Source organism: Pseudomonas sp. PsB, from assembly GCF_043658375.1.
GTDB lineage: Bacteria > Pseudomonadota > Gammaproteobacteria > Pseudomonadales > Pseudomonadaceae > Aquipseudomonas > Aquipseudomonas putida_Z.
In genome coordinates, this window is the sequence record NZ_JBIGLU010000001.1 from 957,825 (window position 1) to 1,014,695 (window position 56,871).

51 protein-coding genes, 2 tRNA genes and 1 other RNA gene (2 of these 54 running past the window's edge) are annotated in these 56,871 nt (G+C 62.1%); 31 read left to right on the plus strand and 23 right to left on the minus strand.

The annotated features are described in order from the left end of the window. Window positions 1–128, minus strand: the start of a protein-coding gene (locus tag ACGLHT_RS04420; protein ID WP_137162457.1) for a LysR family transcriptional regulator. It extends 742 nt beyond the left edge of the window; only the first 128 of its 870 coding nucleotides appear in the window; the start codon lies at window positions 126–128; its stop codon lies off the left edge, out of view. 283 nt (window positions 129–411) lie between these two features. On the opposite strand from ACGLHT_RS04420, the gene ACGLHT_RS04425 reads away from it, so the two are divergent. Then, window positions 412–1,950 (plus strand): MFS transporter, encoded by a 1,539-nt coding sequence (locus ACGLHT_RS04425; protein ID WP_137162456.1) that lies wholly within the window; start codon window positions 412–414, stop codon window positions 1,948–1,950. 67 nt (window positions 1,951–2,017) lie between these two features. Here the strand turns inward: ACGLHT_RS04425 and ACGLHT_RS04430 are convergent, their stop codons facing one another. Beyond that, on the minus strand, window positions 2,018–2,893 hold the full coding sequence (locus ACGLHT_RS04430) for a WYL domain-containing protein (protein WP_025340723.1): 876 nt from the start codon (window positions 2,891–2,893) through the stop codon (window positions 2,018–2,020). 119 nt (window positions 2,894–3,012) lie between these two features. On the opposite strand from ACGLHT_RS04430, the gene ACGLHT_RS04435 reads away from it, so the two are divergent. Continuing rightward, a complete protein-coding gene (locus tag ACGLHT_RS04435) occupies window positions 3,013–3,270 on the plus strand; it encodes a hypothetical protein (protein WP_025340722.1) in 258 nt (85 codons plus the stop codon). An 11-nt stretch (window positions 3,271–3,281) separates the two neighbouring features. After that, a complete protein-coding gene (locus tag ACGLHT_RS04440) occupies window positions 3,282–4,334 on the plus strand; it encodes an ADP-ribosylglycohydrolase family protein (protein ID WP_137164740.1) in 1,053 nt (350 codons plus the stop codon). A gap of 258 nt (window positions 4,335–4,592) precedes the next feature. Here ACGLHT_RS04440 and ACGLHT_RS04445 read toward each other — a convergent pair whose 3' ends face one another. The 9 genes from ACGLHT_RS04445 to ACGLHT_RS04485 form a co-directional block, all read right to left on the minus strand. Beyond that, window positions 4,593–4,799 carry a co-regulatory protein PtrA N-terminal domain-containing protein gene (locus tag ACGLHT_RS04445; protein ID WP_061303556.1) on the minus strand — a complete coding sequence of 69 codons (207 nt, stop codon included), beginning with the start codon at window positions 4,797–4,799 and terminating at the stop codon, window positions 4,593–4,595. 266 nt (window positions 4,800–5,065) lie between these two features. Then, window positions 5,066–5,344: a DUF2790 domain-containing protein gene (locus ACGLHT_RS04450; protein WP_137162455.1), complete on the minus strand. Its 279-nt coding sequence runs from the start codon at window positions 5,342–5,344 to the stop codon at window positions 5,066–5,068. 233 nt (window positions 5,345–5,577) lie between these two features. Then, the gene (locus tag ACGLHT_RS04455; RefSeq protein ID WP_025340716.1) at window positions 5,578–5,841 is read right to left on the minus strand and encodes a DUF3077 domain-containing protein; all 264 of its coding nucleotides are present in this window, start codon (window positions 5,839–5,841) and stop codon (window positions 5,578–5,580) included. A 23-nt stretch (window positions 5,842–5,864) separates the two neighbouring features. Next, window positions 5,865–6,107: a hypothetical protein gene (locus ACGLHT_RS04460; protein WP_025340715.1), complete on the minus strand. Its 243-nt coding sequence runs from the start codon at window positions 6,105–6,107 to the stop codon at window positions 5,865–5,867. A gap of 362 nt (window positions 6,108–6,469) precedes the next feature. After that, window positions 6,470–6,868: a transfer-messenger RNA gene (gene ssrA / locus ACGLHT_RS04465) on the minus strand. Window positions 6,869–6,967: 99 nt separating this feature from the next. After that, the gene (locus ACGLHT_RS04470) at window positions 6,968–7,264 is read right to left on the minus strand and encodes a hypothetical protein (protein ID WP_013974305.1); all 297 of its coding nucleotides are present in this window, start codon (window positions 7,262–7,264) and stop codon (window positions 6,968–6,970) included. Window positions 7,265–7,901: 637 nt separating this feature from the next. Next, window positions 7,902–10,712 (minus strand): FAD-binding and (Fe-S)-binding domain-containing protein, encoded by a 2,811-nt coding sequence (locus tag ACGLHT_RS04475; RefSeq protein ID WP_274120295.1) that lies wholly within the window; start codon window positions 10,710–10,712, stop codon window positions 7,902–7,904. 75 nt (window positions 10,713–10,787) lie between these two features. Then, window positions 10,788–11,933: an FMN-dependent L-lactate dehydrogenase LldD gene (gene lldD, locus ACGLHT_RS04480; RefSeq protein WP_025340713.1), complete on the minus strand. Its 1,146-nt coding sequence runs from the start codon at window positions 11,931–11,933 to the stop codon at window positions 10,788–10,790. 63 nt (window positions 11,934–11,996) lie between these two features. Next, on the minus strand, window positions 11,997–13,667 hold the full coding sequence (locus ACGLHT_RS04485; RefSeq protein ID WP_015271872.1) for a lactate permease LctP family transporter: 1,671 nt from the start codon (window positions 13,665–13,667) through the stop codon (window positions 11,997–11,999). 255 nt (window positions 13,668–13,922) lie between these two features. On the opposite strand from ACGLHT_RS04485, the gene ACGLHT_RS04490 reads away from it, so the two are divergent. Then, a complete protein-coding gene (locus ACGLHT_RS04490) occupies window positions 13,923–14,690 on the plus strand; it encodes an FCD domain-containing protein (protein ID WP_013974301.1) in 768 nt (255 codons plus the stop codon). A gap of 126 nt (window positions 14,691–14,816) precedes the next feature. On the opposite strand, the gene smpB is transcribed toward ACGLHT_RS04490, so the two are convergent. Then, window positions 14,817–15,299 (minus strand): SsrA-binding protein SmpB, encoded by a 483-nt coding sequence (gene smpB, locus ACGLHT_RS04495; RefSeq protein ID WP_013974300.1) that lies wholly within the window; start codon window positions 15,297–15,299, stop codon window positions 14,817–14,819. Between the two features lie 162 nt (window positions 15,300–15,461). Here smpB and ACGLHT_RS04500 point away from each other — a divergent pair, with 162 nt between their 5' ends. Further along, the gene (locus ACGLHT_RS04500; protein ID WP_085591694.1) at window positions 15,462–15,896 is read left to right on the plus strand and encodes a type II toxin-antitoxin system RatA family toxin; all 435 of its coding nucleotides are present in this window, start codon (window positions 15,462–15,464) and stop codon (window positions 15,894–15,896) included. 61 nt (window positions 15,897–15,957) lie between these two features. On the opposite strand, the gene ACGLHT_RS04505 is transcribed toward ACGLHT_RS04500, so the two are convergent. Continuing rightward, on the minus strand, window positions 15,958–16,491 hold the full coding sequence (locus ACGLHT_RS04505; protein ID WP_075046430.1) for an outer membrane protein assembly factor BamE: 534 nt from the start codon (window positions 16,489–16,491) through the stop codon (window positions 15,958–15,960). Between the two features lie 97 nt (window positions 16,492–16,588). Here ACGLHT_RS04505 and fur point away from each other — a divergent pair, with 97 nt between their 5' ends. Further along, window positions 16,589–16,993 (plus strand): ferric iron uptake transcriptional regulator, encoded by a 405-nt coding sequence (gene fur, locus ACGLHT_RS04510; protein ID WP_015271870.1) that lies wholly within the window; start codon window positions 16,589–16,591, stop codon window positions 16,991–16,993. 191 nt (window positions 16,994–17,184) lie between these two features. Here the strand turns inward: fur and recN are convergent, their stop codons facing one another. After that, window positions 17,185–18,858 carry a DNA repair protein RecN gene (gene recN, locus ACGLHT_RS04515; RefSeq protein WP_137162452.1) on the minus strand — a complete coding sequence of 558 codons (1,674 nt, stop codon included), beginning with the start codon at window positions 18,856–18,858 and terminating at the stop codon, window positions 17,185–17,187. A gap of 191 nt (window positions 18,859–19,049) precedes the next feature. Between recN and grpE the strand changes: the two genes are divergently transcribed. The 8 genes from grpE (at window position 19,050) to ACGLHT_RS04555 (ending at window position 29,464) form a co-directional block, all read left to right on the plus strand. Next, the gene (gene grpE, locus ACGLHT_RS04520) at window positions 19,050–19,607 is read left to right on the plus strand and encodes a nucleotide exchange factor GrpE (protein WP_025340709.1); all 558 of its coding nucleotides are present in this window, start codon (window positions 19,050–19,052) and stop codon (window positions 19,605–19,607) included. A 101-nt stretch (window positions 19,608–19,708) separates the two neighbouring features. Then, window positions 19,709–21,634, plus strand: coding sequence for a molecular chaperone DnaK (dnaK, locus tag ACGLHT_RS04525; protein WP_025340708.1), 1,926 nt, complete (start codon window positions 19,709–19,711; stop codon window positions 21,632–21,634). Window positions 21,635–21,831: 197 nt separating this feature from the next. Next, complete coding sequence (gene dnaJ / locus ACGLHT_RS04530; RefSeq protein ID WP_025340707.1) at window positions 21,832–22,956, plus strand: molecular chaperone DnaJ; 1,125 nt, start codon at window positions 21,832–21,834, stop codon at window positions 22,954–22,956. Between the two features lie 13 nt (window positions 22,957–22,969). After that, window positions 22,970–23,776 carry a 4-hydroxy-tetrahydrodipicolinate reductase gene (dapB, locus tag ACGLHT_RS04535; RefSeq protein WP_013974295.1) on the plus strand — a complete coding sequence of 269 codons (807 nt, stop codon included), beginning with the start codon at window positions 22,970–22,972 and terminating at the stop codon, window positions 23,774–23,776. 327 nt (window positions 23,777–24,103) lie between these two features. Continuing rightward, window positions 24,104–25,240, plus strand: coding sequence for a glutamine-hydrolyzing carbamoyl-phosphate synthase small subunit (gene carA / locus ACGLHT_RS04540; protein ID WP_025340706.1), 1,137 nt, complete (start codon window positions 24,104–24,106; stop codon window positions 25,238–25,240). 105 nt (window positions 25,241–25,345) lie between these two features. Beyond that, complete coding sequence (gene carB / locus ACGLHT_RS04545) at window positions 25,346–28,567, plus strand: carbamoyl-phosphate synthase large subunit (protein ID WP_015271865.1); 3,222 nt, start codon at window positions 25,346–25,348, stop codon at window positions 28,565–28,567. Then, window positions 28,564–29,046, plus strand: a complete 483-nt coding sequence (gene greA / locus ACGLHT_RS04550; protein ID WP_274120296.1) for a transcription elongation factor GreA — start codon at window positions 28,564–28,566, stop codon at window positions 29,044–29,046. Before carB ends, greA begins: the two co-directional genes overlap by 4 nt. Continuing rightward, window positions 29,024–29,464: a hypothetical protein gene (locus ACGLHT_RS04555; protein WP_049798463.1), complete on the plus strand. Its 441-nt coding sequence runs from the start codon at window positions 29,024–29,026 to the stop codon at window positions 29,462–29,464. The genes greA and ACGLHT_RS04555 overlap by 23 nt, the downstream gene beginning before the upstream one ends. Before the next feature lie 144 nt (window positions 29,465–29,608). On the opposite strand, the gene yhbY is transcribed toward ACGLHT_RS04555, so the two are convergent. Beyond that, window positions 29,609–29,917, minus strand: coding sequence for a ribosome assembly RNA-binding protein YhbY (gene yhbY / locus ACGLHT_RS04560; protein ID WP_003249945.1), 309 nt, complete (start codon window positions 29,915–29,917; stop codon window positions 29,609–29,611). 102 nt (window positions 29,918–30,019) lie between these two features. On the opposite strand from yhbY, the gene rlmE reads away from it, so the two are divergent. The 16 genes from rlmE (at window position 30,020) to ACGLHT_RS04640 (ending at window position 46,000) form a co-directional block, all read left to right on the plus strand. Further along, on the plus strand, window positions 30,020–30,646 hold the full coding sequence (gene rlmE / locus ACGLHT_RS04565) for a 23S rRNA (uridine(2552)-2'-O)-methyltransferase RlmE (RefSeq protein WP_025340705.1): 627 nt from the start codon (window positions 30,020–30,022) through the stop codon (window positions 30,644–30,646). Window positions 30,647–30,849: 203 nt separating this feature from the next. After that, window positions 30,850–32,754 carry an ATP-dependent zinc metalloprotease FtsH gene (ftsH, locus tag ACGLHT_RS04570; RefSeq protein WP_025340704.1) on the plus strand — a complete coding sequence of 635 codons (1,905 nt, stop codon included), beginning with the start codon at window positions 30,850–30,852 and terminating at the stop codon, window positions 32,752–32,754. An 8-nt stretch (window positions 32,755–32,762) separates the two neighbouring features. Continuing rightward, window positions 32,763–33,614 carry a dihydropteroate synthase gene (folP, locus tag ACGLHT_RS04575; RefSeq protein WP_274120297.1) on the plus strand — a complete coding sequence of 284 codons (852 nt, stop codon included), beginning with the start codon at window positions 32,763–32,765 and terminating at the stop codon, window positions 33,612–33,614. Window positions 33,615–33,630: 16 nt separating this feature from the next. Further along, window positions 33,631–34,971, plus strand: coding sequence for a phosphoglucosamine mutase (gene glmM, locus ACGLHT_RS04580; RefSeq protein ID WP_025340702.1), 1,341 nt, complete (start codon window positions 33,631–33,633; stop codon window positions 34,969–34,971). Between the two features lie 65 nt (window positions 34,972–35,036). Beyond that, the gene (tpiA, locus tag ACGLHT_RS04585) at window positions 35,037–35,792 is read left to right on the plus strand and encodes a triose-phosphate isomerase (protein ID WP_025340701.1); all 756 of its coding nucleotides are present in this window, start codon (window positions 35,037–35,039) and stop codon (window positions 35,790–35,792) included. Window positions 35,793–35,796: 4 nt separating this feature from the next. After that, on the plus strand, window positions 35,797–36,195 hold the full coding sequence (secG, locus tag ACGLHT_RS04590) for a preprotein translocase subunit SecG (RefSeq protein ID WP_015271857.1): 399 nt from the start codon (window positions 35,797–35,799) through the stop codon (window positions 36,193–36,195). A 21-nt stretch (window positions 36,196–36,216) separates the two neighbouring features. Continuing rightward, window positions 36,217–36,302: transfer RNA gene (locus ACGLHT_RS04595), tRNA-Leu, on the plus strand. 100 nt (window positions 36,303–36,402) lie between these two features. Further along, window positions 36,403–36,479 (plus strand) — tRNA-Met (locus tag ACGLHT_RS04600). A 130-nt stretch (window positions 36,480–36,609) separates the two neighbouring features. Beyond that, window positions 36,610–37,068, plus strand: coding sequence for a ribosome maturation factor RimP (gene rimP / locus ACGLHT_RS04605; RefSeq protein ID WP_003249960.1), 459 nt, complete (start codon window positions 36,610–36,612; stop codon window positions 37,066–37,068). A 59-nt stretch (window positions 37,069–37,127) separates the two neighbouring features. Then, a complete protein-coding gene (gene nusA / locus ACGLHT_RS04610; protein WP_003258062.1) occupies window positions 37,128–38,609 on the plus strand; it encodes a transcription termination factor NusA in 1,482 nt (493 codons plus the stop codon). Between the two features lie 27 nt (window positions 38,610–38,636). Beyond that, window positions 38,637–41,177, plus strand: coding sequence for a translation initiation factor IF-2 (gene infB, locus ACGLHT_RS04615; protein ID WP_075046424.1), 2,541 nt, complete (start codon window positions 38,637–38,639; stop codon window positions 41,175–41,177). Between the two features lie 116 nt (window positions 41,178–41,293). Further along, window positions 41,294–41,692, plus strand: a complete 399-nt coding sequence (rbfA, locus tag ACGLHT_RS04620) for a 30S ribosome-binding factor RbfA (RefSeq protein ID WP_025340699.1) — start codon at window positions 41,294–41,296, stop codon at window positions 41,690–41,692. Between the two features lie 3 nt (window positions 41,693–41,695). Then, the gene (truB, locus tag ACGLHT_RS04625; protein ID WP_013974284.1) at window positions 41,696–42,613 is read left to right on the plus strand and encodes a tRNA pseudouridine(55) synthase TruB; all 918 of its coding nucleotides are present in this window, start codon (window positions 41,696–41,698) and stop codon (window positions 42,611–42,613) included. 147 nt (window positions 42,614–42,760) lie between these two features. Beyond that, window positions 42,761–43,030 (plus strand): 30S ribosomal protein S15, encoded by a 270-nt coding sequence (rpsO, locus tag ACGLHT_RS04630; protein WP_003249971.1) that lies wholly within the window; start codon window positions 42,761–42,763, stop codon window positions 43,028–43,030. Between the two features lie 250 nt (window positions 43,031–43,280). Then, window positions 43,281–45,386 carry a polyribonucleotide nucleotidyltransferase gene (gene pnp, locus ACGLHT_RS04635; protein WP_075046423.1) on the plus strand — a complete coding sequence of 702 codons (2,106 nt, stop codon included), beginning with the start codon at window positions 43,281–43,283 and terminating at the stop codon, window positions 45,384–45,386. Between the two features lie 263 nt (window positions 45,387–45,649). After that, window positions 45,650–46,000 (plus strand): BON domain-containing protein, encoded by a 351-nt coding sequence (locus ACGLHT_RS04640; protein ID WP_025340697.1) that lies wholly within the window; start codon window positions 45,650–45,652, stop codon window positions 45,998–46,000. A 78-nt stretch (window positions 46,001–46,078) separates the two neighbouring features. Here ACGLHT_RS04640 and ACGLHT_RS04645 read toward each other — a convergent pair whose 3' ends face one another. Continuing rightward, window positions 46,079–46,381 (minus strand): putative quinol monooxygenase, encoded by a 303-nt coding sequence (locus ACGLHT_RS04645; protein WP_274120298.1) that lies wholly within the window; start codon window positions 46,379–46,381, stop codon window positions 46,079–46,081. Between the two features lie 60 nt (window positions 46,382–46,441). On the opposite strand from ACGLHT_RS04645, the gene ACGLHT_RS04650 reads away from it, so the two are divergent. Next, complete coding sequence (locus ACGLHT_RS04650) at window positions 46,442–46,855, plus strand: VOC family protein (protein WP_010955354.1); 414 nt, start codon at window positions 46,442–46,444, stop codon at window positions 46,853–46,855. Window positions 46,856–46,991: 136 nt separating this feature from the next. Here ACGLHT_RS04650 and ACGLHT_RS04655 read toward each other — a convergent pair whose 3' ends face one another. The 7 genes from ACGLHT_RS04655 to folK form a co-directional block, all read right to left on the minus strand. After that, window positions 46,992–49,928: a DUF748 domain-containing protein gene (locus ACGLHT_RS04655; RefSeq protein ID WP_274120299.1), complete on the minus strand. Its 2,937-nt coding sequence runs from the start codon at window positions 49,926–49,928 to the stop codon at window positions 46,992–46,994. A gap of 78 nt (window positions 49,929–50,006) precedes the next feature. After that, on the minus strand, window positions 50,007–50,876 hold the full coding sequence (locus ACGLHT_RS04660; RefSeq protein ID WP_274120300.1) for an oxygenase MpaB family protein: 870 nt from the start codon (window positions 50,874–50,876) through the stop codon (window positions 50,007–50,009). A gap of 42 nt (window positions 50,877–50,918) precedes the next feature. Further along, entirely contained in the window at window positions 50,919–52,853 is a 1,935-nt protein-coding gene (gene acs / locus ACGLHT_RS04665; RefSeq protein WP_274120301.1) for an acetate--CoA ligase, read from the minus strand. Between the two features lie 198 nt (window positions 52,854–53,051). Continuing rightward, the gene (pgi, locus tag ACGLHT_RS04670) at window positions 53,052–54,716 is read right to left on the minus strand and encodes a glucose-6-phosphate isomerase (RefSeq protein WP_085591714.1); all 1,665 of its coding nucleotides are present in this window, start codon (window positions 54,714–54,716) and stop codon (window positions 53,052–53,054) included. A gap of 228 nt (window positions 54,717–54,944) precedes the next feature. Next, on the minus strand, window positions 54,945–55,808 hold the full coding sequence (gene panC / locus ACGLHT_RS04675; RefSeq protein WP_025340691.1) for a pantoate--beta-alanine ligase: 864 nt from the start codon (window positions 55,806–55,808) through the stop codon (window positions 54,945–54,947). After that, window positions 55,805–56,605: a 3-methyl-2-oxobutanoate hydroxymethyltransferase gene (gene panB / locus ACGLHT_RS04680; RefSeq protein ID WP_025340690.1), complete on the minus strand. Its 801-nt coding sequence runs from the start codon at window positions 56,603–56,605 to the stop codon at window positions 55,805–55,807. Before panB ends, panC begins: the two co-directional genes overlap by 4 nt. A 262-nt stretch (window positions 56,606–56,867) precedes the next feature. Continuing rightward, a protein-coding gene (folK, locus tag ACGLHT_RS04685; RefSeq protein WP_137162445.1) for a 2-amino-4-hydroxy-6-hydroxymethyldihydropteridine diphosphokinase crosses the window boundary here: on the minus strand, window positions 56,868–56,871 show its 3' portion. It continues 476 nt past the right edge of the window; the window shows 4 of its 480 coding nt (coding positions 477–480); its start codon lies beyond the right edge, outside the window — the gene reads right to left on this strand; its stop codon occupies window positions 56,868–56,870.

Consider the following 56,871-nt stretch of genomic DNA (forward strand, 5'->3'; position numbering starts at 1 on the left):
AGTTCGCGCTCCATGTCCTGGATCTGCCGGCTGAGGGTGGGCGGGGCGATGCCCAGCTGTTCGGCGGCACGGGTGAAATGACCGTGGCGGGCGACGCAGAGGAAGTAGCGGAAATGGCGGATTTCCATGGGTGTTACCTGCAGGGTAATGACGCGGGCCGCCGGGGCTAACAAGCCTGGGGGCTGGTGGCGTTATGGTGAGGCCAACACTACAAGGCTGATGGCTTGGCGGCAAAGGCTGCCTGGGAATTGCAGGGGACCGCTTTGCGGTCCATCGCAGGCAAGCCAGCTCCTACAGGTATTGCGCAATCCTTGAAGGCGGTGCGGTCCCTGTAGGAGCTGGCTTGCCTGCGATGGGCTGCAAGGCAGCCCCGGCGATTTGACCAACCAGCCCTGCATCCGGAGCCTCACCATGCCCTCTGCGCGTTTTACCCTGCTCACCGCCTCCCTGGTCTGCGCCCTGATCATCCTCGACACCAACATCGTCGCGGTCAGCCTGCCCAGCATCGCCCGCGACCTGTCCGGCTCGTTCGCCGATATCGAATGGGTGGTCAGCGCCTACCTGCTGGCCTTTGCCGCCTGCCTGCTGCCCGCTGGCAGCCTGGCCGACCGCTTTGGCCGCCGCCGCATGCTGCTGCTCGGCCTGGCCCTGTTCGGCATCGCCTCGCTGGCCTGTGGCGCGGCGCCCAACCTGCTGTTCCTCGACCTGGCCAGGGCAGCCAAGGGCGTTGGCGCGGCGCTGCTGCTGACCTCGGCACTGGCCGCGATCGGCAACCGCTTCCACCAACCCCAGGAACGCATGCGCGCCTGGGCCTTCTGGGGCGCCTGCATGGGCGCCACCATCACCTTTGCGCCGCTGCTCGGCGGGTTGATCGCCGGCACCCTTGGCTGGCGCTGGATCTTCTACATCAACCTGCCGTTGGTGGCAGTGCTCGCAGTGATGGTGCTGCGCAGTGTCGACGAGTCCCGTGACAGCACTGCGGCCCGGCTCGACCCATGGGGCAGCCTGACTTTCGCCGGCAGCCTGGGTTACCTGATCTGGGCAATGATCGATGCCAACCAGGTGGGCTGGGGCAGTGCGCAAACCCTGGGACGGCTGGTGATCAGCGCCTTCCTGTTCGGCCTGTTCGTCATGGTCGAGCGCAGCCAGGAACGGCCGATGATCGACCTGCGGCTGATGCGCAGCGGCCGCTTCGTTGGTGCCTTGCTGGGCATGTTCGCCTACGCTGCCTGCGCCCAGGTAATGATGACCCTGCTGCCGCTTTACTTGCAGAACGGCCTGCAGCTGTCGGCCCTGGCCGCAGGGGCGGGCATGTTGCCGTTTGCCGTGGCCATGCTGCTGACGCCACGCCTGGGCATGCGCCTGGCTGCACACTTGAGCCCGGCGCAGGTGTTCGCACTCGGCCTGGTATTGGTCGGGGCGGGTAACCTGTTGTGTGCCTGGGCCACGCAGCAGGGGGGTTACGGTGCATTCGCCCTGGCCAGCCTGGTGCTAGGTGCTGGTGCCGGGCTGCTGAATGGCGATACGCAGAAGAACATCATGGCTTGCGTGCCGCGTGAGCGCACCGGCATGGCTTCGGGGCTGAGTACAACCACGCGGTTCGGGGCGATCGTGCTGGCCATCGGTGGGCTGGGTGGTGTGCTGGCTGCGCGAAGTGGGCAGTTGCTGTATGAGGCCATGGCTGCCGTGGCGCCTGGGCAATCGGGCCAGGTTGCCGCAATGGTTACGCGGGTTGCCGCGGGTGATTTGCAGGCGGCGTTGGCGTTGCTTGAGCCCGGGTTGCGAGAAACGGTGGCACCCTTGGCCCGCCAGGCGTTCATCGGGGGCTTCGAAGCCGTGTTGCAGGTCGCTGGTGTGGCGGCGCTGCTGTTCGCGATGCTGGTCGGCGTGTTGCTGAGCCGGCCGCTGCCGGCCATGCCGGAGGTGTTGCTGGCCGAGGGGCAATCATGAAGCGTGCGGCGGGGCACCACGACACAGCGACTGGGGGCATCGAGCCCCTCGTCGCGACATTCGACAATCAGTCATTCAACAGCCATGGCTTCAATTCCTTGAGGTTGCTCACCACCAATTGCTGCGCCTCGGGAAGTACTGCCAGGTTGCGGTGGTCGATCTGGTAACGCTGCAACACGTACTTCACCAGCGCCCTGCGGCTGGGCACCACCAGTTGCCCCTGCGTCATGCCGAAGTCGGTTTCGATGATTGCCTTCTGCGCCGCGTTCAATCGCCCGTCAGGTTCGAAGATGACCGGCACCTCGACATTCCAGTCTTCATCCTGCTCGCGGGTGTTCGGCGATTGGTCGAGCAAGTCTGGCTGCCCACGCAGGCGGCTGAGGACGAAGTCGCGATACTGGCCGTTCTTTTCGCAGTAAGCCCTCACGTGCCAGCGCATGCCGGTGTAGACCAGCGTGTGCGGGGCGATTAGGCGCACCTCCACGTTGGGGGTGTTGAAGGACACGTATTCGGTTTCCAGGCGCAAACCTTCACGGCAGGCCTTGAGCAAGGGGCGCAGCACTTCCGGGCGAATAGGCCGGTCCGGCACTTCCAGCACCCGGGTATGCGCATAGGCCAGTGCCAGCCCGTCGATGTGCGGGGCCCGCTCATTGTTCTGGTAAAGCAGGTGCAGGTAGGCGCTGGCGCTGTCGTCGATGAACAGCGGCTTGAACTGCTTGCTTGGTACATAGCCCTTGAGCTGCTTGTCATATGTCAAGTTTTTGGGCGCATGTTCGGTGATGTAGGTATTGATGTCCTTCGACGCCTGCTGGCGGCTGATGCCAAAGCTCTGCATCAGGTGGCCCGTGGTCAGCCGGCCTTCCCACCAGGCAACGGTCTCGATCAAGCGATAGCGAAGTGCCAGGTCCCAGCGTACCTGCTCGATGGATTGCTTGCGTTTCATACCCTCTCCATGTGCGCGATAACTTTACCTGTATAAGTCTACATTCTAGACCTGTCACTAAACACTACATATCGTGTTCCTGTCTTCGAAATAAATTGAAGTCACGAAAGGAAGTGGACATGACCATGTCTGAAGCGGTTTCAACAGGAGCGTTGGTGTTGATCGGGGTGATCCTGGTGGTGCTCCTGATGCAGTACCTGCGGTTGCGAGAAATCTGGCACCTGGTTTTCGCCTGTCGCCAGGACGCGCGTTGGGCGCGGATATGGGAGATGGAAAACCGGGAGCTACGTGCGGCACAGCGTGCCGACAAAGCGCACATCGCGCAGCTGCAAAGCAAGCTGGTGCTTTTGCAGAACCTGGTCTCTGCAGAAGAGTGACAAGGGAAGACATGAACAGACTTGAACGGATCAAAGGCTGCCTGCTGGGTGGCGCAGTGGGAGACGCGCTTGGCGCCCCCGTGGAGTTTCTCGAGTGGCCTGTGATCAAGGCCAGGTTCGGCGCGCAGGGCATCATTGATCTTGCCCCGGCCTACGGCATCACCGGTGCGATCAGCGACGATACACAGATGATGCTGTTCACCGCTGAAGGTTTGCTGCGGGCTTATGTGCTAGGGAGTTCACGGCAGCCCTGTCATGTTCCCAGCATTATTCATCACGCGTTGCTGCGCTGGCTGATGACACAGGATTACCCCTCGACGATACCGGTGACCACGGATGGCTGGCTGATCAAGCACGTGGAGCTCTGGTCGCGCCGTGCCCCCGACGCAACTTGCCTGAATGCGCTCAAGAGCAGCGGGCGGCTGGGTGCGGTTGCCGAAAACAACAGCAAGGGCTGCGGTGCCCTGGTACGGGTTGCACCCTGTGCATTCTTTGCCCATGCATTTGACTACGCAGCGCAGTCCGGTCGACTGACGCACGGGCATCCGACCGGTTACCTGGCGGCAGGGCTGTTCGCTGACGTTCTCCAGCGCGTTGTCGATCGACAAGATAGCGTGGAGCACGCTGTGACTCAGAGCCTGGCCAGGTACGGGCAGGTGCCTGGCATGGAGGAAACGCGCAGCCTGATCGAGCGCGTGCTGTTCTTCTATTACGAGGGCTATGCACCCACCCCGCAACGCATTGACGATTTTGGCGCTGCTTGGGTCGCAGACCAGGTACTGGCGGTTGGGTTGTGGTGTGCGCTGACAGCTCGGTCGCTCGAGGAAGGGGTAGCCATGGCGGTGAATCACAGCGGCGACAGTAGCAGTACCGGGTTGGTCGCCGGGCACTTGCTGGGTGCGCAACATGGTGCTGCCGCTATTCCTGGCCGCTGGCTCGAGCGCTTGGAACTGCACCAGGTGATTGCGCAGGTAGCCGAAGATATCGAGCGCATTCCGCGGGAGTATTGTGGGGTTGGCGGGGAGTTCGATCAGCAGATCGAACTGGCTTATCCGGGTAGTTGAACGCGATGTTCCACTCCCCGACTTCGGGGTAAGTTGCCCCAATAATGAGCGCGATACCCCAGCAGTATTCGCGCCCCGATTAGCTGAAGGTTTTGAGCGTTGAACAATGTTTGCCCAGATGGCCAAAGCCACGCAGAGCGTCCCCCTGTCCCCGATCACTGCGTACCGACCCTAGCGGCATATGTTCATGCGTTGGTGCTGACGGTATGGATCGACAACGCCTGCCATATGGCCAGGCTGGAGGACGCGCTATATCGATTAGCCCTTGGCGTCATTGGCTGGCTTGGCTTTGCTTTCAGCTACAGCGGCTTCTGCTTTCTGTTTCTCTGCGAGCTGGAAGGCCTGCATCGAGGCTTTGCGGGCTGACTCCATGCGTGCAAAGGTCCGATCACCACCGCCGGAGGCCATCGCCAGAGTAGAAGCGGTCAGGGCGGCGGCAACGAAGAGAACTTTCATGGTTTTCATCTGGATATCCTCAAGTAAAACTTTGTGAACTGCTCAGCATGACACCCTGCACTGTTTGGCTAGAGTGTGCTGTTGTTGGCTGTAATTGAATTTCTGCTATTTCTGGTCATTAACTTGCAGGGTTAGGCTGTCAAGATAATGGTGTTTCTCGCGAATGAACTTTTAATCATTCGCTCATGTCCGTTTTCGAGTGATGGAAACATCATTCGCACTGAATGCGTACGAGGTTTGACTTCCGTTTCTGGGGGGCTTTAACGTTGGGCGGATCAGGCCACGCCAGTAGGGGCTGCGGGGCTTCCACCCCATTCGAGGAAGCGGATCTTGTGAATCTCGCCCTTGCTGTCTTCATAAACTACGGTTACCGGTACCACACCGGTCTTGTCGGTTGTATCGGTGCGTTGCAATACGCGTTTCACATCGATGTTCATCCCGTAGTGGTATTCGATGGCGGAGATATGCGCGCCGGGTTCTTGCAGGCTGTTATGGTCAAAGACACTTGGTGCGAGACTGGAAATCACGGCACTTACAATTGTGGCCATGCTCATAAGGCTGTACCTCTAATGAAGTTCGCTTGACAAGGACCTAATCTGACACGCCGAGAAAGTGAAGTTCATTTCACCACGACGAACGCGCTTGGCTGAAACGCCAGTAGTGGCAAAAAACTCCCAGCAATTCCCCGTGCCTGACACATTTCGACCATTCGTCCTTTGACCCCCGTATCTGTTGGGCGAAGTCCGTTTTTGAGGTTGGCCGAGCACGGGGAAGGGCAGTGCGGGGTTCAGCGCATCATGCCGAGTTCGGCATCATCCAGCAGTGCTTTGCCCAAGGCGCAGAGGTAGTGCGCGGCCCAGATCAGCTTCGGTTTGTCTTCCATCAGGCCGTCGATGGTCAGGTCCCGCGCGTAGCCCATCAGTTCCGAGGCTTGTTCACGGGCGTTCTGGCAGGGTATGCCGGGTTCGATGCGGAACAGTGGATGGGTCTGGTTTTCACCTTGGTAGAAGATGGTTTTACCGACTGTGCATTGGGTGTCTTCGTTGGCCATTGATCGATCTCCCTGGTAGTGATTCAGTGCACGGCTTGCGGGCCCGCTGGCTTGTGTATTTGCGCCAGCGCTGATTCGAGTAATTTGCGCAGGGCTTCAAGCTCGTGCATCGACGCCATGATCAACAATGACGCTGGCGATCGCGGCTGCATCAGCATTGCCTGCTGCGCTACGGCTTCTGCACAGAGCGCGTAGTCCGAGGCCAGCATGATGGTGTCTTCCAGGGAATGGAGATGGTGGGGTGGATCGGGGACTATCTTCAACATGATTGCTTCCATTTCAGGGCCGTCACCATCTGCTGTCAAACAGAGGGTGGCAGCTGTACGCGGGTTGACAGACCGGCGGAAACAACAAGTTCCGGCGCACGCAAGCGTGCCCGCACGTACAGCTGCCATAACGACGAGCCGTTTTGTTGTTTACCGTCGCGACCTGTCAAAGTCATGCCGTTGATGAGCAACGACCCACCGAGCCTAGAACGCTGAAAAAACGACCGCAACGGAAAACAGGCGTTGGGAGTATCTTTGGGAAACGCCCTACACGGAAGGGATGAAATCTGATTTTGGGGCTCGCGCACCCCAAAAAGCAGGCACAAAAAAAGACGCCCGAGGGCGCCTTCTTCTTTGGAATTTGGTGGAGCCGGGGGGATTTGAACCCCCGTCCGCCAGTACTCCGCTGTCGGTACTACATGCTTAGCCGTGTCTACTGATTTAATCCGCAGCCGCCCGACGGGCAGGGTGCTTTGGATGAGTTGTGTAAGTTTTAGTCACTTCGCCCACAACGTGCTACGTGACGATCCTGTTCTGTATGACAATCAGTTCGGGTTTACAGGCATCCCCTAGTGATTGCTGGAGCCGAAGCTACCAGAAGCAACGGGTCAAATTGATCGCTTAAGCGACCAGCTTGAGCTCCGAGCCGTAGTCATTGTCATTGGCAACTATAAAAGTTGCAACAGTGGATTTACGAGTTCTGTTACCAACTCGGCATGCACCTAGAGTTTCGCTACCGGCGTCGAATCCTAATCGGCCCCACACTAGCTCTTGGCTAACGCACCTTACGGTACGTGAGGCGGAGTATACGCCATTGCGCGGGCGACGTCGACAGCCGGTCCGGTCGCCCGCTTTTGGGCTCACGCGCCGCTACCGCCGCCGCTGGTGCCGCTGCCTTTCTCGGTTTTTTCCAGGCGCTCCAGGACTTTGCTGGTAATGGCGATGCATTCCTTGGTGTCGCCCGAGGCTTGGGCAGCCTTGGCTTTGTCGACGTGCTCGGTGATGGCCTTGTCCAGTCCTTCGGAGGTGGCGCCGGCGGTGGCCATGCTGTCGTCGATCTTTTGCAGGTTGGCGGTGCATAGGTCTTCGGCAGCGAACACCGGCGAAGCCAGCAGGGTGGCGGCCGCGAACAGGGCCGAAAGCGCGGTACCTTTCATGGGAGTCTCCTTCTGGGCCTCTGGAAGGTGGGCCTGTAAGGGTGGACTGTGGGGGAATGGCGGGGGTTCAATCGGGATGCTGGCGGGATGGCACCGGCTGCGCCGGTGTTCGCGGCTGAAGCCGCTCCTACAGGTACAGCGTGGGCCCAAAGCCGGCGCGGTACCTGTGGGAGCGGGCGTGCCCGGGAAGCAGGCTATGCGGTGTATGGCACCGGCTGCGCCGGTGTTCGCGGGCATGCCCGCTCCCACAGGGATTGCGGCAGCTATCAGATTTTGCGTTGAACGTTCGGGCCAATGCCGGTGTACAGGTAAAGCGTGGACTCAAAGCCGGCGCGGTACCTGTGGGAGCGGGCGTGCCCGCGAAGCAGGCTATGCGGTGTATGGCACCGGCTGCGCCGGTGTTCGCGGGCTTGCCCGCTCCTACAGGGAGTGCGGCAGCTATCAGATTTTGCGTTGAACGTTCGGGCCAATGCCGGTGTATAGGTAAAGCGTGGACCCAAAGCCGGCGCGATACCTGTGGGAGCGGGCGTGCCCGCGAAGCAGGCAGTGCGGTGTATGACACCGGCTGCGCCGGTGTTCGCGGGCTTGCCCGCTCCCACGGGGGATTGCGGCAGCTATTAGATTTTGCGTTAAACGGTCAGATGCTACGCGGCCGGGTGACGCGGTCTACCAGGTAGACTAGCCCGTGGTAGTCGATGCCGCTATGGCTGGACAGGCCGATCTCGCAGGTGCGGCTGGTGGAAATGCCTTCGCTGCAATACTGCACCGCATCCTTCAGGCTGCGCAGCGAGTGGGCGTTGAGCTCGGGGGTGGTGAAGCCTTTGTCACCGGCAAAGCCGCAGCAGTGTATGCCCTCCGGGATCACCACCTGTTTGCTGCAGCGCCGCGCCAAATCGATCAGCGCCTGGCTTTCGCCCAGGTGCTGGGTGCTGCAGGTCACATGCACGGCCACTGGTTCGGCCTGGGGGGTGAACTCCAGGCGCTCGAGCAGGTGGGTGCGGATGAAGCGCACCGGGTCGTACAGGTCCAGCCGGGTGTCGCTCAGGTCTTGCACCAGGCGCAGGGTGCAGGGGCTGGTGTCGCAGTAGATCGGGTCGAGGCCGCCGCGGCTTGCGTGCAGCAGGGCGGCAATCAGTTCCTGGCGTTTGTGTTCGGCCTGCTCGGGGTAGCCCTTGGAGGCGAACGGCTGGCCGCAGCACAGGCTGTCGGCGTTGTCGGGGAACACCACTTGGTAACCGGCCTTTTCCAGCAGGGCGCGGGTCTTGTCGAGCAGCGAACTCTGCTCGCGGTCGGCATAGGCCGGGCCCATCACCCGCGAGACGCAGGCGGCCAGGTACACCACGCGAGGGCGGGCATCGTTGCTGGCCGGGCCGAAGTCCAGTGGGCGCAGGGGTTGTGGCATCGCCGGGGTCCACTGTGGCAGGCGGCCTTTGCTGGCTTTGTTCAGCGAGGCGCTCAGGCGGCCCAGGCGTGGGGCGCCGAGCAGCTTGCGTGCGGTGTTGGCGGCGGTCAGGGTCAGGCGCGCGCCGCCCAAGGCAGTGTGGAAGTGTTCGGCCAGCCAGTCGGCGGTTTTTTCGTGCTCGGCGGCCTGGCTGCGCAGTTTCTTCACCAGTTCGCCGGTGTTGATGCCGACCGGGCAGCGCTGGGCGCACAGGCCGGTGGCGGCGCAGGTGTCGATGCCCTGGTACTGGTAGGTCTGGCGCAGTTCGCGGGTGTCGATGCCGGCGCGCTGTTTGGCCTGTATGTCACGCCACATGACGATGCGCTGGCGCGGGCTGAGGGTCAGGCCTTTGGACGGGCACACCGGTTCGCAGAAGCCGCACTCGATGCACTTGTCGACGATCTCGTCGGCAGCGGGCAGCGGCTTGAGGTTCTTCAGGTGAATGTCCGGATCCTCGCTCAGCACCACGTCGGGGTTGAGGATGCCGTTGGGGTCGAGCAGGCGCTTCAGCTTCCACATCAGTTGGTAGGCGTCATGGCCCCATTCCAGCTCCACGAACGGTGCCATGTTACGCCCGGTGCCGTGCTCGGCCTTGAGCGAGCCGCCGAACTCCACCGCCACCAGTTGCGCCACATCGTCCATGAAGGCCTGGTATCGGGCGACTTCCTCGGCACTGTTGAAGCCCTGGGTAAAGACGAAGTGCAGGTTGCCTTCCAGGGCATGGCCGAAAATGATCGCTTCGTCGTAGCGGTGCTTGTCGAACAGCTGGATCAGGCGGTTGACGCCTTCGGCCAGTTGCTCGATGGGGAAGGTGACGTCTTCGATGATGACAGTGGTGCCGGTCTGGCGCACGGCGCCGACGGCAGGGAAGGTGTCCTTGCGGATTTTCCACAGCTGGTTGTACACGGCCGGGTCTTCGCTGAAGTCCACCTGCTGTTCCAGCGGGAAGTCGGCGATCGAGGTCATCACCTGTTGCAGCTGTTCATGCAGCAGGCTCTGGCTGGCGGCACGGGACTCGATCAGCAGGGCGCAGGCATTGTCCGACAGGCCTTTTACCCACAGCGGCATGCCGGGCATGTTCTGCACCGAACGCAGGCTGCGGCGGTCGAGCAGCTCCACGGCCGAGACCGGCTGGCGCTTGAGTACGGTCACCGCGCGGCAGCAGCTTTCCACGTTGGGGAACACCACCAGGGCGCTGGCCTTGTGCGGGTGGTCGGGCACGGTGTCGTAGGTGACGGCACTGATGAAGCCCAGGGTGCCTTCGGAACCGACCAGCAGGTGCTGCAGGATATCCAGCGGTTGGTCGTAGTCCACCAGTGCGTTCAGCGACAGGCCGGTGGTGTTCTTCAGCCGGTACTTGTGCCGGATGCGCTCGGCGAGTGCAGTGTTGGCGCGGGTCTCGCGGCCCAGGCGGGCCAGTGCTTCCAGCAGGTCGGCGTGGCTGGCCTCGAACGCGGCGACGCTGGCCGGGTCTTCGCTGTCCAGGCGCGTGCCGTCGGCCAGCACTAGGCGCAGGCCGGCCAGGGTGTGGTAGGTATTCTGCGCGGTGCCGCAGCACATGCCGCTGGCGTTGTTGGCGACGATGCCGCCGATCTTGCAGGCGTTGATCGAGGCCGGGTCGGGGCCGATCTTGCGCCCGAAGGGGGCCAGCCAGGCATTGGCCTGGGCGCCGATGACGCCGGGCTGCAGGCGGATCTGCTCGCCTTGGCCGCGGATTTCACGGCCGTTCCAGTTATCGCCCAGCACGATCAGCACCGAGTCGCTGATGGCCTGGCCGGACAGGCTGGTGCCAGCGGCGCGGAAGGTGACCGGCACCCGCTCGCGCTGGGCCAGTTTGATCAGGCCGACCACTTCGTCTTCGGACTCGACGCGCACCACCAGCTTGGGGATCAGCCGGTAGAAGCTGGCGTCGGTGCCGAAGGCCAGGGTGGAGGTGGGGTCGTCGAAGCGGCGTTCGGCGGGGATCAGGCGCTCGGCATCACGCAGGAACGCGGCGGGCAGGCTCATGCAGTCTCCTCGCGGGGCCGTGGCGTCTGTGCGCCACATGCCCCGGGTCAATCAGGCGGTCGTTCTTGCGGGCGTTCAGGCGCCCAGTTCGCGTACCAGCGAGTCGCGGGTGATTTCGCTGATCGACTTGGCGCCGGTCAGCACCATCGCTACGCGCATTTCCTTCTCGAACAGCTCCAGCAGGTTCTTCACCCCGGCCTGGCCGTGCACGGCAAGGGCGTAGAGGAAGGCGCGGCCGATCAGTACGGTATCGGCGCCCAGAGCGATCATGCGCACCACGTCGAGGCCGCTACGGATGCCGGAGTCGGCGAGGATCTTCAGGTCACCTTTGACCGCATCGGCAATTGCTGGCAGGGCACGGGCGCTGGACAGCACGCCGTCGAGCTGGCGGCCGCCGTGGTTGGACACGACGATGCCGTCGGCACCGAACCTGACCGCATCGCGGGCGTCATCGGCATCGAGGATGCCCTTGATGATCATCGGGCCGTCCCAGAACTCGCGGATCCACTCCAGGTCTTTCCAGGAGATCGACGGGTCGAAGTTGTTGGCCAGCCAGCCGATGTAGTCGGCAAGGCCGGTGGGGTTGCCACGGTAGGTGGAAATGTTGCCCAGGTCGTGCGGGCGCCCCATCACGCCGACATCCCACGCCCACTCGGGGTGGGTCATGGCTTGCAGCACGCGGCGCAGCGGGCCGTTCTTGCCGCTCATGCCAGAGTGGGCGTCGCGGTAGCGGGCGCCGGGGGTCGGCATGTCGACGGTGAACACCAGGGTCTTTACCCCGGCGGCCTTGGCCCGCTCCAGCGCGTTGCGCATGAAGCCGCGGTCCTTGAGCACGTACAGCTGGAACCACATCGGCCGGTCGATGGCCGGGGCCACTTCTTCGATCGGGCACACCGACACCGTGGACATGGTGAACGGAATACCGTGGGCAGCCGCTGCGCGCGCCGCCTGCACTTCACCACGGCGGGCGTACATGCCGGTGAGGCCGACCGGGGCCAGGGCCACCGGCATGCTCAGGGTTTCGTCGAACAGTCTGGTCTGAAGGCTGAGCTCGGACATGTTCTTCAGCACGCGTTGGCGCAGGGCAATGCTGGCCAGGTCCGAGACGTTGTGGCGCAGGGTGTGCTCGGCGTAGGCGCCGCCGTCGGCATAGTGGAACAGGAAGGGAGGCAGCTTGCGTTGGGCCGCGGCGCGATAGTCGGTAGAGGCAGAAATGATCATGGATTCTCGCAGCGTTGCGTGTGGGGATCGCCGGGCGCGCGATGGCGCCCGGCCCCTTTCACTTTAGTGATGAACCAGCATGCCGGTCAGCCAGTAGGCCTGGATCAGTGTGATCAGGCCGACGATGGTGGCGAAGAACAGGCTGTGCTTGACGGTGAAGCGGAACAGGTCGGATTCCTTGCCAACCAGGCCGGTGGCGGCGCAGGCCACGGCGATCGACTGCGGCGAGATCATCTTGCCGGTCACGCCGCCGCTGGTGTTGGCCGCTACCAGCAGAGTGTCGTTGACCCCGATCTGATGCGCAGTGGTGGCCTGCAGCGAGCTGAACAGGGCGTTGGACGAGGTGTCCGAACCGGTCAGGAACACACCCAGCCAGCCAAGGAACGGCGAGAAGAACGGGAACGCGGCACCGGTACCGGCCAGCACCAGGGCCATTGTCGAGGACATGCCCGAGTAGTTGGTGACGAAGGCGAAGGCCAGCACCATGCCGATCGACAGGATTGGCCAGCGCAGCTCCCAGAAGGTTTCCTTGAAAGTGGTCAGACCAGTTTTGAAATTGATCTTCAGCACGGCCATGGAAATCAGCGCCGAGAGGAAGATCGCGGTGCCGGTGGCAGAGATCGGGTCGAGCTTGAACACCGCTGGCATGGCGGTTGGCGCAGCGACGATCGGTGCGGTCTTGATCACCAGTTGGTCGAGGTGCGGGATGGCGAAGTTGAACACGAAGTTGTACATCGCGCCGCCCGGGGCGAAGGCCGCCTTGAACGGTTTCAGGGTCCAGATGGTGACCAGCACGGTGAGGATCAGGAACGGCGACCAGGCTTTGAAGATCTCGCCAAAGCTGTAGGGGCTTGGCTGGCTGCCGCTTGGCTGAACCACGGCGGCGCCGACGCTGCCTTTGGCTTCGGCGAACGAACGCTTGGGCTGCCAGACCTTCAGGAACAGGGTCAGGGCGATCAGGCTGGCCAGGGCCGAGGTGATGTCCGGCAGCTCCGGGCCGATGAAGTTCGAGGTGAAGTACTGGGTGACGGCGAAGCTCAGGCCGGCGACCAGGGCGGCAGGCCAGGTTTCCTTCACGCCACGCAGGCCGTCCATCATGAATACCAGCCAGAACGGCACGAACAGCGACAGCAGTGGCAGCTGGCGACCGGTCATGGCGCCGATGTGGAAGGCGTCGATGCCGGTGACCTGGCCGGCCACGATGATCGGGATGCCCAGGGCGCCGAAGGCCACTGGCGCGGTGTTGGCGATCAGGCACAGGCCGGCGGCGTACAGCGGGTTGAAGCCCAGGCCCACCAGCAGCGCGGCAGTGATTGCCACCGGTGCGCCAAAGCCTGCCGCACCTTCCAGGAAGGCACCGAAGCAGAAGCCGATCAGCAGCACTTGCAGGCGCTGGTCGTCGGTAATCGACAGCACCGAGCTGCGGATCACTTCGAACTGGCCGCTCTTGACCGTAAGTTTGTACAAGAACACCGCGGCAACGATGATCCAGGCAATCGGCCAGAGGCCGTAGAGGAAGCCATAACCCGCAGCGGCGAATGCCATGTCGACAGGCATCTGGAAGGCGAAGATCGCCACCAGGATCGACAATGCGAGGGTGATGCTGCCGGCCACGTGGCCTTTGAGGCGGAATACGGCGAGGGCGAGGAAGAAGAAGACGATGGGAATGACCGCCGCCAGTGCGGACAGGCCAAGACTACCAAGCGGACTATAGATTTGTTGCCAGGTTTGCATATGGGGTGGCCCCTAATTGTTGTTGGTCAGGCACTGGCATTGGATAATTGGTAAGACCAATTTACAATGGCTGGGCGCTAGGTTAAAAGCGTCTTCGTAGGTGTGTCAATTTGTCCCGTGCAAAACTTTGGTCGCGTGCCGATGAGCGGGCGCCTGGTGGGCAGGGAAAATCGTCGCCTGGTGGGTGTTTGCGCGATCTGGATCGGCGAGAATAGGCGCCCCTGAAATCTGCCGGGGGTTTGTGGAGAGCATGTGATGGTTTTTGATCAGGTCCGCCAGCGGCGCCTGTCCGACGACATTGTCGATCGGTTGGAAGGGATGATTCTGGAGGGCACGCTGACCTCGGGGCAGCGGCTGCCGGCCGAGCGCGTCCTTGCCGAGCAGTTCGGCGTGTCCCGCCCGTCACTGCGTGAGGCGATCCAGAAGCTGGTGGCCAAGGGGCTGCTGGTCAGCCGCCAGGGTGGGGGCAATTTTGTCGCCGAGTCCCTGGGGTCCACTTTCAGCGACCCGTTGCTGCAGCTGCTCGAGCACAGTGCCGAGGCGCAGCGTGACCTGCTTGAATTCCGCCATACCCTGGAGGCGTCCTGCGCCTACTACGCGGCCCAGCGCGCGACCCAGCCGGACCGGGCGCGGCTGAAGGCGGCGTTCGATGCGCTGCAGGACTGCTATGCCAGGGCCGACGAAGTGACCCGGGCGGAGGAAGGCGCGGCCGATGCGCGCTTCCACCTGGCGATTGCCGAGGCCAGCCATAATGCCGTGCTGCTGCACACCATTCGCGGCTTGTTCGACCTGCTCAAGCGCAACGTGGTGACCAACATCGGCGGCATGTACCAGCAACGGACCGAGACCCGGGACATGCTGATCAGCCAGCACCGGGAGCTGTACCTGGCGATAGTCGAGGGCAGGGCGGAGGATGCGCGGGAAGTGTCCAGCCGGCACATTCTGTATGTGCAGGAGGTGCTGGAAGAGGCGCACGAAGAAGCGCAGCGAGTGGCGCGGGCGGAGCGGCGTAGCGGGCGTTGAGATCGGTGTTGGAATCTTCGCGGGCTTGCCCGCTCCCACAGGAGATGCGCCGGACCTGAAGGCGGCGCGATACCTGTGGGAGCGGGCGAGCCCGCGAAGAGGCCGAAGCAGGCTGAAGAAGAGGTATTACTCTTCCTTGCCCTTGTTCCGCACAGCCCGCTGCAGCTCGCGGTTGGAATCGCGCTCGCGCATGGTGTCGCGCTTGTCGAATTCCTTCTTGCCCTTGCCGAGTGCGATTTCGCACTTGATCAGGTGCTTGCTCCAGTACAGCGCCAGGGCCACGCAGGTGTAGCCCTTTTGCGCCACGGCCGCTTCCAGGCGCTCGAGCTCGCGCTTGTTCAGCAGCAGCTTGCGAGTGCGGATGGGGTCGGCGATGACGTGGGTGCTGGCCGTGGTCAGCGGGGTGATGTGGCTGCCGAACAGCCAGGCCTCACCGTCCTTCAGCAGCACATAGCTGTCAGTCAGGTGCGCCTTGCCGGCTCGCAGGCTTTTTACTTCCCAGCCGGACAGGACCAGCCCGGCCTCGAACTTGTGTTCGATGAAGTAATCGTGTCGCGCCTTCTTGTTCTGCGCGATGGTCCCGGTCGGATGTTTCTTTTGTTTAGCCATAGGGGCGGCATTATAGGCAGTCGCCGCGTTGTCGGCTATGGGATTTCGGTGTGCTTGAGCCACTGCAATGAATACCGGACAATACAGCCCCTGTCCTTGCGACAGAACCTGTTTTCGGCACGCTGCGAAGCGCCGCCACCCAGCCTTGGAAGTGATGCCTGGATGACTACCCATATTCAACGCTCCGCCCTGCTGCCATACCCTGCCCAGGCGCTTTACGATCTGGTCAACGATGTGGCCAGCTATCCGCAGTTCCTGCCTTGGTGCTCGGCCTCGACGGTGATCGAAGCCAGCGACACGCACATGCGCGCCAAGCTCGATGTTGCCAAGGGCGGCATCAGCCAGCACTTCGTCACGCGCAATGTACTGGTGCCGGGGCAGTCCATCGAGATGAACCTGGAAGAGGGGCCGTTCACTCAGCTGCATGGCCTGTGGGTGTTCAAGCCATTGGGGGACAAGGCCTGCAAGATCAGCCTGGACCTGTCGTTCGATTATGCCGGCCCGCTGGTGCGCGCGACCCTGGGCCCGCTGTTCAACCAGGCGGCCAATACGCTGGTGGATGCGTTCTGCCAGCGTGCCAAGCAGCTGAATGCCTGACTGAAAAGGTGGCAACAAAAAGCCCGGACCAGGTCCGGGCTTTTTTGTATCTGCTCGCCGCTTATTGAGGCGAGGTTTCCAGCGGAGCCGGAGTCGGGACCGGGGTGGTCTCGATGGTGTCGATCTCGCGCTGGATGGATTCTTCCACCGAGCCTGGCTTGGCTGGTTTTTCTTCAGGCTGCACGGCTGGCTGCTCTGGCTGGTTGGCCGGGCTGACCGTGGTGTCGCTGCTGCCGCCGAGGATTTCCTGGTCGCGGCTGACGCCTGGCATGAAGTCGCCAGAAAGGCTGACCAACTGGTCGCTTTCGTTGAAGAACACGCTCATGCGTTCTTGCTGGCGTTTGCCGCCGCCTGGCTGCAGGCTGTACAGGTAATCCCAACGGTTGGTGTTGAAGGTGTCCTGGATCAGCGGGTTACCCATGATAAACCTTACTTGCCGGCGGGTCATTCCGGGGCGCAATTGGTCTATCATGTCTTGCGTAACGACATTGCCCTGCTGGATGTCGATTTTGTAAACCCCGGGAAACGAGCAACCGGCGAGTGCGAGCAGTCCCACTAGGGTGAGGCTGGTTAGCAAGAGCTTGGTGTTTTGCATCGGTGGGCGACTTCCACTATCTTGGCTGGACAACGTAAACCCCGATCATACCCGTATTAAGAGAAGCTGCGAAGCAGCATCGGCGAGAAAGCTGACCATGGTTGAAAATAGCGAATTGCGCAAAGCCGGTCTCAAGGTGACCCTGCCTCGAGTCAAGATCCTTCAGATGCTCGACTCCACCGAGCAGCGTCACATGAGCGCCGAGGATGTCTACAAGGCGCTGATGGAAGCTGGCGAGGACGTGGGCCTGGCCACCGTCTACCGCGTACTGACCCAGTTCGAAGCGGCGGGTCTGGTGGTTCGCCACAACTTCGACGGCGGTCATGCGGTATTCGAGCTGGCCGATGGCGGTCACCACGACCATATGGTCAACGTGGAGACCAGTGAAGTCATCGAGTTCATGGATGCCGAGATCGAGAAGCGCCAGCGCGAAATCGTGGCTGAGCATGGCTACGAGCTGGTGGACCACAATCTGGTCCTGTATGTGCGTAAAAAGAAGTAACGATTTTTTATCGTTATGAATGGCAAAGGCGACCTTCGGGTCGCCTTTGTGCTTTCTGAGGCAGAGAGCTGTGTCGTTTGTGCCGGCCTCTTCGCGGGTAAACCCGCTCCCACAGGTACTGCGCAGGCTCAGGTCCGGTGAATATCCTGTGGGAGCGGGTTTACCCGCGAATGGGCCCGAAAAAGAAGGGCTCAGACCTTGCCGCTTACCACCATCTTGCGCGCATGCGCCAGGGATTCCTTGGTCAGGTCTATGCCGCCCAGCATCCGCGCCACTTCCTCCACTCGCTCACGTTTGCCCAGGTTGGCCACGGCGGTGTGGGTGGTGTCGCTGTTGCGCACCTTGTGCACGAACAGGTGGTGATGCCCTTGTGCTGCCACCTGCGGCAGGTGGGTTACGGTCAGCACCTGGCCGCGTTCGCCCAGGCGGCGCAGCAGTTGGCCGACGATTTCGGCAGTAGGCCCGCCGATACCGACGTCGACTTCGTCGAACACCAGGGTTGGAATGCGTGAAGTCTGCGCGGTAATCACCTGGATCGCCAGGCTGATGCGGGACAGTTCGCCACCTGAAGCCACCTTGGCCAGGCCCTTGAGCGGTTGGCCAGGGTTGGCGCTGACCAGTAGCTCGATCTGCTCCAGGCCATGAGGCGAAAGGTCTGCCCCCTCATTGGGGGTAAGTGCGATGCAGAAGCGCCCGCCGGGCATGCCCAGGCGTTGGATCTCCTGCTCGACGGCCACTGCCAGCTGCTGGGCAGCCTGTTGGCGCAGTGCGCTGAGCTCGCGAGCCTTCTCTTTATAGTGTTGGGCGAAGGCGGCCAGCTCTTCACCCAGCCGCTCGATCGACTCGTCACTGGCGTTCAGGCCCTCCAGCTCTTCCATCAGCTGCTGTTGCAGGTGGGGTAGTTCGGTGGGGTGCACACGGTGTTTGCGCGCCAGCGTATAGATAGTGTCAAGGCGTTCTTCCAGTGCCTGCAGGCGCATGGGGTCGGCGTCGAAGTTGTCGAGAAAACGGTTGAGCTCGCCCACGGCTTCTTCGACCTGGATCTGCGCACTGGCGATCAGGTTGGCTGCTTCGCCCAGTGCCTTTGGCGAGTTGGTGGCGGCACCCAGGCGGTTGAGGCTGGAGGTGAGGGCGCTGAGCACATTGCCCGAATCGCTCTCGCTGCACTGGTCGATGACCTGGCGGCAGATGCCGAACAGGGCTTCGGCGCTGGTCAGGTTCTTGTGTTCCTGCTCCAACTGCTCCAGCTCGTGTTCGCCCAGGCCGAGGTTGTCCAGTTCCTCCAGCTGATAGCTCAGCAGCTGATGGCGGGCGCGCTGCTCATCACCGGAGTTGGACAGGCGCTCCAGTTCCAGGCGGGTCTGGTTCCAGCGCTTGGCCGCCAGCTGTACCTGGCGGGCCAGGTCGACGGCGCCGGCATACTCGTCGAGCAGGCGGCGGTGGGTGTCGGTCTTGAGTAGTGACTGGTGCTCGTGCTGGCTGTGGATATCGATCAGCAACTCGCCCAGCGCCTTGAGGTCGCCGAGCGGGCAGGGCGTGCCATTGATGTAGCCGCGGCTGCGGCCTTCGGCGGTGATCACCCGGCGCAGGATGCACAGGCCGTCGTTGTCCAGGTCGCGCTCGGCCAGCCAGGCATGCGCCTCGGGAATGTCCACCAGATCGAAGGTGGCGAGGATGTCTGCCTTGTCCGTGCCAGGGCGCACCACGCCGCTGTCGGCCCGGTCGCCCAGTGCCAGGCCGAGGGCGTCGAGCATGATCGACTTGCCGGCACCGGTCTCGCCGGTGATGACGGACATGCCGCGGGCGATTTCGAGGTCGAGGTGCTCGACGATGGCGTAGTTGTGAATGGACAGGTGCACCAGCATGGGGCGGCTCCCGAAAGTCAGGTCTGGTTATTTATACAGTACTTTTTTCAGGGCTGCCAATGCCCCTTGGCAGATTCTGTTGCAGCCGGGAAAACCACCTTGCCCCTTGAAGCTGGTTTTTCCGGCCCCATATAGCCGACATCCAAGGCGAGCCTGGCTCGCAGTCCACAAAATTGCGCAGGAGAGACCCCATGGCTGACGAACAGCTGAACGAGAAAGACCTTAACGTCGAAGAGACCGGTGCAGGTAATGCTGCCGACGCCCGCGTCCTGGAACTCGAGGAGCAGCTGGCCGCCGCCAAGGACCAGGCGCTGCGCGCCGTTGCCGACGTGCAGAACGCTCGCCGTCGTGCCGAACAGGACGTCGAGAAAGCCCACAAGTTTGCCCTCGAGAAGTTCTCGGGCGACCTGCTGCCTGTGATCGACAGCCTGGAACTGGCCCTGGCGCACTCCAGTGCCGACGATGAGCACGTCAAGCAGATCCGCGAAGGCGTCGAGCTGACCCTGAAGATGTTCCAGGACACCCTCAAGCGTTACAACCTCGAAGCAGTCGACCCGCACGGCCAGCCGTTCAATCCAGAGCATCATCAGGCCATGGCCATGCAGGAAAACGCCGAAGTCGAGCCGAACAGCGTGCTGAACGTCTTCCAGAAGGGCTATCTGCTCAACGGCCGCCTGCTGCGCCCTGCCATGGTGGTGGTCAGCAAGGCGCCGAGCGCGGCGCAGCCCTCGATTGATGAAAAGGCTTGAAATCCTTCCGGGCATCCCCATCTAGGTGTCAAGCCTTCAAGTATTACTGCAGTTGGCCAAAGTAGTCGCTGCTACCAAATTCAAGTTTCGGGAGAGTTAACATGGGTAAAATCATCGGTATCGACCTGGGGACCACCAACTCGTGCGTCTCTGTTCTGGAAAACGGTAACGTCAAGGTCATCGAAAACGCCGAAGGTGCGCGTACCACCCCTTCGATCGTGGCCTACGCCAATGATGGCGAAATCCTGGTTGGTCAGTCGGCCAAGCGTCAGGCGGTCACCAATCCGCACAACACTCTGTTCGCAGTGAAGCGCCTGATTGGCCGTCGCTTCGAAGAAGACGTGGTGCAGAAAGACATCAAGCTGGTGCCTTACAAGATCGTCAAGGCCAGCAACGGCGACGCCTGGGTACAAGCCAGCGGCAAGGACATGGCTCCGCCGCAGATCAGCGCCGAAGTCCTGAAGAAAATGAAGAAAACCGCCGAAGACTACCTCGGCGAGCCAGTTACCGAAGCGGTCATCACCGTTCCGGCCTACTTCAACGACAGCCAGCGTCAGGCCACCAAGGATGCCGGTCGCATCGCTGGCCTGGACGTAAAACGCATCATCAACGAGCCGACTGCCGCTGCGCTGGCTTACGGCATGGACAAGGCCAAGGGCGACCACACCGTCATCGTTTATGACCTGGGTGGCGGTACCTTCGACGTTTCGGTCATCGAAATCGCCGAAGTCGATGGTGAGCACCAGTTCGAAGTACTGGCTACCAACGGCGACACCTTCCTGGGTGGCGAAGACTTCGACATGCGCCTGATCGACTACCTCGTCGACGAGTTCAAGAAAGAGTCCGGCATGGACCTGAAGAACGATCCGCTCGCGCTGCAGCGTCTGAAAGAAGCCGCTGAAAAGGCCAAGATCGAACTGTCCTCCGCTCAGTCGACCGACGTGAACCTGCCGTACATCACTGCAGACGCTACCGGTCCGAAGCACCTGAACGTGAAGATTTCCCGTGCCAAGCTGGAATCTCTGGTCGAAGACCTGGTTGCCCGTACCATCGAGCCTTGCCGCATCGCTCTGAAAGACGCTGGCATCGATGCCAGCAAGATCGACGACGTGATCCTGGTCGGCGGTCAGACCCGCATGCCGCTGGTGCAGAAAGCCGTTGCCGACTTCTTCGGCAAGGAAGCGCGCAAGGACGTCAACCCGGACGAAGCCGTGGCCATGGGTGCTGCCATCCAGGGTGCGGTGCTGGCCGGTGACGTGAAAGACGTACTGCTGCTGGACGTCAGCCCGCTGACCCTGGGTATCGAAACCATGGGTGGCGTGATGACTTCGCTGATCGAGAAGAACACCACCATCCCGACCAAGAAGTCGCAGGTGTTCTCGACTGCCGATGACAACCAGGGTGCCGTGACCATTCACGTGCTGCAGGGTGAGCGCAAGCAGGCTGCCCAGAACAAGTCGCTGGGCAAGTTCGACCTGGCTGACATTCCGCCGGCTCCGCGTGGCGTGCCGCAGATCGAAGTAACCTTCGACATCGACGCCAACGGCATCCTGCATGTCAGCGCCAAGGACAAGGCCACCGGCAAGTCGCAGTCGATCGTGATCAAGGCCAACTCCGGCCTGTCGGACGAAGAGATCGAGCGCATGGTGCGTGACGCCGAGGCCAATGCCGAGGAAGACCGCAAGTTCGAAGAGCTGGCCGCTGCCCGTAACCAGGGTGATGCGCTGGTTCACTCGACCCGCAAGATGGTTGCTGACGCTGGTGACAAGGTTACCGCCGAAGAGAAAACCGCCATCGAGGCTGCCGTTGTTGCCCTGGAAGCCGCTGTCAAAGGCGACGACAAGGCTGCCATCGACGCCAAGGTCGAAGAGCTGTCCAAGGTATCGGCACCGGTTGCCCAGAAGATGTACGCCGAGCAGTCGGCCGAACAGCCTCAGGGCGGCGCGCAGCAGGCCGAGCCGGAAGCCAAGCACGATGATGTGGTTGACGCTGAGTTCGAAGAAGTGAAAGACAACAACAAGCAGTAATCCCTGCATGTTGTCGGCCGGTTCACCGCCGTTTGGCGGTGAGCTGGTAGGATGTCGCCGCGCGGGGGCTTGCTCCCGCGTTGGCGTATCTGGAATTCGAGAATTTTTACAGCATCTGTCAGTGGCCCTGGTGGGCAAAAGGCAGGTGCTGATGGCGCGGCGCAGATGCCAGACGCCCAACAAGGTGCAAATGACCTATGTCCAAGCGTGATTATTATGAGGTACTGGGTGTCGAGCGCGGCGCCAGCGAAGCTGACCTCAAGAAGGCTTACCGCCGCCTGGCGATGAAGTACCACCCGGACCGAAACCCCGGCGACAAAGAGTCGGAAGACAAGTTCAAGGAGGCCAACGAGGCCTACGAAGTGCTGTCTGACGCCAGCAAGCGTGCGGCCTTCGACCAGTACGGCCATGCGGGTGTAGACCCAAGCATGGGTGGCGGTGGCGCCGGTTTCGGCGGTGCCAACTTCTCCGACATCTTCGGCGATGTGTTCAGCGACTTCTTCGGTGGCGGCCGCGGCGGCTCGCGTGGCGGCGCTCAGCGCGGCAGCGACCTGCGCTACACCCTGGAACTGAACCTGGAAGAGGCGGTGCGTGGCACTACGGTCAGCATCCGCGTGCCCACCTTGGTCAACTGCCAGCCTTGCGACGGCTCCGGTGCCAAGAAGGGCTCGACCCCGTCCACCTGCCCGACTTGTGGCGGTATCGGCCAGGTGCGCATGCAGCAGGGCTTCTTCTCGGTACAGCAGACCTGCCCGCGCTGCCATGGCCAGGGCAAGATCATTACCGACCCCTGCACCTCGTGCCACGGCGAAGGTCGTGTCGAGGAATACAAGACGCTGTCAGTCAAGGTGCCGGCAGGTGTCGATACCGGCGACCGCATCCGCCTGTCGGGCGAGGGCGAGGCTGGTACCCATGGTGGCCCGACTGGCGACCTGTATGTGGTGATCAACGTGCGTGAGCACGAGATCTTCCAGCGTGATGGCAAGCACCTGTACTGCGAAGTACCGATCAGCTACACCGATGCCGCCCTGGGTGGCGAGCTGGAAGTGCCGACCCTCGATGGTCGGGTGAAGCTGAAGATCCCGGAAGGCACCCAGACCGGCAAGCAGTTCCGCCTGCGCGGCAAGGGTGTTGCCCCGGTGCGTGGTGGTGGTGCGGGTGACCTGCTGTGCCGCGTGGCGGTGGAAACCCCGGTCAACCTCAGCCGCCGCCAGCGCGAGTTGCTCGAAGAGCTGCGTGATTCGCTGGAAGGCGATAGCTCCCACTCGCCCAAGGCCAGTGGCTGGTTCGATGGCGTGAAGCGCTTCTTCGGCGATCTCTGACAAGGAAATGGCTATGCGACGTATTGCAGTGATGGGCGCGGCAGGGCGGATGGGCAAGACCCTCGTCGAAGCCGTGCAGCAGCAGGCTCCTCAGGCGGGCCTGACGGCGGCGATCGACCGCCCGGACAGCTCGCTGGTAGGGGCTGATGCTGGTGAGCTGGCGGCCCTGGGCCGTATTGGTGTGCCGATTTCCGACGACCTGAGCAAGGTGGTCGATGAGTTCGACGTGCTGATCGACTTCACCCACCCTTCGGTAACCCTGAAGAACCTGGCGTTCTGCCGCAAGGCGGGCAAGGCCATGGTCATCGGCACCACTGGCTTCACTCCAGAAGAGAAGCAGCAGTTGGCCGAAGCCGGCAAGGAAATCCCTATCGTCTTCGCTGCCAACTTCAGCGTCGGCGTCAACCTGTGCCTGAAGCTGCTGGATACCGCGGCGCGCGTGCTGGGTGACGATGTGGATATCGAAATCCTTGAAGCGCACCACCGGCACAAGGTCGATGCGCCGTCGGGCACCGCACTGCGCATGGGTGAAGTGGTTGCCCAGGCGCTGGGTCGCAACCTGCAGGAAGTGGCCGTGTATGGCCGTGAAGGGCAGACCGGTGCGCGTGAGCGTCAGACCATCGGCTTCGCCACCGTGCGTGCCGGTGATGTGGTGGGTGACCATACCGTGCTGTTCGCCGCCGAAGGTGAGCGCGTCGAGATTACCCACAAGGCTTCCAGCCGCATGACCTTCGCCAAGGGCGCCGTGCGTGCGGCGCTGTGGCTGGACGGGCGTGAGCCTGGCCTGTACGACATGCAGGATGTGCTCGAGCTGCGTTAAGCAGTTGGAGCGGTGTTGGCTTCTTCGCGGGTAAATCCGCTCCTACAGGTACAGCGTTGCCCTCAGGCATGGCGCTATCCCTGTAGGAGCGGGTTTGCCCGCGAAGAAGCCGGCACAGATGTCAGCCTGTCGCATTGATGTGTTTTAGAGGCACATCCGCGGTAGACCGAAAACGCACTTTTCTGTAAGCTACAGCTTTAGTGTGTCCACTAAAAGCGCGCAGCGAATTGAATTCAGCACATGAAAGCGGGGTGACGTGTCCATACGTCACTCCGCTTTTTTGCAACCTGCGATCGCCCTTTCATGCTTGATTTACGGGAGGTCTTCTTGACAAAGCCAGCCATACTCGCCCTTGCCGACGGCAGTATTTTCCGCGGTGAAGCTATCGGTGCCGACGGTCAGACCGTTGGTGAGGTGGTATTCAACACCGCTATGACCGGCTACCAGGAAATCCTTACAGACCCTTCCTACGCGCAGCAAATCGTTACCCTGACCTACCCGCACATCGGCAACACCGGTACTACCCCGGAAGACGCCGAGTCGAACCGCGTCTGGTCCGCTGGCCTGGTCATCCGTGACCTGCCGCTGCTGGCCAGCAACTGGCGTAATACCCAGTCGCTGCCTGAGTACCTCAAGGCCAACAACGTCGTCGCCATCGCTGGCATCGACACCCGTCGCCTGACCCGAATCCTGCGTGAAAAGGGCGCTCAGAACGGTTGCATCCTCGCCGGTGACAACATCAGCGAAGAAGCCGCCATCGCCGCTGCCCGCGCCTTCCCGGGCCTGAAGGGCATGGACCTGGCCAAGGTCGTTTCCACCAAGGAACGCTACGAGTGGCGCTCCAGCGTGTGGGAACTGAAGACCGACAGCCACCCGACCATCGAAGCCGCTGACCTGCCTTACCACGTGGTCGCCTTCGACTACGGCGTCAAGCTGAACATCCTGCGCATGCTGGTTGCCCGTGGCTGCCGCGTGACCGTGGTGCCGGCCCAGACCCCGGCCAGCGAAGTGCTGGCACTCAACCCGGACGGCGTGTTCCTGTCCAACGGCCCTGGCGACCCCGAGCCGTGCGACTACGCCATCCAGGCGATCAAGGACATCCTCGAGACCGAGATCCCGGTATTCGGCATCTGCCTGGGCCACCAGCTGCTGGCCCTGGCCTCTGGCGCCAAGACCGTGAAAATGGGCCACGGCCACCACGGTGCCAACCACCCGGTCCAGGACCTGGACACCGGCGTGGTCATGATCACCAGCCAGAATCACGGCTTTGCCGTTGACGAGGCCACCCTGCCGGGCAACGTCCGCGCCATCCACAAGTCGCTGTTCGACGGCACCCTGCAGGGTATCGAGCGTACCGACAAGAGCGCGTTCAGCTTCCAGGGCCACCCTGAAGCGAGCCCAGGCCCGACCGACGTCGCGCCACTGTTCGATCGTTTCATCGATGCCATGGCCAAGCGCCGCTGAGCATCCTGCTTCAAGGCCCCGGGCCGGCTTGCGCCGCGCCCGGAAGCGCCTGACCCAGATTGTTCAAAGCGGCTTGCCGACTGACCCCGGATTTGAGTGACAACCATGCCAAAACGTACAGACATCAAAAGCATCCTGATTCTCGGCGCTGGCCCGATCGTGATCGGCCAGGCCTGCGAATTCGACTACTCCGGCGCCCAGGCCTGTAAGGCCCTGCGCGAGGAAGGTTTCCGCGTCATCCTGGTGAACTCCAACCCGGCCACCATCATGACCGACCCGGCCATGGCCGACGCCACCTACATCGAGCCGATCAAGTGGCAGTCGGTGGCCAAGATCATCGAGAAAGAGCGCCCGGACGCACTGCTGCCAACCATGGGTGGCCAGACTGCACTGAACTGCGCCCTGGACCTGGAGCGCCACGGCGTTCTGGAAAAGTTCGGCGTGGAAATGATCGGTGCCAACGCCGACACCATCGACAAGGCCGAAGACCGCTCGCGCTTCGACAAGGCGATGAAGGACATCGGCCTGGAGTGCCCGCGCTCCGGCATCGCCCACAGCATGGAAGAAGCCAACGCCGTCCTCGAGCGCCTGGGCTTCCCGTGCATCATCCGTCCGTCGTTCACCATGGGCGGCACCGGTGGTGGTATCGCCTACAACCGTGAAGAGTTCGAAGAAATCTGCGCCCGTGGCCTGGACCTGTCGCCGACCAAGGAACTGCTGATCGACGAATCGCTGATCGGTTGGAAGGAATACGAGATGGAGGTGGTCCGCGACAAAAAGGACAACTGCATCATCGTCTGCTCGATCGAGAACTTCGACCCGATGGGCGTGCACACCGGTGACTCGATCACCGTTGCCCCAGCACAGACCCTGACCGACAAGGAATACCAGATCATGCGCAACGCCTCGCTGGCGGTGCTGCGTGAAATCGGTGTGGAAACCGGCGGTTCCAACGTGCAGTTCGGTATCTGCCCGAACACTGGCCGCATGGTCGTGATCGAGATGAACCCGCGCGTTTCGCGTTCCTCGGCGCTGGCCTCCAAGGCCACCGGCTTCCCGATCGCCAAGATCGCTGCCAAGCTGGCTGTCGGCTACACCCTCGACGAACTGCAGAACGACATCACCGGCGGCCGCACCCCGGCGTCCTTCGAACCGTCGATCGACTACGTCGTCACCAAGCTGCCGCGTTTCGCCTTCGAAAAATTCCCGAAAGCCGACGCCCGCCTGACCACCCAGATGAAGTCCGTGGGTGAAGTCATGGCCATCGGCCGTACCTTCCAGGAGTCCCTGCAGAAAGCCCTGCGCGGCCTGGAAGTCGGCGCCTGCGGCCTCGACCCGAAAGTCGACCTGGCCAACCCTGAAGCCAGCAGCATCCTCAAGCGCGAGCTGACCGTACCGGGCGCCGAGCGTATCTGGTACGTGGCCGACGCCATGCGTGCCGGCATGACCTGCGAGCAGATCTTCGACCTGACCGGCATCGACATGTGGTTCCTGGTGCAGATGGAAGACCTGATCAAGGAAGAGGAGAAGGTCAAGACCCTGGCCCTGTCGTCGATCGACAAGGACTACATGCTGCGCCTCAAGCGCAAGGGCTTCTCCGACCAGCGCCTGGCCAAGCTGCTGGGTATCACCGACAAGAACCTGCGCCGTCACCGCCACAAGCTGGAAGTGTTCCCGGTGTACAAGCGCGTCGACACCTGCGCTGCCGAGTTCGCCACCGACACCGCCTACCTGTACTCCACCTACGAGGAAGAGTGCGAGGCCAACCCGTCGACCCGCGACAAGATCATGATCCTGGGTGGCGGCCCTAACCGTATCGGCCAGGGTATCGAGTTCGACTACTGCTGCGTACACGCCGCACTGGCGCTGCGTGAAGACGGTTACGAGACCATCATGGTCAACTGCAACCCGGAAACCGTCTCCACCGACTACGACACCTCCGACCGCCTGTACTTCGAGCCGCTGACCCTGGAAGACGTGCTGGAAGTGTGCCGCGTCGAGAAGCCGAAAGGCGTGATCGTCCACTACGGCGGCCAAACCCCGCTGAAGCTGGCCCGCGCCCTGGAAGAAGCCGGCGTACCGATCATCGGTACCAGCCCGGACGCCATCGACCGCGCCGAAGACCGCGAGCGCTTCCAGCAGATGGTTCAGCGCCTGAACCTGCTGCAGCCGCCAAACGCCACCGTGCGCAGCGAAGAAGAAGCCATCAGCGCCGCTGGCGGCATCGGCTACCCGCTGGTAGTGCGCCCGTCGTACGTGCTGGGCGGCCGTGCCATGGAAATCGTCTACGAACTGGACGAGCTCAAGCGCTACCTGCGTGAAGCCGTACAGGTGTCCAACGACAGCCCGGTACTGCTCGACCACTTCCTCAACTGCGCCATCGAGATGGATGTGGATGCGGTGTGCGACGGAACCGATGTGGTGATCGGCGCGATCATGCAGCACATCGAACAGGCCGGCGTTCACTCCGGTGACTCGGCGTGCTCGCTGCCACCTTACTCGCTGAGCAAGGAAGTGCAGGACGAAGTCCGCGTACAGGTCAAGAAAATGGCCTTGGAGCTGGGCGTGGTCGGCCTGATGAACGTGCAGCTGGCCCTGCAGGGCGACAAGATCTACGTGATCGAAGTCAACCCGCGCGCTTCGCGTACCGTGCCGTTCGTCTCCAAGTGCATCGGCACCTCCCTGGCAATGATCGCGGCCCGCGTCATGGCTGGCAAAACCCTCAAAGAGCTGGGCTTCACCCAGGAAATCATCCCGAACTTCTACAGCGTCAAGGAAGCCGTCTTCCCGTTCGCCAAGTTCCCGGGGGTTGACCCGATCCTCGGTCCTGAGATGAAATCGACCGGTGAAGTCATGGGTGTCGGTGACAGCTTCGGTGAAGCCTTCGCCAAGGCCCAGATGGGTGCCAGCGAAGTGCTGCCGACCGGCGGTACCGCCTTCATCAGCGTGCGTGACGACGACAAGCCGCAAGTGGCTGGCGTTGCCCGCGACCTGATCGCCCTGGGCTTCGAAGTGGTTGCAACTGCGGGCACTGCCAAGGTTATCGAAGCGGCTGGCCTGAAAGTGCGCCGTGTGAACAAGGTGACCGAAGGTCGCCCGCACGTGGTCGACATGATCAAGAACGACGAAGTGTCGTTGATCATCAACACCACCGAAGGCCGCCAGTCGATCGCCGATTCCTACTCGATTCGTCGCAATGCGCTGCAGCACAAGATTTACTGCACCACTACCATTGCGGCCGGTGAAGCCATCTGCGAGGCGCTGAAATTCGGTCCGGAAAAGACCGTTCGTCGCCTGCAGGATCTGCATGCAGGACTGAAAGCATGAGCATTACCAAGTACCCGATGACCGTCCAGGGCGCTCGCGCCCTGGAAGAGGAGCACCTGTTCCTGAGCAAGACCGAGCGCCCGCGCCTGAGCCAGGCCATTGGCGAAGCGCGTGAACTGGGCGACCTCAAGGAAAATGCCGAATACCATGCCGCCCGTGAAGAGCAGGGCATGGTCGAGGCGCGTATCCGCGATATCGAAGGCCGTCTGCAGAACTCGGTGGTGATCGACGTGACCACCATCCCTCACACCGGCAAGGTGATTTTCGGTACCACCGTGGTACTGGCCAACACCGAAACCGATGAAGAGGTGATCTACCAGATCGTCGGCGAGGATGAAGCTGACGTGAAGCAGGGCAAACTCTCGAGCGGTGCGCCGATTGCCCGTGCCATCATCGGCAAGGAAGAAGGTGATACTGTCGTCGTCAAGACGCCTAGCGGGACGGTCGAGTACGAGATTGTCGAAGTCAAGCACATCTGACCGGCGCCTGCGGGCGCCATCCCTCGAGGGGATCCTCTGGCAGCTGGCCCAGGTTTTCTGGGTCGGTGGCTTGTGGGTGTTTCACGTGGGGCTGGTGCCCGCGCTCAAGGTCAGTGGCCTGGCGCCGCTGCTGGTGCAGGATATCGCCGGGCAGATCGACCGCTGGTTGATCGGTGTGGCGCTGCTTGGCTTGTTGACCCAGCTGGCGGTGCTGGCAAGGGTGGACGGCCTGTCGGCCTGGTGGCAGCAGTTCCGTGGCCAGATGCTGTTGCTCGGCTTCGGTGCCTGCGTGGGGTATTACACCTTGCGCTACGGTATTTCCGTTGGCGAGCGCTGGCAGCTGCTCTGTTTCCTGGTGCTGGGCTTTTCCGGCATCGTGCTGGTGGCCCAGCCTGTTCCGGTCAAGGTGCGCCGCTAGACGGCTCGAGATCGCTGGGGCCGCTTTGCGGCCCTTTCGCGACACAAGGCCGCTCCCACAGGGATTGCGTTGTGCCGCAGGTCGGTGCAATCCCTGTGGGAGCGGCCTTGTGTCGCGATGGGCTGCGCCGCAGCCCCCGTGCCGTTACTTGTAACGGTGGATATTGGACAGCTGCTTGTTCGGCTGTGGGTTCTTGCGGTAGATCAGGGCTTTCTTGCCAATGGTCTGCACCAGCTCGGCACGGCCGGCCTTGCACAGTTCGGCAATGGTCTCGGCCCGCTCTTCGCGGTCTTCCGAGCGAATTTCGACCTTGATCAGCTCATGGTCGACCAGGGCGCGCTCCAGTTCGGCGATGACGCCTTCATTCAAACCGTTGCCAGCAACGATCAGGACCGGCTTCAGGTCATGACCAATGGACTTGTATTGCTTCTTCTGCTCGTTATTGAGCGGCATAATCTGACCCTTTCCGTCTGATTCTGTAAAATTGACCGGCATTTTACCCGAGGGCCACCGGCTCCGCCCAGTCAATCACGACGCATATCATCGAGGTGCCCCGTGGTACAACGTTCCAAAAGCAGCGCAAACTGGCTGCGAGAGCATTTCAACGATCCTTTTGTGAAACAGGCGCAAAAGGATGGCTACCGCTCGCGTGCGAGCTACAAATTGCTGGAGATCCAGGAAAAGGACCGGCTGATCCGCCCAGGCATGAGCGTGATCGACCTCGGCGCGGCTCCTGGTGGCTGGTCGCAGGTGACCAGTCGTCTGATTGGTGGCCAGGGCCGCCTGATCGCGTCCGACATCCTGGAGATGGACTCGATCCCCGATGTGACCTTCATCCAGGGCGATTTCACCCATGATGAAGTGCTGCAGCGCATTCTCGAGGCCGTCGGCGATTCGCATGTGGACCTTGTGATTTCCGACATGGCCCCCAATATGAGTGGTACGCCTGCGGTGGACATGCCGCGTGCCATGTTCCTCTGCGAGCTGGCCCTCGATCTGGCAACCCGCGTGCTGAAGCCCGGCGGCGATTTCCTGATCAAGATTTTCCAGGGCGAAGGTTTTGACGTGTACCTCAAGGACGTGCGCAGCAAGTTCGACAAGGTACAGATGCGCAAGCCGTCGTCGTCGCGTGACCGTTCCCGCGAGCAGTACCTGCTGGGCAGGGGTTTCAAAGGGGCATGAAAGGCGTGAAGCGTGGTGGCCGATAGTAATTTCCAATCGGCCGCTGCGTCAGGATCGTCCGAACTTCGTGTAGTCTAGCTTTCACAAAGGGTTACAGACGGTGCCTGCGGCTGCGTAGGTAATGTAGTAAGTTAGGGCGATGAATATCATGCGAGGAACGGCTGCGTCGTGCGCCGACCTCAGAGGGTAGCGAATTGAACGACATGGCAAAGAATCTGATCCTGTGGTTGATCATCGCAGCTGTCCTGGTGACAGTGATGAACAACTTCTCCAGCCCTAACGAGCCGCAGACCCTCAACTATTCCGACTTCATCCAGCAGGTCAAGGATGGCAAGGTCGAGCGTGTGACCGTCGACGGCTACATCATTACCGGCAAGCGCGCCGACGGCGACAATTTCAAGACCGTTCGCCCGGCCATTACCGACAACGGCCTGATCGGCGACCTGGTCGACAACCACGTCATCGTCGAAGGCAAGCAGCCTGAGCAGCAGAGCATCTGGACCCAACTGCTGGTGGCGAGCTTCCCGATCCTGGTGATCATCGCTGTGTTCATGTTCTTCATGCGCCAGATGCAGGGCGGCGCGGGCGGCAAGGGCGGGCCGATGAGCTTCGGCAAGAGCAAGGCGCGCCTGCTGTCCGAAGACCAGGTCAAGACCACCCTGGCCGACGTTGCAGGTTGCGACGAAGCCAAGGAAGAGGTCGGCGAGCTGGTCGAGTTCCTGCGCGACCCGGGCAAGTTCCAGCGCCTGGGCGGCCGTATTCCGCGTGGCGTGCTGATGGTCGGCCCGCCCGGTACCGGTAAGACCTTGCTTGCCAAGGCTATCGCCGGCGAGGCGAAGGTGCCGTTCTTCACCATTTCCGGTTCGGACTTCGTGGAAATGTTCGTCGGTGTCGGTGCCAGCCGTGTGCGCGACATGTTCGAGCAGGCCAAGAAGCACGCCCCGTGCATCATCTTCATCGACGAGATCGACGCCGTTGGTCGCCACCGTGGCGCTGGCATGGGTGGCGGTCACGACGAGCGTGAGCAAACCCTCAACCAGTTGCTGGTGGAGATGGACGGTTTCGAGATGAACGATGGCATCATCGTCATCGCTGCTACCAACCGTCCGGACGTGCTCGACCCGGCTCTGCTGCGCCCCGGCCGCTTCGACCGCCAGGTGGTGGTTGGCCTGCCGGACATTCGTGGTCGCGAACAGATCCTCAAGGTTCACATGCGCAAGGTGCCGGTCGGCGAGAACGTCAACCCGGCGGTCATTGCTCGTGGTACCCCAGGCTTCTCCGGTGCAGACCTGGCCAACCTGGTCAACGAGGCCTCGCTGTTTGCCGCGCGCGCCAACAAGCGCCTGGTCGAAATGAAAGAGTTCGAGCTGGCCAAGGACAAGATCATGATGGGCGCCGAGCGCAAGACCATGGTCATGTCCGAGAAAGAAAAGCAGAACACCGCCTACCACGAGGCTGGCCACGCCATTGTCGGTCGCCTGGTGCCTGAGCACGATCCGGTCTACAAGGTTTCGATCATTCCGCGCGGTCGTGCCCTGGGCGTGACCATGTTCCTGCCGGAAGAAGACCGCTACAGCCTGTCCAAGCGCGCACTGATCAGCCAGATCTGCTCGCTGTACGGCGGCCGTATTGCCGAAGAGATGACCTTGGGCTTCGACGGTGTCACTACCGGCGCGTCCAACGACATCATGCGTGCCAGCCAGATCGCCCGAAACATGGTGACCAAGTGGGGCCTTTCCGAAAAACTCGGCCCGCTGATGTACGCCGAGGAAGAAGGCGAGGTGTTCCTGGGTCGCAGTGCTGCCAGCCAGCACGCCAGCGTTTCCGGCGAAACCGCCAAGCTGATCGACTCGGAAGTGCGCAGCATCATCGATCAGTGCTACGCCACGGCCAAGCAGTTGCTCACCGACAACCGTGACAAGCTCGATGCCATGGCCGAAGCGCTGATGAAGTACGAGACCATCGACGCCGAGCAGATTGACGATATCATGGCCGGCCGTACCCCCCGCGAACCGCGCGACTGGGATGATGACTCGGCTTCGGGCAAGCCTGCTGCCCAGGGTGATCGCCCGGAATCGCCGATCGGCGGTCCAGCGGCTCAACACTAAGGGCATCTATGAGCTCAGCGCAGTACCCGACCCGGTTGCCTTGCGGCAACCGGGTTCTTGATTTGTCGCGTACCCATGTCATGGGTATTCTCAATATCACCCCTGATTCCTTCTCCGATGGCGGGCGCTTCAACCAGCGCGACGAGGCGTTGCGCCATGCCGAAGCGATGGTTGCCGCAGGCGCGACGCTGATCGACATCGGCGGCGAGTCCACGCGGCCGGGCGCGCGCGCGGTATCGGTGACCGAGGAGCTGGAGCGGGTAGCCCCCATGGTCGAGGCGATCAACAGCCGCCTCGATGTGGTCATCTCGGTCGATACCTCCACCCCGGCGGTCATGCGTGAAGCGGCGCGCCTCGGTGCCGGGCTGATCAACGACGTGCGAGCCCTGGAGCGCGATGGCGCCCTGGACGCTGCCGCGGATACCGGCCTGCCGGTATGCCTCATGCACATGCGCGGCGAGCCGGGTAACATGCAGGACGACCCACATTACGAAGATGTGACCGCCGACGTTACGCGTTACCTTGAGCAGCGAATGGCCGCCTGCGCTGCGGCGGGCATCGACGCAAACAGAATCATCCTTGATCCGGGCTTCGGTTTCGCCAAGACACTGGCGCACAACCTGAGCCTGTTCAAGCATATGGAAGCGCTCTATCGCCTTGGGCGCCCGCTGCTGGTGGGTGTTTCACGCAAGAGCATGATCGGCCTGACGCTGGAACGTCCGGTCGGCGAGCGGTTGTACGGCAGCCTCGCGCTGGCGGCGTTGGCCATGACCAAGGGGGCGAGCATCCTTCGTGTCCATGATGTGGCCGAAACCGTTGATGTGGTGCGCATGATCGCTGCGGTGCAAAACGCCGAATAAGAACATTGGAGTCCCTATGAGCAGAAAATACTTTGGTACCGACGGCATTCGTGGCCGCGTCGGCGAATACCCGATCACGCCTGACTTCATGCTGAAGCTTGGTTGGGCGGCCGGCATGGCCTTCCGCAAGCAAGGCCACTGCCGGGTGCTGGTTGGCAAGGACACGCGTATTTCCGGCTACATGTTCGAGTCCGCACTCGAAGCCGGCCTGTCCGCGGCAGGTGCCGACGTGATGCTGCTCGGGCCGATGCCTACGCCGGCCATCGCCTACCTGACGCGTACCTTCCACGCCGAAGCCGGCATCGTCATCAGCGCCTCGCACAACCCGCACGATGACAACGGCATCAAGTTCTTCTCGGGCCAGGGGACCAAGCTGCCGGACGAAGTCGAGCTGATGATCGAGGAATTGCTCGACCAGCCGATGACCGTTGTCGAGTCGGGCAAGCTGGGCAAGGTTTCGCGCATCAACGATGCCGCCGGCCGCTACATCGAGTTCTGCAAGAGCAGCGTGCCGAGCAGCACCAGTTTCGACGGCCTCAAGCTGGTGGTCGATTGCGCCCATGGCGCCACCTACAAGGTCGCGCCAAGCGTGTTCCGCGAGCTGGGTGCCGACGTGACCGTGCTGCATGCCCAGCCCGACGGCCTGAACATCAACGAAGGCTGTGGCTCGACTCACATCGAATCGCTGCAGGCTGCCGTGCTGGTCGGTCATGCCGACCTGGGCATCGCCTTCGACGGTGATGGCGACCGCGTGCTGATGGTCGACCACACCGGCGCCATCGTCGATGGTGACGAACTGCTGTTCATCATCGCCCGCGACCTGCAGGAGCGGGGCAAGCTGCAGGGCGGGGTAGTGGGCACGCTGATGAGCAACCTGGGCCTTGAGCTTGCGCTGAAGGACCTGGATATCCCGTTCGTGCGGGCCAAGGTCGGTGACCGTTACGTCATGGCCGAGCTGCTGGAGCGTGAGTGGCTGGTCGGTGGTGAAAACTCCGGTCACGTCGTGTGCTGCAATCACACCACCACTGGTGACGCGATCATCGCTGCGCTGCAGGTGCTGATGGCGCTCAAGCGCCGTGGCGAAACCCTGGCCCAGGCTCGTCAGGCCCTGCGCAAGTGCCCGCAGGTGCTGATCAACGTGCGCTATGGCGCCAGCAAGGTCGACCCGCTGGAGCACCCGGCGGTCAAGGAAGCCAGTGCCAAGGTGACCGAGGCCTTGGCCGGCCGCGGCCGCGTGCTGCTGCGCAAATCCGGTACCGAGCCGTTGGTGCGGGTGATGGTCGAGGGCGAGGACGAAAGCCAGGTGCGTGCGCACGCAGAAGCGTTGGCCAAACTGGTTGGCGAAGTTTGTGTCTGAAGGCGCTTGCCAGCGCAGATAGGGTTGGGTACTATCTGCGCCCACTTTGACCGACGAGGTAAAGCATGCGTCGCCCTATGGTAGCTGGTAACTGGAAGATGCACGGTACCCGCGCTAGCGTCGCTGAGCTGACCGAAGGCTTGAGAAATCTGGCCTTGCCGAGCGGAGTGGAAGTCGCGGTGTTTCCACCGGCCTTGTTCATCAATCAAGTGATCGATGGCCTGGCAGGTAAGGAAATTACTGTCGGCGCACAGAATTCTGCAGTACAACCCGAACAGGGTGCGCTGACCGGAGAAGTTGCTCCGGAACAGCTGGTTGAAGCAGGCTGCAAGTTGGTGTTGATTGGTCATTCGGAGCGTCGCCAGATCATTGGTGAAACCGACGAAGTGCTCAATCGCAAGTTTGCAGCGGCCCAGGCCAAAGGTTTGAAGCCAGTGCTTTGCATCGGGGAAACCCTTGAAGAGCGCGAGGCCGGCAAAACGCTCGAAGTTGTCGGGCGTCAACTAAGCAGTATCATCGAGGCATTCGGTGTTAAGGCTTTTGCCAATGCAGTAATTGCCTATGAGCCTGTATGGGCCATTGGCACTGGCCTTACGGCTACGCCACAGCAGGCCCAGGATGTGCATGCAGCCATCCGCGGCCAGCTGGCGGCAGAAGATGCTGAAGTAGCTGCGAAGGTGCAGTTGCTCTACGGCGGCAGCGTGAAGGCGGCCAATGCGGCCGAACTGTTCGGCATGCCGGATATCGATGGGGGGCTCATTGGTGGGGCTTCCCTGAACGCAGACGAATTCGGTGCAATTTGTCGCGCCGCAGGAAACTGAACAAATGCTGGAAACAGTCATCGTTGTTTTTCATCTGTTGGCAGCGCTGTCGCTTGTAGTGCTGGTTCTGTTGCAACAGGGTAAAGGTGCGGAAGCAGGTGCATCTTTCGGCGCGGGTGCTTCAAATACCGTGTTCGGGAGCCAGGGCTCTGCAACGTTCCTGAGTAAATTAACTGCTATACTCGCTGCCACTTTCTTTTTGACAGCACTTGGGTTAGGATACTTCGCGAAGCAACAAGCTCACCAGCTTAGCCAAGCAGGTCTTCCAGATCCAGCAGTGCTAGAAGTGAAAGAGCCGCAGAAACCGGCAGTTAATGATGATGTACCGGTGCTCCAGCAGCAGAAGAGCGAAACCACTCCTAATACGGGTGATGTACCTCCTCCGGCACAAGAGCAGAAGTAACGGGTTTCAAGTAGTAGTATTGCCGAGGTGGTGGAATTGGTAGACACGCAACCTTGAGGTGGTTGTGCCCATAGGGTGTAGGGGTTCGAGTCCCCTTCTCGGTACCAATTAAAGCTTGAGAGCCCGCTTTAGCGGGCTTTCTTGCAGGTGAAGGTTCGGATTTGACCCTCAGGAGGGTTCGGTCTTATACTTTTGCCCCAGCTTTGTCGCGGGGTGGAGCAGCTTGGTAGCTCGTCGGGCTCATAACCCGAAGGTCGTTGGTTCAAATCCAGCCCCCGCAACCAGCTTCAGCGGAGCCCCTTTTCAGGGGCTTTTTGCTAACCGAACAGTTTTCGGCGTCGTTGTCCAACGGCGCTTTCAGGGATGGGCGCTTCGCCCATTTTTTATTTGCACAGCATGCACGAGGGGGTTCAGGTGTCGAGCAAGCTAGAACAGTTGCAGGCCTTGTTGGCCCCGGTTGTCGAGGGTCTGGGCTATCAATGCTGGGGGATCGAATACGTTTCCCAGGGTAAGCATTCGGTACTGCGCATCTACATCGACAAGGAAGGCGGCATCCTGGTGGACGACTGCGAAGCGGTCAGCCGTCAGGCCAGCGCAATTCTCGATGTGGAAGATCCGATCAGCAGTGAATACACCCTCGAGGTGTCTTCTCCAGGCATGGATCGCCCACTGTTCACTCTGGAACAGTTTGCCTCGCATGCCGGCGAACAAGTGAAGATCAAGCTGCGCTCACCCTTCGAGGGTCGTCGTAACTTCCAGGGCCTTCTCCGCGGTGTGGAGGAGCAGGATGTGGTGGTCCAGGTGGACAATCAAGAGTTCCTGTTGCCGATCGACTCGATCGACAAGGCCAATATTATTCCCAGTTTTGACTGAGACGTGCCGGGCCCGGCGGACTATCCGGGCCCAATGGCTTGCGCAAGGCGAGGCGTACGATGAGCAAAGAAGTACTGCTGGTTGTTGAATCGGTATCCAACGAAAAAGGTGTACCGCCCGGCGTCATTTTCGAAGCGCTGGAAGTGGCACTGGCCACTGCAACCAAAAAACGTTTTGAAGACGAAGTCGACCTGCGTGTGGAAATCAACCGCCACACCGGTAGCTACGAGACCTTCCGTCGCTGGACCGTGGTCGACGAAGCCGATCTTGATGATCCGGCGATCGAAACCTGGTTGAGCAAGATTCACGAAACCCACCCTGAAGCCAAGGTCGGTGACGTGATCGAAGAGAAGATCGAGTCCATCGAGTTCGGTCGTATTGCCGCCCAGACCGCCAAGCAGGTCATCGTGCAGAAGGTCCGTGAGGCCGAGCGTGCCCAGGTGGTCGATGCCTACCGCGAGCGCGTTGGCGAGATCATCTCCGGCACCGTCAAAAAGGTTACCCGCGACAACGTCATCGTTGACCTGGGCAACAACGCCGAGGCCCTGCTGGCCCGCGAAGACATCATTCCGCGTGAGACCTTCCGTGTTGGCGTGCGCCTGCGTGCGCTGCTCAAGGAAATTCGCACCGAGAACCGTGGCCCTCAGCTGATCCTGTCGCGCACCGCGCCACAGATGCTGATCGAGCTTTTCCGCATCGAAGTGCCGGAAATTGCCGAAGGCCTCATCGAAGTCATGGCTGCCTCCCGTGATCCGGGTTCGCGAGCCAAGATCGCCGTCCGCTCCAAGGACAAGCGCATCGACCCGCAAGGCGCCTGCATCGGCATGCGTGGTTCGCGCGTCCAGGCCGTATCCGGGGAGCTGGGTGGTGAGCGTGTGGATATCGTCCTGTGGGACGATAACCCGGCGCAGTTTGTCATCAACGCCATGTCGCCGGCTGAAGTCGCGGCGATCATCGTTGATGAAGATGCCCATGCCATGGACATCGCCGTTGCCGAGGACAACCTGGCCCAGGCCATTGGTCGTGGCGGTCAGAACGTTCGCCTGGCCAGTCAGCTGACCGGCTGGACCCTGAACGTGATGACCGAGAAGGACATCCAGGCCAAGCAGCAGGCCGAAACCGGTGACATCCTGCGCAATTTCATCGATGAACTGGAAGTCGACGAGGAGCTGGCCCAAGTGCTGGTCGACGAAGGCTTCACCAGCCTCGAAGAAATTGCCTACGTACCGTTGGAAGAAATGCTCAACATCGATGGCTTTGACGAAGATATCGTCAACGAGCTCCGCGCTCGAGCCAAGGACCGTTTGTTGACCAAGGCCATCGCTACCGAAGAAAAACTGGCAGACGCCCATCCGGCTGACGACCTGCTCTCCCTCGAGGGCATGGACAAGGACCTGGCGGCGGAACTGGCGGTGCGCGGCGTGGTTAACCGCGAAGACCTGGCCGAGCAGTCGATCGACGATCTGCTCGACATCGACGGCATCGACGAAGAGCGTGCCGGCAAGTTGATCATGGCCGCCCGAGCCCACTGGTTCGAGTAATTAGGCGCGGCCTGAGGAGAGAAGTGCATGACGCAAGTCACGGTGAAAGAACTGGCCCAAGAGGTCGAGGCACCGGTAGAGCGCCTGCTGCAGCAGATGCGTGAGGCAGGTCTGCCGCACACCGACGCCGGTCAGGTAGTGACCGACAATGAGAAGCAGACCTTGCTGACTCATTTGAAGAGCAGCCACAAGAGCAAGGCGGAAGAACCGCGCAAGATTACCTTGCAGCGCAAAACCACCAGCACCCTGCGTGTCGCCGGTAGCAAGAGCATCAGCGTAGAAGTACGCAAGAAGAAAGTATTCGTGCAGCGCAGCCCGGAAGAAATCCAGGCTGAGCAGAAGCGTGAACTGGAAGAGCGCCGCGCGGCTGAAAATGCCGCTCGCGAGAAGGTCGAGGCCGAAGTTCGCCAGCGCAACGAAGAGCAGGCTCGCCGTCAGGCCGCCGATACCGCTGCTGCAGCCCCTGCGCCTGCCGCCAAGCCAGAGGCGGCGCCTGCCGCTGCCCCGGCCCCGGTAGTTGCCGATGCCCCGGCGTCCGAAGACGCCGCAGCCCGTGCTGCCGAGCGCAAGAAGGACGAAGCCCGTCGCAACGAAGGCCGCACCCGTGACGAAGACCGTCGTGGTGGCGAGCGTCGTGGCGAGGCCCCGCGCGTGTCGATCAAGGTCAAGGTCAAGGAGAAGGAAAAGGCTCCGACTCCTCGTGCCGCACCGCGCACCACCGATGAAGAGAGCGATGGCGTACGCCGTGGCCGCGGTGGCAAGAGCAAGCTGAAGAAGCGCAACCAGCACGGCTTCCAGAACCCGACCGGTCCAGTCATCCGTGACGTGACCATCGGCGAGACCATCACCGTCTCGGAACTGGCCCAACAGATGTCGGTCAAGGCCGCTGAAGTGGTCAAGTTCATGTTCAAGCTGGGTACCCCGGTCACCATCAACCAGGTGCTCGACCAGGAAACCGCTCAGCTGGTCGCCGAAGAACTGGGCCACAAAGTGACCCTGGTCAGCGATACCGCCCTGGAAGACTCCCTGGCCGAATCGCTGAAGTTCGAAGGTGAAGTCGAATCGCGTGCGCCGGTCGTTACCGTCATGGGTCACGTTGACCACGGCAAGACCTCGCTGCTCGACTACATCCGTCGTGCCAAGGTTGCCGCTGGCGAAGCCGGTGGTATTACCCAGCACATCGGTGCCTACCACGTGGAAACCGACCGCGGCATGGTCACCTTCCTCGATACCCCAGGCCACGCTGCGTTCACCGCAATGCGTGCCCGTGGTGCCAAGGCTACCGACATCGTCATCCTGGTGGTGGCGGCGGACGACGGCGTGATGCCGCAAACCCGCGAAGCCGTTCAGCATGCCAAGGCAGCTGGCGTTCCGCTGGTGGTTGCGGTGAACAAGATCGACAAGCCGGGTGCCGATATCGATCGCATCCGCAACGAGCTGGCCGTCGAAGGCGTGACCTCCGAGGACTGGGGTGGTGACACTCCGTTCGTCAAGGTTTCGGCGAAGATGGGTACCGGCGTCGACGAGCTGCTCGAAGCTGTCCTGCTGCAGGCCGAGATCCTCGAGCTGACCGCTACCCCGACCGCTCCAGGTCGTGGCGTGGTTGTCGAATCGCGTCTGGACAAGGGCCGTGGCCCGGTGGCTACCATCCTGGTTCAGGACGGTACCCTGCGTCAGGGCGATATGGTCCTGTGCGGTTCCAACTATGGCCGCGTGCGCGCCATGCTCGACGAGAACGGCAAGCCTGTGAAGGAAGCCGGCCCGTCGATCCCGGTCGAAATCCTCGGCCTGGACGGTACCCCGGAAGCCGGTGACGAGCTGTCCGTGGTTGCCGACGAGAAGAAGGCCCGTGAAGTTGCCCTGTTCCGTCAAGGCAAGTACCGCGAGGTCAAGCTGGCCCGTGCTCACGCCGGCAAGCTGGAAAACATCTTCGAGACCATGGGTCAGGAAGAGAAGAAGACCCTCAACATCGTCCTCAAGACCGACGTGCGTGGTTCCCTGGAAGCACTGCAGGGTTCGCTGTCGGGCCTGGGCAACGACGAAGTTCAGGTACGCGTGATCGGTGGCGGCGTCGGTGGTATCACCGAAAGCGACGCCAACCTGGCGCTGGCTTCGAATGCAGTACTGTTCGGCTTCAACGTGCGTGCCGATGCCGGCGCGCGCAAGATCGTCGAGCAGGAAGGTCTGGATATGCGTTACTACAACGTGATCTACGACATCATCGAAGACGTCAAGAAGGCCCTGACCGGCATGCTCGGCAGCGATGTTCGCGAGAACATCCTGGGTGTCGCCGAAGTACGTGATGTGTTCCGTTCGCCGAAGTTCGGCGCCATCGCTGGCTGTATGGTCATCGAGGGTACCGTGTACCGCAACCGTCCGATCCGCGTACTGCGCGAAGACGTTGTGATCTTCGAAGGCGAACTGGAGTCGCTGCGTCGCTTCAAGGACGACGCCTCCGAAGTGCGTAACGGCATGGAGTGCGGTATTGGCGTGAAGAGCTACAACGACGTCAAGGTCGGCGACAAGATCGAAGTCTTCGAGAAAGTCCAGGTTGCTCGTACCCTCTAAGGGTGAGCAGGGCGCCAGCCCCCGCCGCAGGGCGGTGGGCAGTGCCTCAGTAGGTAGCGCCCGGTCAGGCATCAGCCTGACCGGGCGTTTGCCGCTTTAAGTTACAGGTAGCAAGAATGGCCAAAGAATACAGCCGTACCCAACGTATCGGTGATCAGATGCAGCGCGAGCTGGCCGAGCTGATCCGCCGTGAAGTCAAGGACCCCCGCGTCGGTCTGGTCACCATCACCGCTGTGGATGTCAGCCGCGACCTAGGCCATGCCAAGGTCTTCATCACCGTCATGGGCGAAGAAACGCCAGACGCAGTGCAGCAGTCGCTCAAGGCCCTGAACAGCGCCGCCAGCTTCCTGCGTCTGCACCTGGGCCGCTCGATGCAGCTGCGCAGCGTGCCGCAACTGCATTTCCACTTCGACGAAAGCGTCAGCCGCGGTGTCCACCTGTCGGCACTGATCGAGCGCGCGGTCGCCGAAGACCGTCTGCACAAGGATGCCGACAAGCCGGACGCCGAGGAGTAAGCGGTGGCCCAGGTCAAACGTATCCGCCGCAACGTCAGCGGCATCATCCTGCTCGACAAGCCGCTGGGCTTCACCTCCAACGCCGCGCTGCAAAAGGTGCGCTGGCTGCTCAATGCGGAAAAAGCCGGCCACACCGGCAGCCTCGACCCGCTGGCAACCGGCGTGCTGCCGCTGTGCTTTGGCGAAGCGACCAAGTTTTCGCAGTACCTGCTCGATTCCGACAAGGGCTACGAAACGGTCATGCAGATGGGGCAGACTACCAACACCGGTGATGCCGAAGGTGAGGTGCTGCAGACCCGCGAGGTGACCGTTGGTCGCGCCGACATCGAGGCCCTGCTGCCGCGTTTTCGTGGCCAGATCAGCCAGATACCGCCGATGTACTCGGCGCTCAAGCGTGACGGCCAGCCGCTGTACAAGCTGGCACGTGCAGGAGAGGTAGTGGAGCGCGAGGCGCGTTCTGTTACTATTGGCCGCTTGGAGTTGCTCGAGTGCGAAGGCACCCGTGCACGGTTGAGCGTAGGATGCAGCAAAGGCACCTATATCCGCACCCTGGTGGAGGATATCGGCGAGGCCCTTGGTTGCGGCGCCTATGTCGCCGAGCTGCGCAGGACCCAGGCCGGGCCTTTCGCGCTGGCACAGACGGTCACCCTCGAGGAACTCGAACAGGCCCACGCCGAAGGCGGCAACGAAGCGCTCGACCGCTTCCTCATGCCCTCGGACAGCGGCCTGCAGGACTGGCCGCTGGTGTGCCTGTCCGAACACAGTGCGTTCTACTGGCTGCATGGGCAGGCGGTACGCGCGCCGGACGCGCCACAATTTGGCATGGTCCGGGTACAGGATCACAATGCACGCTTCATCGGTATCGGTGAAGTGAGCGAAGACGGGCGCATTGCGCCGCGTCGGCTGATTCGGTCGGAATGACCGAAACCGCGGGGCCGGGCAGTTGCCAGGCCCCACGGCACCAAGGGTGGCTGTCAGTAGGCACGGTCACACCTTTTTTATTAATACAGGGATTTGTCCCTGGCCTATTGGACCCCGCATGCGGGATCCGTTATCAGGAGAAGCCAAATGGCCCTCAGCGTTGAAGAAAAAGCTCAGATCGTTGCCGAATACCAGCAAGCCGCCGGCGATACCGGTAGCCCGGAAGTGCAGGTTGCTCTGCTGACCGCCAACATCAACAAGCTGCAAGGCCACTTCAAGGCCAACGACAAAGACCACCACTCCCGTCGTGGTCTGATTCGTATGGTCAACCAGCGTCGTAAGCTGCTGGACTACCTGAAGGGCAAAGACACCACTCGTTACAGCGCCCTGATCGGTCGCCTGGGTCTGCGTCGCTAATAGCGGCCTGGCCAGTGGTGTGCATGGCGTGTCGCAGGCTTCGGCAGGGCTGTTTTGCAGTGCTGCAGTTGGACACGCCACGCGTATCTCCGAGGTTGGCAGCCTGGCAATGCTGAGCGGATTTTCCGCTTGGTGCCAGGCTCCCAGCCTCGTGTTGTATCTGGACGGTCAATGGGGCCGATTCCCCGTTCTGCCCAAGAATTCGCAAGAAACCAGTTCCCCCAAGAGCCACTGAAAAAGGTAGGAAACCGTGAACCCGGTAATCAAGACTTTCCAGTTCGGTCAATCGACCGTTACTCTCGAAACGGGCCGTATTGCCCGTCAGGCAACCGGCGCCGTGCTGGTGACCGTCGACAACGACGTCACCGTGCTGGTGACTGTGGTAGGCGCCAAACAGGCTGATCCAGGCAAGGGCTTCTTCCCGCTGTCGGTCCACTACCAGGAAAAGACCTACGCCGCCGGCAAGATCCCGGGTGGCTTCTTCAAGCGTGAAGGCCGTCCTTCCGAGAAAGAGACCCTGACCTCGCGCCTGATCGACCGTCCGATCCGTCCGCTGTTCCCGGAAGGCTTCATGAACGAAGTGCAGGTCGTCTGCACCGTGGTTTCCACCAGCAAGAAGACCGACCCGGACATCGCTGCGATGATCGGTACCTCGGCTGCCCTGGCCATTTCCGGCATTCCGTTCGAAGGCCCGATCGGCGCCGCTCGCGTTGCCTTCCATGAAAGCACCGGCTACCTGCTGAACCCGACCTACGAGCAACTGGCTGCCTCGAGCCTGGACATGGTCGTTGCCGGTACCTCCGACGCTGTACTGATGGTTGAATCGGAAGCCAAAGAGCTGACCGAAGACCAGATGCTGGGTGCCGTTCTGTTCGCCCACGACGAATTCCAGGCTGTTATCCAGGCTGTCAAGGAACTGGCCGCCGAAGCCGGCAAGCCGACCTGGGACTGGCAGCCAGCCCCAGCCAACGTCGAGCTGATGAACCTGGTGCGTGGCGAGTTCGGCGAAGCCGTTTCGCAGGCCTACACCATCACTCAGAAGGCTGACCGTTACAACCGCCTGGGCCAGCTGCGCGACGAGGCTGTTGCCCGTCTGAGCAACGAAGAGACCGGCCCGTCCGCCAGCGCCATCAAGGACATCTTCGGCGAGCTGGAATACCGCACCGTCCGCGAGAACATCGTCAACGGCAAACCGCGTATCGACGGCCGTGACACCCGCACCGTGCGCCCGCTGAACATCGAAGTTGGCGTATTGCCGAAGACCCACGGTTCGGCGCTGTTCACCCGTGGCGAAACCCAGGCCCTGGTCGTCGCGACCCTGGGTACTGCCCGTGACGCCCAGCTGCTGGACACCCTGGAAGGCGAGAAGAAAGACCCGTTCATGCTGCACTACAACTTCCCGCCGTTCTCGGTGGGTGAGTGCGGCCGCATGGGCGGCGCCGGCCGTCGTGAAATCGGCCACGGCCGCCTGGCCCGTCGTGGCGTGCAGGCCATGCTGCCGAGCGACAGCGACTTCCCGTACACCATCCGCGTGGTATCGGAAATCACCGAATCCAACGGTTCCAGCTCCATGGCTTCGGTCTGTGGTGCTTCCCTGGCCCTGATGGACGCCGGTGTACCGATGAAGGCACCGGTTGCCGGTATCGCCATGGGCCTGGTCAAGGAAGGTGACAAGTTCGCCGTCCTGACCGACATCCTGGGTGACGAAGACCACCTGGGTGACATGGACTTCAAGGTAGCCGGTACCGCCAAGGGTGTTACTGCGCTGCAGATGGACATCAAGATCAACGGCATCACCGAAGAGATCATGGAAATCGCCCTGGGCCAGGCCCTGGAAGCGCGCCTGAACATCCTCGGCCAGATGAACCAGATCATCGCCCAGTCGCGTAGCGAGCTGTCGGCCAACGCCCCGACCATGATCGCGATGAAGATCGACACCGACAAGATCCGTGACGTCATCGGTAAAGGTGGTGCCACCATTCGCGCCATCTGCGAAGAGACCAAGGCTTCGATCGACATCGAAGACGACGGCTCGATCAAGATCTTCGGCGAAACCAAGGAAGCGGCAGAGGCTGCCAAGCAGCGCATCCTGGGCATCACCGCCGAGGCCGAGATCGGCAAGATCTACGTCGGCAAGGTCGAGCGCATCGTCGACTTCGGTGCCTTCGTCAACATCCTGCCTGGCAAGGACGGCCTGGTGCACATCTCCATGCTGAGCGATGCTCGCGTCGAGAAAGTCACCGACATCCTGAAAGAAGGCCAGGAAGTCGAAGTACTGGTACTGGACGTGGACAACCGCGGCCGTATCAAGCTGTCGATCAAGGACGTTGCCGCGGCCAAGGCCTCGGGCGTCTAAGCGACTGCCACGCAACAAAAAAAGGGCCCTTCGGGGCCCTTTTTTCTTGGGCGAAAGGGAACCTTTTGCGGACTTGCATCTTGCATGCAGGTTTACCGTGCAGATTGCAAAATGCACGACGACGGGAATGCTGGTTTTTCGCTAACTTATTGATTTTAAAGGAAACAAGCGAAGCGGAAAATCTGGCACAGCGCGTGCAACTACCTTCATATCTGACGCCAGGACATACGGCGCAGACCTTTCGAAAAACAGGAGTGACTCACATGAAGAAGTTCGCCATTGCTGCCGCTACTGCTACCGCCCTGACCCTGACCATGGCTAACGGCGCATTCGCTGCAGAGCCAACCCAGGCTCCAGTCATGTTGGCCGCCAATACCGTGGACAACGCCAAGCAGGAAGGTTCTGACACCTGGATCACCACCAAAGTGAAAGCGGACCTGCTGACTGAAAAAGGTATTCCAGGCAGCGACATCAAAGTCGAGACCAGCCAAGGTGTCGTCTCGCTGTCGTCTGACGTGGCGGTGACTCAGTCCCAGAAAGAAGAAGCTGTTCGTATTACCAAGAACATCAAAGGCGTCAAAAGTGTGATGTCGGACGGCCTGAAAGCCGAATAAGGAATGTCCCGTCGGCCAAAAGGATTTGGCCACCTTCGCTCCGAGCCCCGGCTATTTGCCGGGGCTTTTCATTGGTGGCTAGTACACCGGATTACGCGCAATCACATCACTCTCGAAGCATTCCTGCTCGACGATCAGCGGCTCGACCAACGGCCGGCTATCGCGAAAGTGCGCAGTCTGCGTATGCGCGTCATACGCCGCATCATCGCGGTAGATCTCGTACAGGTAGATCACCTCCGGGTCGACCCGGTCCTGCGACACATCGAACACCAGGCAGCCAGGTTCGTTGGCAACGGAAGCCGCGGCATTGACCTTGATCGCAGTCAGAAATTCCTCGGCGTAACCGGGCTTCACTCGGGTCTTGATGAACAGGCTATACACAAGGCTCTCCTTTTGTTTTAAATTCCATTATGAATTGTATACAAAAATGGAGCCTCGCCAATGTCCGAATTGCCTGCACGCCCTGGCCGCCTGAACGGCCTGCGTCATATTGCCTTGTTGGTACCCAACCTGGAGGAGTGTGAACGCTTCTACGTCGATGTGCTGGGCATGGAAGTGCTGAACCGCGCCAACGAAGACCTGGTGTACCTCACTTGTGGTAACGACAACCTGTCGCTGGGGCGTGGGGCAGGGGCGGCCAATGGGTTGCAGACCCTGGACCACTATGGGTTCATCGTCGATAGCGTGGAGGAGCTGGAAGCCTGGTACCAGTACTTCAAGGCGCACGGCGTGACCTTGCTGGACCGGCCGTTCAACCATGGTGACGGGGCGCGCAGCTTCCACCTGTTGGACCCGGCAGGGAACAAGGTGCAGCCGTTGTACCATCCGGCGGTGTCGGGGCAGCGTTTGGTGTGAAGCCTGTACCGGCCTCTTCGCGGCGGTTCGGCGCCCCGATGAGCCCGCTCCCACAGGTACTGCACAGGCCTTGAACTGTGTGCGGTCCCTGTGGGAGCGGGCAAGCCCGCGAAGAGGCCAGACCTGCTAGTAGAAGTTACTCGGCATCCAGATGCATCGGCGTCACCACCCGCCCATCGCTCTCGGCCTGGCCCAGGTTGGTATCGATGAAGTACACCCGGTCATCTTCCAGCTGGCCTTTGTCCACCAGGTAATCCTTGATGCTGCTGGCCCGCTCCTGGCCAAGTGTGCGCAGCAGCGCAGTACTTTCGGCCCAGGACTTGATCACCGCCTCGCGCAGCTTGGCGGTGCGCTCGTCGCGGCCCAGTTGCTCCCATTCCGCAGGCGGCTGTTGCTTCAGGCGGTTACGGTAGATGCCTTCGAGCATCGCCGGTTTTTCGCTGTCGTCGACCACCAGCATCGAGGCATTGGCCGGCACCTTGTCACCGCGGCGCTGCAGGATCTTGTACCAGGTGGCCTGGTACTCACGCTCCAAGCGCTGCTGGGCGATCAGCGGGCCGTCGCTGGCCTGGGCGCTGGTGCCTTCGATTTCCAGGCGCAGCTCCGGGCGTTCCTTCAGGGCCGACGCCAATTTGTCCAACGATGCCTGGGCGTCGCCACTAAGCTCGCTGGAGCCCGGGGCGAAGGACACATTGCCCAGATCTTCCGAGCCACCGCCGGCAACCAGCCCGCCAATGAACTTGAACGGCGCTTGCGCCGCACGCAACACCAGGTTGCGCAGGGTTTGCCAGACGATCGGCATCACGCTGAACTGCGGGTTGTTGAGGTCTCCGGATACTGGCAGCTCGATCGAGATCTTGCCTTCGGTATCCTTCAGGAGTGCCACCGCCAGGCGGATAGGGAGGTCCACTGCGTCCGGGCTGTCGACCTTCTCGCCCAACTGCAACTGCTCAACCACCACCTTGTTCTCGGCCTTCAGCTGGCCATTGGTGATCAGGTAATGCAGGTCGAGGTTGAGCCGGCCCTTGCGGATACGGAAGCCGGCGAACTTGCCGGAGTAGGGTGTGAGTGTGGTCAGCTCGACCCGCTTGAAGCTGGTGGCGATATCCAGGCTGGCCAGCGGGTTGAACGGGTTGAGGGCGCCTTTGATGGTGACCGGCGCGTAGCGGTCGACCTTGCCCTTGACGTCGACCTTGGCCGGCACCGGCTTGCGATTGTCGATGGTGCCGATCCGGCCGTTCAGCTGCTGGATGGCCGTGGCGAAGTTGGGGGTGAGGGACAGGTCGGCGAAGTTGGCCGAGCCGTCGTTGATGTCGATCTGGCCGATGTGGATGCCCAGCGGCTTGTCGTTGCCGGCGGAGGCCGGCTTGGCCTGGCTGGTCGCCGGGGCGCCGGCCGGCTGCGGGATCAGCAGGTCGTTGATGTTGGTCGTGCGGTCTTCGTTGATGATGAAACGCGCATAGGGTTGCAGCAGGGTCACTTTGTCGATCGACAGCGCATCGCCGTGCACGTAGGACAGGCCGTCGACGTTCACCTGCTGCCATTTGACGAAGTCACGGCTCTTGATGGTGTCGAGGGTGTGCAGCTGGCTGACCTGTGCCTTGCCGGTAACACTGAAGGCCAGTGGTGCGGTGTTCTTCAGGTCGACCTTGAGGTCGCTGGCGAGCATGCCGCTGCGCAGCTCCAGCAGGATGAACGGGCTGATATAGGCCTGGGCCACTCGCAGGTCGATGTCGCGGGTGCTCACGTCCAGCTTGGCCCAGATGGGCGCCAGGTTGACCTGGCCGGCCGCCTGCAGTTTGCCTTGCTTGCCCACGCCGGTATCGAGCTTGAGGGTGAAGGGCGACTTGTTGAGGCTGTCGAAACCTTGCAGGTCGGCGTTGAGCGGGCCGACGTCGAGGGCCACCGGTTCCTTCTGGGTACGGTCTGCCAGGTGCACCAGGTAGTTACGCAGTTGCACATCCTTGAGCAGCACCTGCCAGGGTTTGCTCGGCTCCTTGGCGGCTTGCTGTTCGGGCGTGGGTTCGGCGGCTGCCGGCTCGGCCTTTTCCTTCGGCGTGGCCTTGGCCGGCTGGCTGGCGAACAGCTTCTGCCAGTCGAGCTGGCCGTCCTTTTCCAGCGCGGCCCAGGTTTCCAGTTTTTCGCTGCGGATCTTGCCCACGGTGACCAGCTGCTTGACCAGGTCGACCGAGGTTTCGCTTACTTCCAGGCTGGCCAGGCGTGCCAGCGGGCGGCCATCCGGGGCATTGATGGCAAACGGGGCGATGCGCACCGACGCGTTGTCCAGCAACAGTTCGGTCTGTTTGGCAAGGTTGAGCTTGTAGTGGGTGTCGAGGCTGACCACGCCCTCTTCCAGCACCAGTGGCACGGCATCGCGCACATAGGGCCAGAATGCCTTCATCTTGCCTTCGGTGATCTTCAGTGTGCCTTCAGAGGCGATCGGGGCCAGGCTCAGGGTACCTTTCCAGTCGATACGCCCGCCGTTGGGGCCGATGGCCACCAGGGTCATGTCGGCATTGTCGTTGGGCAGGGTGCTGAGGTTTTTCAGCTCCAGGTTCATGTTGTCGTAGAGGAACTCGATCGGCTCGCTCGGGCGCAGGTCCTCGAAGTGCAGGTAGCCGTCGCTGAGCTTGATGCTGCCGATGCGTAGCGGGAACGGGTCGCTGGGCGGCTCGTCGGGCTTGGCTTCGCTGGCTGGCAGCTTGAACAGGCGGGTCAGGTTGAGGGTACCGTCCTTGGCGAACAGCACTTCGTTGCGTGGCTTGACCAGTTCCACTGCGTCCAGGTGCAGGGCACCGCTCCACAGGCTGTCGAGCGAGAGGTTGGCGTACAGCCGCTCGAAGCCGACCTGCTCCTTGCCCGGCTCGCCGATCTGCAGGCCCCACAGCGTCAGCTCGAGGCTGAAGGGGTTGAGCTCGATCCGTTCGAGGTGGGCAGGCACGGTCGCGTACTGGGCCAACTGCTGGTTGGCGATGCGCAGCGCGACACCGGGGAGAACGAGAAAGCCGAGAAGGCTGTAGAGGGCTACGAGGGCCAGCAGTGCGCCAGCGGCGCGAGTCAATCCTTTGTACATGTGTCGCTTCGTCTGTCTAAGCAGGAGAGCTTGGAGTATGGCACGTTAAATCAGTTCCGCTGAGGCGACCATCTGACCTCATTCGATACCCATGCGCCGTTTGGCCCGATGCGCCGAGCCGTCGCGCATCGCCCAGCGCAATATCGGCGCGGTGCGTTGCAGCCCCAGGCGGATCATGCGCCGCTGCAACGGGCCGTGCTGCAGGCCGAGCATGGCCTGGGCCCAGGCCGGCAGCAGGTCGATGCCGGCGTGCAGCATCAGCTTGCCCACCGGCTGTGCCAGGCGGCTGGGGGCGGGGGCATCGAGCAGGATGCCGACCACCTCATGGCTGCGGGCGTCGCAGTGCAACTGCGGCCGCATGCGCTGCAGGTAGTCCTCGACCTGCTGGCACGAGCGCGGCACGTCGCGGGCGCCAAGGCGCTCGGCGATCAGCGCGATCTCTGCGTAGTAGGCATCCTGCTCGGCGCGCGCAAGGTGCGGGTTGCGGTAACGCAGGTGGGCGGCGAGGAAGCTGCTGACTTCCGCCACATGCACCCAGGTCAGCAGGTCCGGGTCGCTGGCCGCATATGGGCGGCCATCCGGCGCGGTGCCGGTCACCTGCAAGTGGATGGTGCGTACCTTGTCGATCAGCCACTCGGCATCGCGGGTGGCGCCGAAGGTGGTGCCGGAGATGAATTGGCTGGTGCGGCGCAGGCGGCCGAGCAGGTCTTCACGGAAGTTGGAGTGGTCCCACACCCCGGCCAGGGCCAGCGGGTGCAGCAATTGCAGCATGAGGGCGCTGATGCCACCGACCAGCATGCTCGGGAAGTCGCCATGTACCCGCCAGCTGATGCTGTGCGGGCCGAACAGGCCGGGGTCGCCCTTGGGCGATTCCAGGTCGAGCTGGCCGAGGGCCAGCCCGGTAAGGCTCATGACCTGGGTTTCGATGCGGCGGCGAAGGGCTTCCATGGCGACCTGTGGTTCAGGGCGGCCATGAACAGCGGCCGCCGGTTACTGGTTGAGGCGTTTGTCGATCAGGCCCTGCACCACACTTGGGTCGGCCAGGGTCGAGGTATCGCCCAGGTTGTCGAGTTCGTTGCAGGCGATCTTGCGCAGTATACGCCGCATGATCTTGCCTGAGCGCGTCTTGGGCAGCGCCGGGGCCCACTGGATCAGCTCGGGCTTGGCGAAACTGCCGATTTCCTTGCTGACCAGGGCCAGCAACTCGGCCTTGAGCGCGTCGTCCGGCGTTACGCCATTCATGGGCGTGACGAAGGCATAAACGCCCTGGCCCTTGAGGTCGTGGGGGTAACCGACCACCGCCGCTTCGGCGACGCTGTCATGCAGCACCAGCGCGCTTTCCACTTCGGCGGTACCGATACGGTGGCCGGAAACGTTGATCACGTCATCGATACGCCCGGTGATCCAGTAGTCACCATCGGCATCGCGGCGGGCACCGTCGCCGGTGAAGTAATAGCCGGGCATCGGCTTGAAGTAGGTGTCGACCATGCGCTGATGGTCGCCATAGACGCTACGGATCTGCCCGGGCCAGCTGGCCTTGATCACCAGCAGGCCGGCACCGGGGCCTTCGATGAGCTTGCCCTTTTCGTCCAGCAGCACTGGTTGTACGCCGAACATGGGCTGGGTGGCACAGCCGGGCTTGAGCGACTGCGAGCCGGGCAACGGGGTGAGCATGATGCCGCCGGTTTCGGTCTGCCACCAGGTATCGACGATGGGGCAGCGCTTTTGCCCGACTTCCTCGAAATACCACTCCCAGGCTTCGGGGTTGATCGGCTCGCCGACGCTGCCCAGCAGGCGCAGGCTCTGGCGTGAAGTGTTTTGCAGCGGCGCGGAGCCTTCGCGCATCAGCGCGCGCAGGGCAGTCGGGGCGGTGTAGAAGATGTTCACCTGGTGCTTGTCCACCACTTGCCAGAAGCGCGAGGTGTCCGGGTAGTTGGGCACGCCTTCGAACATCAGCGAGATCGCGCCATTGGCCAGCGGGCCATAGACGATGTAGCTGTGGCCGGTGACCCAGCCGACATCGGCGGTGCACCAGAACACCTCGCCGTCACGGTAGTCGAACACCACCTTGAAGGTGAGGGTGGCCTGCAGCAGGTAGCCGCCGGTAGTGTGCAGCACGCCTTTGGGTTTGCCGGTGCTGCCGGAGGTGTAGAGGATGAACAGCGGGTCTTCGGCGCCCATCGGCTCGGGAGCGCAGTCGTCGCCGGCCTTTTCCGTTGCCTCGTGGTACCAGAGGTCACGGCCTTCGGCCCAGGCGACATCGCCGCCGGTGCGGCGCACCACGAATACGCTGCTGACCGCGGGGCAGCTGGCCAGGGCCTTGTCGACGTTCTGTTTCAGCGGGATGCGTTTACCGCCGCGCACGCCTTCATCGGCGGTGATCACCGTACGGCAGTCGGCATCGAGGATACGGTCGCGCAGGGCATCGGGCGAGAAGCCGCCGAACACCACCGAGTGGATGGCACCGATGCGGGTGCAGGCAAGCATGGCGAAGGCGGCCTCGGGGATCATCGGCATGTAGATGCACACCCGGTCGCCTTTCTTCACCCCGCGTGCTTTCAGCGCATTGGCCAGGCGGCAGACCTGGCGGTGCAGTTCGCGGTAGGTAATGGCCTTGGAATCCTTGGGGTCATCGCCTTCCCACAGCAGGGCGGTCTGTTCGCCGCGTCGGACCAGGTGGCGGTCGATGCAGTTGTAGCTGACGTTGAGCTGGGCGCCGTCGAACCAGCGGGCGCTGCCGGTCTTCAGGTCGCATTGCTGCACGCTCGACCAGGGTTTTATCCAGTCCAGGCGCTTGGCCTGTTCGGCCCAGAAGGTGTCGGGGTCATCCACCGACTGGCGGTAGAGGCGGCGGTACTCGTCGGGGGTGAGGGCGGCGGACTGGCTGACGGCCAGGGCCTGGGGGTAGTTGCGGATATCGAACATGGCGGGTGGTCCTGCTCTTGTAAGGGGCGATGGACTGCAACGGCTATTCGATAGGACAGTGTAGCTGGGAGAGGTGTTCAACCTGTGCCGGCCTCTTCGCGGGCTCGCCCGCTCCCACAGGTACTGAACAGTTCTTGAGGCCTGTGCGGTACCTGTGGGAGCGGGCGAGCCCGTGAAGAAGCTGGCGAAGGTTTCAGATCAACCGCGGTGACGGCCGCGGAAGTAGTTGATCAGGCCTTGGGTAGAGCCATCTTCGGCACTGTCTTCCAGGCTGCCGACCAGGCGTTGGTAAACGCCCTTGCCCAGCTCCTTGCCCAGCTCCACGCCCCACTGGTCGAAGGCGTTGATGCCCCAGATCACGCTCTGTACGAAGACCTTGTGCTCGTACATCGCCACCAGCGCGCCCAGGCGGCGTGGGCTGATGCGCTCCACCACCAGGGTATTGCTCGGGCGGTTGCCCGGGATCACCTTGTGCGGGGCCAGCTTTTCGATGTCCGCTTCGTTCAGGCCTTTGCCACGCAGCTCGGCTTCGGCTTCTTCGCGGGTCTTGCCCAGCATCAGCGCCTGGCTCTGCGACAGGCAGTTGGCGTACAGCCACTGGTGATGGTCGGCCACCGGGTTGAAGCTCACCACCGGCACGATGAAGTCGGCCGGAATCAGCTGGGTGCCTTGGTGCAGCAATTGGTGGTAGGCATGCTGGCCGTTGCAGCCGACGCCGCCCCAGATCACCGGGCCGGTGTCGGTTTTCACCGGGGTACCGTCCTGCAGCACGCTCTTGCCGTTGGACTCCATGTCCAGCTGCTGCAGGTGCTTGGTGATGTTGCGCAGGTAGTGGTCGTACGGCAGGATCGCGTGGCTCTGTGCGCCCCAGAAGTTGCCGTACCAAACGCCCAGCAGGGCCAGCAGTACCGGCATGTTCTTTTCGAACGGCGCGGTCTGGAAGTGCTGGTCCATGGTGTAGGCACCGGACAGCAGTTCCTTGAAGTTGGCGGTACCGATGGCCAGGGCGATCGGCAGGCCGATGGCCGACCATAGCGAGTAGCGCCCGCCCACCCAGTCCCACATCGGGAAGATGTTTTCTTCGCGGATGCCGAAGGCCACGGCGGCGGCCTTGTTGCTGGAAACGGCGATGAAGTGGCGGTACAGCTCGGCTTCCGAGCCGCCCTGGGCCAGGTACCAGGTACGCGCGGCCATGGCGTTCTTCAAGGTCTCGAGGGTGTTGAACGACTTCGACGAGACGATGAACAGGGTGGTTTCGGCGCGCAGGTTGGCCGACAGCTCGTGGAACTCACTGCCGTCGATGTTCGCCAGGTAGTGGCAGCGCACGCCGCGCTGGGCGTAGGGCAGCAGCGCCTCGGAGACCAGCTCGGGGCCGAGGAACGAGCCACCGATGCCGATGTTGACCACGTCGGTGATCGGTTTTTCGCTGTAGCCGCGCCACAGGCCGTCGTGGATGCGGCCGACCAGTTCGGTGATCTGGTTGAGCACCTTGTGCACTTCCGGCATCACGTTCACGCCGTTGACGCTGAGCTTGTCGCCCACCGGCCGGCGCAGGGCGGTGTGCAGCACCGGGCGGCCTTCGGAGGCGTTGATGATTTCGCCACTGAACATCGACTTGATGGCGTCCTGCAGGCCCACTTCGTTGGCCAGGTTCACCAGCAGGTCGCGGCTTTGTTCGGTGATCAGGTTTTTCGAATAGTCGAGGAACAGGCCGCAGGAGCTCAGGGAGAACTGGTCGAAGCGCTTGGTATCGGCGGCGAAGGCTTCGCGCATGCTGAAACCTTGCATGGCGTCGCGGTGTTGCTGGAGCGCCTGCCAGGCGGGCAGGGCCGTGACATCGTGGGGTGTACGGTAATACGCCATTGCGCGGGGTTCCCTTGGTGCGTGGTGAGACCTTGGACACGGCACTCATTGCCGGGTTCAGGCTGGCACCATTATAGGCAAAGGCCACTTGCAGGGAATGGGTATGGCGGGGGAATTTGGGGGGCGCTTTGCGCCCCTTCGCAGCACAAGGCTGCTCCTACAAAGGAAGGCGATTTTCTGTAGGAGCAGCCTTGTGCTGCGAATGGGCTGCAAGGCAGCCCCAGGCCGTTACGCGGTCTTCTCTTCCAGATGCAGGTACAGGTTGTCGATCAACCGTGTGTTACCCAGGTAAGCCGCCGCAATCACCACCAGGTCTCGATCATCGATCACTGCCGGGCGCAGGCTCACGGCATGACGCACTTCCAGGTAATCCGGCCGGAAACCAGCGGCGGTCAACTGCGCCTGGCCTTCGGCAACCAGCGCGGCAAAGTCCCGTTGGCCACGGCCGATGCCAGCAGCGATGTGCTGCAGCGTGCGGTACAACGCTGGCGCCGCAGCACGCTGCTCAGGCGTGAGGTAACCGTTGCGCGACGACAGCGCCAGGCCGTCCTCGGCCCGCACGGTGGGCTCGCCGATGATCTGGATCGGCATGTTCAGGTCGCGCACCATGGCGCGGATCACCGCCAGCTGCTGGAAGTCCTTTTCACCGAACACGGCAAGGTCGGGCTGGACCATGTTGAACAGCTTGCTGACCACGGTGGCCACGCCTTCGAAATGCCCGGGCCGGCTGGCGCCGCACAGGCCTTCGGAAAGGTGGGGCACGCTGACGCGGGTTTGCACGCTCATGCCGTCGGGGTACATCTCTTCGACGCTGGGCGCGAACAGCAGATTGCAGCCAGCCTGGAGCAGGCGCTCCTGGTCGGCGGCCAGGGTGCGCGGGTACTTGTCGAGGTCTTCGTTGGCGCCGAACTGCAGCGGGTTGACGAAGATGCTGGCGACCACGAAATCGGCGCGCTGCGCAGCCTTGGTCACCAGGGCGGCATGGCCGCTGTGCAGGTTGCCCATGGTCGGCACGAAGCCGATGCGCTTGCCTTCACCGCGGGCGCGGGCGACTGCGGCGCGCAGTTCGCGGACGGTCTTGACTGTATTCATGCACTGAACCCGTGTTCGCTGCCTGGGAAGCTGACTTGCTTGACCGCCTCGACGTAAGCGACGAGGGCGCTGTGGATATCCGGCTGGCCTTGCATGAAGTTCTTCACGAACTTCGGTACCCGGCCGCTCAGCGACAGACCGAGCATGTCGTGCAGGACCAGTACCTGGCCATCGGTGCCGCTGCCGGCGCCAATGCCGATCACCGGGATGGATACGGCACTGGTGATTTCCGCCGCCAGTTCGCTGGGCACGCATTCGAGCAGCAGCATGGCTGCACCGGCCTGTTCCAGGGCGATGGCGTCGGCGCGCATCTGCCGGGCCTGGGCTTCCTGGCGGCCCTGCACCTTGTAGCCGCCCAGCACGTTGACAGTCTGCGGGGTCAGGCCCATGTGCGCGCACACCGGCACGCCACGCTCGGCCAGCAGGCGGATGGTCTCGGCCAGCCAGGCAGCGCCTTCGATCTTGATCATGTGGGCGCCGGCCTGCATCAGCGTGGCGCTGTTGGCGAAGGCCTGCTCCGGGGTGGCGTGTGCCATGAACGGCAGGTCGGCGAGGATCAGCGCGCCGTCGTTGCCACGTTTGACGCTGGCGGTATGGTAGGCCATGTCCGCGGTGGTCACCGGCAGTGTGCTGTCGTGGCCTTGCAGGACCATGCCCAGCGAGTCGCCCACCAGCAACACTTCGACACCGGCCTGGCTGGCGGCCTTGGCGAAGGTCGCGTCGTAGCAGGTCAGCATGGTGATTTTTTCACCCTTGGCCTTGAGGCCATTGAGGGTGGTCAGGGTTACTTCAGGCATGTAGGAAATTCCTCGTTCAGGCGCTGTAAGAAACGACTGCATTCAACGCGTGTAGTCATCTTCCGGAGCGGCACATCATCGGGCGTGATGTTCGGGCACAGGTCCGTCCGGGCCTAAATACGGGTATGCGGCACTTTGGTGCCACACGGGACGCCTATAGTCGTGAGCGAGGTTGGGGAAGTCAATCACCCTGTTACCGCATTGTTACGATCAGGGTGTTACTGGCGTTACCGCGCCAGTGTGCAAGGCTGGAACGCCCGGTTTAC

Bases quoted from the DNA above. Each gene is read 5' to 3' on its own strand.
- ACGLHT_RS04660 (WP_274120300.1), bottom strand. From the start codon at position 50,876: ATGGAAGCCCTTCGCCGCCGCATCGAAACCCAGGTCATGAGCCTTACC.
- ftsH (WP_025340704.1), top strand. From the start codon at position 30,850: ATGGCAAAGAATCTGATCCTGTGGTTGATCATCGCAGCTGTCCTGGTG.
- ACGLHT_RS04425 (WP_137162456.1), top strand. From the start codon at position 412: ATGCCCTCTGCGCGTTTTACCCTGCTCACCGCCTCCCTGGTCTGCGCC.
- ACGLHT_RS04435 (WP_025340722.1), top strand. From the start codon at position 3,013: ATGACCATGTCTGAAGCGGTTTCAACAGGAGCGTTGGTGTTGATCGGG.
- rpsO (WP_003249971.1), top strand. From the start codon at position 42,761: ATGGCCCTCAGCGTTGAAGAAAAAGCTCAGATCGTTGCCGAATACCAG.
- ACGLHT_RS04650 (WP_010955354.1), top strand. From the start codon at position 46,442: ATGTCCGAATTGCCTGCACGCCCTGGCCGCCTGAACGGCCTGCGTCAT.
- smpB (WP_013974300.1), bottom strand. From the start codon at position 15,299: ATGGCTAAACAAAAGAAACATCCGACCGGGACCATCGCGCAGAACAAG.
- pgi (WP_085591714.1), bottom strand. From the start codon at position 54,716: ATGGCGTATTACCGTACACCCCACGATGTCACGGCCCTGCCCGCCTGG.
- ACGLHT_RS04640 (WP_025340697.1), top strand. From the start codon at position 45,650: ATGAAGAAGTTCGCCATTGCTGCCGCTACTGCTACCGCCCTGACCCTG.
- dapB (WP_013974295.1), top strand. From the start codon at position 22,970: ATGCGACGTATTGCAGTGATGGGCGCGGCAGGGCGGATGGGCAAGACC.
- nusA (WP_003258062.1), top strand. From the start codon at position 37,128: ATGAGCAAAGAAGTACTGCTGGTTGTTGAATCGGTATCCAACGAAAAA.
- lldD (WP_025340713.1), bottom strand. From the start codon at position 11,933: ATGATCATTTCTGCCTCTACCGACTATCGCGCCGCGGCCCAACGCAAG.
- ACGLHT_RS04490 (WP_013974301.1), top strand. From the start codon at position 13,923: ATGGTTTTTGATCAGGTCCGCCAGCGGCGCCTGTCCGACGACATTGTC.
- ACGLHT_RS04445 (WP_061303556.1), bottom strand. From the start codon at position 4,799: ATGAAAACCATGAAAGTTCTCTTCGTTGCCGCCGCCCTGACCGCTTCT.
- tpiA (WP_025340701.1), top strand. From the start codon at position 35,037: ATGCGTCGCCCTATGGTAGCTGGTAACTGGAAGATGCACGGTACCCGC.
- yhbY (WP_003249945.1), bottom strand. From the start codon at position 29,917: ATGCCGCTCAATAACGAGCAGAAGAAGCAATACAAGTCCATTGGTCAT.
- glmM (WP_025340702.1), top strand. From the start codon at position 33,631: ATGAGCAGAAAATACTTTGGTACCGACGGCATTCGTGGCCGCGTCGGC.
- fur (WP_015271870.1), top strand. From the start codon at position 16,589: ATGGTTGAAAATAGCGAATTGCGCAAAGCCGGTCTCAAGGTGACCCTG.
- panB (WP_025340690.1), bottom strand. From the start codon at position 56,605: ATGCCTGAAGTAACCCTGACCACCCTCAATGGCCTCAAGGCCAAGGGT.
- infB (WP_075046424.1), top strand. From the start codon at position 38,637: ATGACGCAAGTCACGGTGAAAGAACTGGCCCAAGAGGTCGAGGCACCG.
- carB (WP_015271865.1), top strand. From the start codon at position 25,346: ATGCCAAAACGTACAGACATCAAAAGCATCCTGATTCTCGGCGCTGGC.
- ACGLHT_RS04475 (WP_274120295.1), bottom strand. From the start codon at position 10,712: ATGAGCCTGCCCGCCGCGTTCCTGCGTGATGCCGAGCGCCTGATCCCC.
- ACGLHT_RS04505 (WP_075046430.1), bottom strand. From the start codon at position 16,491: ATGCAAAACACCAAGCTCTTGCTAACCAGCCTCACCCTAGTGGGACTG.
- rbfA (WP_025340699.1), top strand. From the start codon at position 41,294: ATGGCCAAAGAATACAGCCGTACCCAACGTATCGGTGATCAGATGCAG.
- grpE (WP_025340709.1), top strand. From the start codon at position 19,050: ATGGCTGACGAACAGCTGAACGAGAAAGACCTTAACGTCGAAGAGACC.
- ACGLHT_RS04500 (WP_085591694.1), top strand. From the start codon at position 15,462: ATGACTACCCATATTCAACGCTCCGCCCTGCTGCCATACCCTGCCCAG.
- ACGLHT_RS04470 (WP_013974305.1), bottom strand. From the start codon at position 7,264: ATGAAAGGTACCGCGCTTTCGGCCCTGTTCGCGGCCGCCACCCTGCTG.
- ACGLHT_RS04440 (WP_137164740.1), top strand. From the start codon at position 3,282: ATGAACAGACTTGAACGGATCAAAGGCTGCCTGCTGGGTGGCGCAGTG.
- dnaJ (WP_025340707.1), top strand. From the start codon at position 21,832: ATGTCCAAGCGTGATTATTATGAGGTACTGGGTGTCGAGCGCGGCGCC.
- ACGLHT_RS04430 (WP_025340723.1), bottom strand. From the start codon at position 2,893: ATGAAACGCAAGCAATCCATCGAGCAGGTACGCTGGGACCTGGCACTT.
- panC (WP_025340691.1), bottom strand. From the start codon at position 55,808: ATGAATACAGTCAAGACCGTCCGCGAACTGCGCGCCGCAGTCGCCCGC.
- ACGLHT_RS04485 (WP_015271872.1), bottom strand. From the start codon at position 13,667: ATGCAAACCTGGCAACAAATCTATAGTCCGCTTGGTAGTCTTGGCCTG.
- secG (WP_015271857.1), top strand. From the start codon at position 35,797: ATGCTGGAAACAGTCATCGTTGTTTTTCATCTGTTGGCAGCGCTGTCG.
- ACGLHT_RS04450 (WP_137162455.1), bottom strand. From the start codon at position 5,344: ATGAGCATGGCCACAATTGTAAGTGCCGTGATTTCCAGTCTCGCACCA.
- acs (WP_274120301.1), bottom strand. From the start codon at position 52,853: ATGTTCGATATCCGCAACTACCCCCAGGCCCTGGCCGTCAGCCAGTCC.
- ACGLHT_RS04460 (WP_025340715.1), bottom strand. From the start codon at position 6,107: ATGTTGAAGATAGTCCCCGATCCACCCCACCATCTCCATTCCCTGGAA.
- folP (WP_274120297.1), top strand. From the start codon at position 32,763: ATGAGCTCAGCGCAGTACCCGACCCGGTTGCCTTGCGGCAACCGGGTT.
- ACGLHT_RS04455 (WP_025340716.1), bottom strand. From the start codon at position 5,841: ATGGCCAACGAAGACACCCAATGCACAGTCGGTAAAACCATCTTCTAC.
- recN (WP_137162452.1), bottom strand. From the start codon at position 18,858: ATGCTGGTGCACCTGTCCATTCACAACTACGCCATCGTCGAGCACCTC.
- dnaK (WP_025340708.1), top strand. From the start codon at position 19,709: ATGGGTAAAATCATCGGTATCGACCTGGGGACCACCAACTCGTGCGTC.
- greA (WP_274120296.1), top strand. From the start codon at position 28,564: ATGAGCATTACCAAGTACCCGATGACCGTCCAGGGCGCTCGCGCCCTG.
- ACGLHT_RS04655 (WP_274120299.1), bottom strand. From the start codon at position 49,928: ATGTACAAAGGATTGACTCGCGCCGCTGGCGCACTGCTGGCCCTCGTA.